Genomic DNA, 57,671 nt, shown 5'->3' with positions numbered 1-57,671 from the left:
TTTCTGCAGGGCAACGCGCCGGAGCCGTTGAAAACCACTGAAACCGACGCCGATATGCTCGAAAGGGCATGCGGCAAGCTGCTCAATTACGACCGCGTCACGGTCATCAACGACGAGGCGCACCATTGCTACCGCCACAAGGTGGGCGGCGATGCCGAAGGCCCGCTCACGGGGGAGGACAAGAAGGAGGCGGCCGAGAACGAGGAGGCGGCGCGGCTCTGGATCAACGGCATCGAGGCGCTGGACCGCAGGCTTTCGAAGGGAGTGCGTGCGGTCTACGACCTCTCCGCCACGCCGTTCTTCCTGCGCGGCTCGGGCTATCCGGAAGGGTATCTGTTTCCCTGGGTGGTGTCCGATTTCAGCCTGATGGATGCCATCGAGAGCGGCATCGTCAAGCTGCCCCGCGTGCCGGTGACCGATAATCTCGTGCAGACCGATACGGTGGTCTACCGCGACCTGTGGAAGCACATCGGCAAGTCCCTGCCGAAGACGGCCGCCGGCGCCGCCAAGATCAGCCCGTTCGATTTGCCGCCGACGCTGCTGACGGCGCTCACCGCGCTCTACAGCCATTATGAGGGCGAGTTCAAGCGCTGGGAGCGGGCCGGGATCGGGGTGCCGCCGGTGTTCATCGTGGTGTGCCAGAACACGGCCATCTCGAAGCTGGTGTTTGAATGGATCGCCGGCTTCGAGCGCGGCGATGCCCATGAGGGCGAGCGCGCGGCCTTTCATGCGGGCCACCTCGAGCTGTTCCGCAATTATGACGAGCACGGCGCCCGCCTGCCGCGCCCGCGCACGCTGCTGATCGATTCCCGCGAGATCGAATCCGGCAAGGCGCTGGACAAGGGGTTCCGCGACGCCGCCGGCCCGGAGATCGAGCAGTTCAAGCGCGAGCTGGCCACCCGCGAGGGCGCCGGCAGCGTGAATGGCGACGTTAGCGAGGGCGAACTGCTGCGCGAGGTGATGAACACGGTGGGCCGCCCCGGCCGCCTCGGCGAGCAGATCCGCTGCGTGGTCTCGGTGTCCATGCTGACCGAGGGATGGGACACCAACACCGTCACCCACATCCTCGGCGTGCGCGCCTTCGGCACCCAGCTGTTGTGCGAGCAGGTGGTGGGCCGGGCCCTGCGCCGGCAATCCTACGACCTGAACCGTGAAACCGGCCTGTTCGACGTGGAATATGCCGACATCATGGGCATCCCGTTCGATTTTGCCGCCTCGCCGCAAAAGGCCGAGCCGGTGAAGCCGAAGCCGGTCACCCGTGTCCATGCCATCAAGGAGCGGGCCGGGCTGGAGATCGCCTTTCCCCGGGTCAGCGGCTATCGGCGGGAGCTGCCCTCGGAAAAGCTGGAGGCGGTGTTCTCCGCCGACAGCCGGCTGGAGATCACGCCGCTGGACATCGGCCCCACGGCGGTGGTGATGGAGGGCATCGTCGGCGCCGGCGTCACCATCACGCCCGAGGTGCTGGACCGGCTGCGGCCGTCCGAGATCAGCTTCAACCTCGCCAAGCACCTGCTCTATTCGCATTTCCGCGACGAGGAGAACTTCCCCAAGCAGCACCTGTTCCCGCAGATCCAGCGCATTGCCCGGCGCTGGATCGACGAGGGCTATCTGGTGACGAAGGGCGTGCCCATCGGCGCCATCCTCTATCAGGACCAGCTGGCCCGCGCGGCGGAGAAGATCGACATTGCCCTCACCCGCGGCAGCGAGGGGCAGATCATGGCGGTGCTTGATCCCTATAATCCCAAGGGGTCCACCCGCTTCGTCAATTTCATCACCTCGAAGCCCTGCTGGCGCACCGGCGCGCAGCCGCCCAAATGCCAGATCAGCCATGTGGTGCTGGATTCCAGCTGGGAAGAACAGCTGGCCCTCACGCTGGAGACCCATCCGCGCGTGATCGCCTATGCCAAGAACCAGGCGCTGGGCTTCGAGATCCCCTATCTCGACGCCGGCACCATGCGGCGCTATGTGCCCGATTTCCTCGTGCGGCTGGATGATGGCGGCACCACGCCGCTCAATCTGGTGCTGGAGGTGAAGGGCCTGCGCGACGAGGCCGACAAGGCCAAGGCGCAGACGACGCGCGACCTGTGGGTGCCCGGCGTCAACGCCCTCGGCGGCTTCGGCCGCTGGGATTTCGCTGAATTTCGTGACTGGACGACCATGACCGAAGACTTCGCCGCGCTGGTCGAACGACTGCTCAAGAAGGTTCCCGCCTGATGGCCCGTTCTCCGAAGGCCCCCAAATCCTCCAAGGCCGTCGATGCGCTGAAGCATGATGCGGCGACACGGCGGAACATTCCCACGGCGGAGATGGAGAGCTTCTTCCGGCGCGACGAGGATGCCTCGCCCATGGCGCCGGTGCAGTATCCCCGCGCGCGGCCGCTGATGGAGGGCCAGACGCGCACCCAGGAGGAGCCGCGCCAGCCCGAATTGATCTGGAACGGGGCGAAGATCACCATCACGCCGGAGCAGATGCAGGAGCTGGCCGAAACCGGCACGCTCACGCTCGCCGACGCGCAACTGGTGTGGCGGGGCAAGGACCGGCAGGACTGGTCCGACCTCGTGGTGAATGTGCCGCCGCTCTATATCCAGGAGAAGATCCACCCGAAAGCCATCATCGACGACCTGAAGCGCCGCACGGCGCAAAAGCGGGAGGCGGACACCGACGCCCCCGACCTGTTCTCCGATTTCAACGGCATCGCGCCGGACCAGCGGGCGGAATTCTACCAGCACGACCAGCACTGGTCGAACCGGCTGATTTTGGGCGACAGCCTGCAGGTGATGGCGAGCCTTGCCGAGCGCGAGAGCCTGCGCGGCAAGGTGCAGTGCATCTATTTTGATCCGCCCTACGGCATCAAGTTCAATTCCAACTGGCAGGTCTCCACCCAGTCCCGCGACGTGAAGGACGGCAAGCAGACCGACATCTCCCGCGAGCCGGAGCAGGTGAAGGCGTTTCGCGACACCTGGAAGGACGGAATAAATTCCTATCTCACCTATCTGCGCGATCGGCTGACGGTGATGCGGGATTTGCTCACGGAGAGCGGCTCCATCTTCGTGCAGATCGGGGATGAGAACGTGCACCGCGTGCGGGCGGTGATGGATGAGGTGTTTGGGGAGGGGAATTTCTGCAATCTGATCGGGTTCAAGAAAACAGGAGGACTCGTAGCTGGATTTTTACCGTCAACGGGAGACTATATTCTATGGTATTCGAGGGACATAAAGCATACAAAGTTCCACCAACCCTATCTTGGCAAAGCCTTTGGTGGAGACTCAGACTACAGCCTTGTTCGTTTGCCAAGCTTGTCAGTGCGACGTCTCTCCAGAGAAGAATCTGACAACCCAGAAATTTTACCTTCAGATTACCATATTTTGCAAACGACGTCTTTAGAGTCGGCCAATCCACTATTTAAGTTCGAGTATGGAGGGCGCATCTACGAACAAAGGTGGAAAACAAACCCTAGGGGCTTGGGTCGGCTCTCTAAAGCTGGGCGATTATATCAAGCGACATCCAAACTCAGGTACATTCGCTATGTAAATGATTTTCCGGTAATCCCAATTATTAACAACTGGGATGACACCGGCTCAAGTGGTTACAGGGAGCCTAACGTCTATGTTGTTCAGACAGTGGCGAAAGTCGCTGAACGCTGCATCCTGATGGCCACCGATCCCGGCGACCTCGTGCTCGATCCCACCTGCGGCTCGGGCACCACGGCCTATGTGGCCGAGCAATGGGGCCGGCGCTGGATCACCATCGACACCTCCCGCGTGGCGCTGGCGCTGGCGCGCACGCGCCTGATGGCGGCGCGCTATCCCTGGTACCTGCTCGCCGACAGCCGCGAGGGCCGCGCCAGGGAAGCCGCGCTCACCAGGCGCCCGCCCGCCGACACCCCCGTGCACAACGACATCCGCCAGGGCTTCGTCTATGAGCGGGTGCCGCACATCACCCTGAAATCCATCGCCAACAATCCCCTCATCGACGACATCTGGGACAAGTGGCAGCAGGTGCTGGAGCCCCTGCGCGCCGCGCTCAATGCCGCGCTGGGCACCGCCTACGAAGAATGGCAGATCCCCCGCGACCTGCCCCCCGGCGCCCCGGCCGCCGCCTCCGCGCCCCACGCCCAATGGTGGGAGGCGCGCATCGCCCGCCAGAGCGAGATCGACGCCTCCATCGCCGCCCGCGCCGATGTGGAATATCTCTACGACAAGCCCTACGCCGACAACGCCCGGGTGCGCGTCGCCGGCCCCTTCACGGTGGAAAGCCTCTCGCCCCACCGCGTGCTGCCGGCGAGCGAAGAAGAGCTGATCGACGAGATCGACGCCGCCGAGGGCCGCCGCGCCCCCGCCGATGCCGCCCCCGGCGCGCAGGATTTCTCCGCGCAGGATTTCTCGGCAATCGTCATCGACTATCTGAAGGCCGAGGGGGTGAAGCAGCAGGCCAAGGGCGACCGCATCACCTTCGAGAGCCTGACCCCCTGGCCGGGCCAGTGGATCGGCGCCAGCGGTACCTTCATCGAGGGCGAGGACGGCCCCGAGCGCCGCGCCGCCATCCTCATCGGCCCCGAATACGGCACGGTGGGCCGGCAGGACATCGTCGCCGCCGCGCGCGAGGCGGTGGACGCCCGCTTCGACGTGCTGATCGCCTGCGCCTTCAATTTCGACGCCCATTCCTCGGAACTGGGCAGCCTGGGCAGCCTGAAGATCCTGAAAGCCCGCATCAACCCCGACATGCACATGTCGGAGGAACTGAAGAACACCGGGCGCGGCAACATGTTCGTCGTCTTCGGCGAGCCGGATGTGGAAATCCTGGACGACGGCGGGCCGGACATCCGCGTGAAGGTGAACGGGGTGGACGTGTTTGATCCCAACACCGGCGCCATCCGCTCCAACGACACGGCCGGCATCGCCGCCTGGTTCATCGACACGGACTATAACGAAGAAAGCTTCTTCGTCCGCCACGCCTACTTCCTCGGCGCCAACGATCCCTACAAGAGCCTGAAGACAGCCCTGCAGGCCGAGATCGACGCCGACGCCTGGGCCACGCTCTATTCCGACACGTCCAGGCCGTTTCCGCGTCCGCCGGGGCGGCGCATCGCGGTCAAGGTCATCAACCACTTCGGCGACGAAGTGATGAAGGTGTTTGGGGTGTGAGCCCATGCAGTTCCTGATCGCAGAGACCTTCACCTCGTCCTTCACCCGCCTGTCCGGCATGGACCAGAAGGCGGTGAAGGCAAGCGTGTTCGACCTGCAGATGGACCCGGCCGGCAACGGGCTGAAGCTGCATCGCATCGATGCCAGCAAGGATGCCAATTTCTGGTCCGCCCGCGTCAACCGCGACATCCGCCTCGTCATCCACAAGACCGGCGAGAGCCTGCTCCTCGCCTATGTGGGCCATCACGACGATGCCTATGCCTGGGCCGAGCGGCGGCGGATCGAGGCGCATCCGCGCACCGGCGCCATCCAGATCGTCGAGGTGCGCGAGCGGGTGGAGGACGTTGCCGCGCCGGCAACGCTCGATCTCGTCCTTCCCGCACCGACCGAGGGTCCGCAGGCGGCCCCGCGCCTGTTCGCTGCGCTGGACGACGAGGCGCTGCTCTCCATCGGCGTGCCCGCCGATTGGCTGGCGGACGTGCGCGCGGCCAATGAGGACGGCTTCTTCGCCCTCGCCCGGCACCTGCCGGCCGAGGCCGCCGAGGCGCTGCTGCAATATGCGGCGACCGGCATGCTCGCCCCGCCTTCGCCCGTCCCGGCCTCGCCCTTCGCCCATCCCGATGCGCTGCGTCGCATCCGCCTCATCGCCAATCAGGAGGAACTGGAACAGGCCCTGGCCTTCCCGTGGGAGAAGTGGGGCGTCTTCCTGCACCCCTCCCAGCGCGCTCTGGTGGACCGCACCTTCTCCGGCCCGGCGCGGGTGGCAGGCTCCGCGGGCACCGGCAAGACCATCGTCGCGCTCCATCGCGCCGTCCGGCTGGCGCGCGCGAACCCCGACGCCCGCATCCTGCTGGCGAGCTTCTCGCAGCCGCTGGCGGATGCCCTGGCAAAGAAGCTCCTGGTGCTTGCACCCGAGACGGGGGGCATCGTGCCGCGCATCACCACCGCGTCGTTCCGGGGGATCGCCGAGGAAATGCATCAGCTGGAATACGGCGTGCGCCCCCGCATCGCCGCCGACGCCGTCCTGCGGGAGCGGCTGCGTGCCGCTGCCGCCGCGACCGGTCTCAAGGGGTTTTCGGACCGTTTCCTGCTGTCCGAGTGGAGCAATGTGGTCGATGCCTGGGGCCTGACATCGCTCGACGCCTATGCCACCGTCCAGCGTATGGGGCGCAAGAACAGGCTTGGCCCCAACCAGCGCGCCCGGCTGTGGCCGGTGTTCGCGGCGACGCGCGAGGCGCTGGCTGCAGAGCGCTATACGACCTGGGCGGAGGTTTTCACCGGACTGGCGGACGCTCTGGCGCGGCGTCCATCCAAGGCGTTCGACCATGTCATCATCGACGAGGCGCAGGACCTCGCGCCGGCCGAACTGAGATTTTTCTCCGCGCTTGCACCGGCCCGGCCGGATGGCCTGTTCCTGTCCGGTGACGTTGGCCAGCGCATCTTTCAGCATCCCTATTCATGGGCGAGCCTCGGCGTGGAGGTGCGCGGCCGATCGCACACGCTCAAGGTCTGCTACCGCACCTCCCAGCAGATCCGCAGTGCCGCCGACCGGCTGTTGCCGACCGTCTTGCGCGACACTGATGGCATGGAGGACGAGCGGCGCGGGATCGTGTCCGTCTTCGACGGGCCGCGGCCGGAGGTCAAGCGCCTGTCCAGCATCGAAGCCGAGGCGGAAACGGTTCGCGCGGTGGTGGCAACCTGGCTCGCCGAGGGCATTTCAGCCCATGAGATCGGCCTTTTCGTTCGATCCTCCCAGCTTGTCGCGCGCGCCCGGGCGGCGATCGCCGGGCTCGCGGGCGCCGACCAGATGTCGACTGCCCCCATGGATCTGGCCAAGGGGTTGGAGTTCCGCGCCGTCGTCGTGATGGCATGCGACGAAGGCGTTCTCCCGCTCGACGAGCGTGTGACCGACGCCGCAGACGAAGCCGAGCTCGACGATATCTACGAAACTGAACGTCGATTGCTCTATGTGGCCTGTACGCGGGCGCGCGAGCATCTGCTGCTGTCCGGGGTCATTCCCGCGTCAGAATATCTCGCGGACTTCGCTGGCGAACAGATCGGATAGGTCGGCTGCGGCGGGATGCGAGGCTGACACGGGTGATTTGGGGTGCCGTCCGATCAGATCTCCCGCTTGATTATCGTGCGGAACAAGGCGGCAACTGCTTTGAAGCCGGAAGAGGTGCCGTGGATCTCGTCTGCCCATTCCCCGTCTCGCAGCGTTCCTCGCACGTCGATCACGAACACCTGCGTGTCCGAGCTCCGTCCGGCGACCCGCTCCAGCATGTCGTACAGCGCATCGATGAGGAAGCGGATGATGGCCCGCTGAAGCGGGGGGTCGACGATGCCTTTCTCGGTCATGGGGCCGCCCAGCCACTCATCCTGTCTCGCATAGGCCGGATTGCGTTGATCGCCGGGATAGCCGCCCGGAATGGCATAGTCGTATCCATGGACAAAGATCGGCAGGCGTTGGAAATCCGGATCGCTGCGCACGGTGGACACCACCGTTCGGTAGTCGGTCTCAAGGCGCGTCAGCACAGCGGCGAGTGCGCCCTTGTCGACGTGCCAGGCCGCATCCTTGCCGGGCGCGTATGTCTTCAACAGGCCGGAGAGGACAGGATTGCCGTGCAAGTCCTCGCCGATTACGTCGTTGCCGGCGGCGGAGAACAGGAACCCGCTGACCCCGCGGGCCTTCTGGCGCTGCAGGCCGGCCATGTATTCCGACCGCCGATTGACCATATTGTCGGCGGTGTCGCCGGCCGCGTCGAGACTCCAGATCAGAAAGTCGGATCCCAGATGGTCGATCACGTCTTCGATCAGGAAGGGGAACTGGAACCAGGAGTCTCCTTCCGAGACGAGGACCGGCTTTTTGACGCCGTTGGCGATCTGCTGCTCGAATTTCTGCTGGCGCCGCCACCGGCAAATGGCGTTGCCCCAGCGGATCGCGCTTTCCACGTCGAAGTCGCCCTCGGGCGTCATCTCCACCTTGTCGGGGTCGGGTTCGATGCGCGGATCGAATGGCCCGCTGTCGTCGGGCAGTGCCCGCAGAAATGGCGCGATCTCCGAATCCGGTACGTCAGGGTTCATGATCATCGCCTTGAAGGCGTCGTAGCTTAGCCGGGTCATGGGTGTCCCCTTTCATTTACCGCGTCGGCTCGTGCGCCGAGGCGGCGTCTTGCCGGGCGGCGTGGGCGCTTCCTTTTCGGGCTTCGCGGCTTTGGCTGAAGGCGCCTTCCGGGCAGGGCCGGTCAGGTTGTTCGGGGCGACGGGCGCCTTGCTCCGCTTGGCCTGCGGCGGTGCTGGTGCATCGAGCATCTGGTCGATCATGGCGTCGATCTGCTTGCGGTCGAGCGGCTGCTGGCCGCCGGTGGAGGCGAGCGACAGTCGAACCGCTACCGGACGGTGATCCGAAATGGCAAGGTAGTTGGACATGGTCCGGTCTTTCGCGACTATGAAATAGTCGACCTTGCCGACGGTCTGTCGCATGTTCGGCGACAGGAAGATGTTGTCGATCGCGGAGCGGGGCGACTTGATGTAACTGAACGCGCCCTCGGTCTCGTCCGTGGCCCCGAGGATCAGGAAGCCGGCGTCCTCGATGGCCGAAAAGTCGCCCCTCGCCAGCGGTGCGTTCATATCGCCGCCGAGGATCACGTCGAGATTGTGCTCCGCCACCACGTCTTCCACCGCACGCGCGAGTATGCGCGTCGCAAGGCGCCGCCTGAGGCTGCCCTCGTCCATGGCCTTCAGGTGGAGGGGGACGGCGAAGAAGCTATACGGTGCATGCGCCGCGGCGCATGAGAAGCGGTAGAGGGCCGGATAACGATCGAAGATGTTGCCATGCACGGCCTCGACACGAACGTCCGGATCGTCGCTACGCTGGTGAAAGAGCGGCTCGACGCTGCTCGGCCAAGCGACTTTCTCGCCCTTCAGCGACGAGCTTTTCCAGATCATCGCAGTGGATTGCTTGGACGTTCCGGCATCGGGTTCAGACAGGGCAAAGTCGAATTTCTCCCCGTACACCTCGTAGATGCGCTGAACCAGTGCTTCGACGGACGGCGGTGAAATCTCGGACAGGCCCCAGACGTCGAGGTTGAGGTCGGTGATCACCTTGGCGACGCCATCGAGTTTACCCGGTTGCTTCCAGCGGTTGGCGAGCCACTCGATATTCCAGAAGCCGACGTCGATGTCCTGATCGGTGCCGCGATAGGTGTCCACCACCGCTTCCGGGGCAGTCCTTTCGGAATCGATCCGCCGGCCATATCCGCCGAAGAAGCCCGCCATGGTGTCGGAGCCCTTGATCTCCTTCAGGATGGCCTCGGCATAGGCGGCGTCGGCGCCGCCCTTGCGCGCCCGCGTTTCGAGATCGAGGGCGATGGCGGCAATCTTGATGCCCTCGTTGATGCGATCGATGGGCTTTCCATCCTCGGTTTCTCCGGACCAGCGCCGGCTGGCGTGGTGGAGCGCGATGAGCCGGCCCCGCCGGTCGAAAACAGGAGCCCCCGAAGACCCCCCGAGCGTGTCGGAGGTGTAGTGGATCACGGTCGTGTCCATGCCGACGACGTCGCTGTCGTCGAAGCTGACCTGCTTGTGCTGACCGTCCGGATGGTGGATCACAAACGCTTGGTCGCTCTTGTTGACCGTGAAGCTCGATCGCTCCAGCGGGATCGTGCCGAACGCCTGCGATGCGGCCTCATCGATACGAACGAAGGTGTAGTCGAGGCCGTCCGCGGTGGGGCTGGTGATGAAGAACCGCGCGGGGTCGAGCTTGAAGACCTGGGACGCCGGCAGCGTGCGGCCGTCGCCGTTCAGGAGAGCGTCGGGCGAAATCTCGTAGTTGAACTCGACCCGCGCACTGACCGCGACATCCGGCGTGTTGAGGACGTGATGGTTGGTCAGCAGGATATTGCGGCTGACCAGAAAGCCGGTGCCGCTCCAGCTTCCCTCCAGACCCTCGTGATTGCGCCCTTCGACCGAGAGTATGGCGACCGCGCGCCGGCGTTCCGCGAGGATCTGCAGCAGGGCGGCAGGGCTGGTCTGAAAGCGCCCGATGGACGCCTCGAAATCGATATCCGCCTTCGAGGCGTCGGGTTGCAGCGCCCGCCCGCGCCGCGCCCAGCCTGTCCAGCCCTCGAGCATCTTGGCCGGGTTGTCGACACCGGCGGTGCTACCCACATCGGAAAACGGATCAGCTTTCGTGTCCGGCAGACTGACGAAAGGGACGTCGGTCGATTTCAGGTTGGGCGACATGGCGTGGACCCCCCTATTTGAAGCGAATGAAAGCTGTTGGTCGAAGTGGCTCGAAGTAAAAGACGACGAAATTGACTTGTGGATTTCCCGTGATCATCGTCCGGCTCGCCCATCGCCGACGCCGGCGGAAGAGCATCGCGCGATCGCATCGAGGGTGTCGTCGCTCATCGCGCGATTCAGGTGTCGATGGGGCAGGTAGCAGTATGTGCAATCGAGGTTGCAGAAGGGCGTCGGCTGGAGCACCAGGAGGTTGACGCGTCCGGTGGCCATGGCGTCACCAATTGCGCCAGTTGCCCCAGCCGTTCCGCCAGTTGCCCCAATTGTACCACTGCGTGAGGCGGTTGCTTGCGGACTGCTGTGGCGATTCGGGGAGCGTTGAGGCGAGGATATCCATCCGCCTCACGAGTTCATTCCGTTGCCTGAGAATATCTTCAGGCACGTCTGCTTGCGGATGAGCAAGAGATCCGTTTACGTTTGACGTCAACGTCAATAAAGTCGATATGAACAGGACAGCACTTTTGTGCATTTGCGTTCTCCGCCGTCGTAGAAACCGGATTTTGACGCAATACGGAATATAAAAATGAATGATAATCTCAAAGTGGATGCGAATATTGAACGGCGACCGGCTTGGATGGGTGCGGGACAATGTCGGCCAAAACGCAAACCCTGTACGGCAAATGCCTCGCTCTGAGGGAGGCCTGATCTTGCGCGTCTGCTCAGGCTATGACTTGAGCGTGTAAGAAATCATCCTCCAAATGGGGGACGAGATTTCGAATCCTGAGGCGGGAATAAAGATCTCACGCGACACACGGTCGGCCCGATGTCGAGGCCAACTTGGGGCAGGGACGGGCGCTCGTGCCCCCTCATGCCCCCTTGGGACCTGCGATGTCGATGCCCGCGAAGAGCGTCCGGAGCTTCGACCACTGGGACCGGTCGAGAAAGCCGCTCTGGTCCCAGATGGCGAGGCCGATGGCGTTGGCGCTTCCACGCTCCACCACGTACAGCCGCTCGAGTTGCCGCCAGGCGATGGCTTCGACGAAATTGGCGCCGCCGGAGGTGGGATGGGTCTCGTCCCAGGCCATGTTCCGCATGGAAATGGGAAGGCCCAGGGCGACCGCCTTGCGGTACCACTGTTGCTCCTCTGCCGCGCTCCGGTTCGGGCCGAATCTGCTCCACAGTCCCATGGCGTTGTATCCTTGGGCGATCTGCGCGTCCGCCAGATTGGTGGCGATCGGCTTGACCTGCGACCAGTTCCTCTGATTCACCGGGCCGTCCAGGTCGCTCGCCGTCGGCTCCGATCCCCTGCCGCGGCCGATGGTCGACAGCAGGTTCAAGGCGTGTTCGGAGCCGGCGCGTGCCGCCAGCACGAGCAGATCGCCGGCCGCCTTCTCGTCGCGCGGCCCGCCCTGTCCGGCCAGGAGCATTTCCGCCAGTTCGACGCGTGCGCTGACCACGCCGAAATCCGCGGCCCGCTTCAGGTATTCCCGCGCCGCGGCATCGTCCTGTCGCACCGCGTTGCCATAGTGCGCGGCCGAGCCAGCCTCGCTCAGGGCCAAGGGCTGGTTGGCGCTCACAAAGGGCACGAGATAGCGCTTGGCGGTGAGATCCTTGGGGTTGGCCCGGGACAGGTGGATGGCCCGCGCCATCAGCACCATCTGGGTGAGGAAAGCCGACAGCCCCAGCGCCCGGGCGACGGCCAGTTGCTCGCTCTGCTCCAGTGGCTCCAGGTCCGCGAAACGGGGCGGGCCGGTCTCCGGCCTGGCTTCCGGCTCCGCCTTCGGTTCGGGTTTCGGGTCTGCTTTCGGCTCGGGTTTGGGTTCCGACTTGGCCGCAGACTTGGCCTCCGCCTGCTGCCTGGGCTCCGGCGCCGGGGGGGGCGGCGGCAGGCAGTCGGTACCGAGCGGACCGCCGCACCGGCTCAAAAAGCCATAGGCGCCCGCGGTCGCCGCAACCACGCCGGCACTGGCCGCTGCCAGGACCAGCAGGCGACGGGTCGGGTTCGGTTCCGGAGGCAGGGGGGTCGCCTGCTTCTTGCGGCCGGAATTTTCCTCGGGAGACGATGCCGGCGCGGCTTCTTTCTCGGTCCAGCCGCAGGTCGGGCAGGCGCCGTGCGCATGGGCATCGAACACATGCCCGTTGATGCAGCGAATGAATCGGGAAGTCATCGGTGACACATCGCTCCGGTCTGTCGCTGGCCCTGCGTCCCGAAGCCGCCGATGCGGCGGCCTGCCGCGCGAGGGACGTCCTCGTCTCAACCCGACCATGCCGCGCGTGCCGGCATGGGACCTCGAATAGTCTACCACTCGATGACGTACCGGGGGATTTGGGTCGCCTATTTCGGAGTGATGGTGCGGTCCTGCAGCGGCGAGGGCGGCGGCGGTGATGGCCGCGCGTCCGGGTCCCTGTCCTCGTTCCACCAGGGGTCGCTGCCCTTGACCCGCCAGGCCGCATGGCGCCTGGCGAGCTGGCAGAACGGCGGGCTGTGCGTGCACACGGCCTCGGCAATGGCTTGCTGGATGCCCGGCCTCTGCTCGGTGGCCGCAGCAAGCACGCCGTTCGGCTTGTAATGGACCCTCTGGACAAACACGACCGGTTCGGCTGCCCCGAGCTTATAGGTTCCAAGGCGGGTGATCGCGCCCTGGAGCGAGGCAAAGACCGTCACGGAGCAGGTCGGCTGGCCCTTGCTCGACGTCACGGTCCCGTTGTCCTTGGGGCTCGATGCCAGGATGGACTGCAACAATCGGTCCGAGATCTTCACGGTGACGAAGACATCGAAAACCAGGTCGTCGCTGGGATTATAGGGCAGGTTCAGGCCGGTCAGGGCGGTATTTGAAATGTCGCCGGGAAACAGCGGAGGCCCCGGCTCTCCCGGGCGCCTCGGGGGCTGCTTCCACGGCAGGGCGCTGTCGACGACCTGCGCGATGCTGCCCCGGACCACGGCCTCCGGGTTGATCGTGGGGATCTCGACCTCCATCTCGGCGGGCACATCGCAGCGCGAAACGGCAAAGATCGCCTGGCTGCGCCGCGCGATCTGGCGCAGCGCCTTGTTCTCCGCCTCCGCTGTGGCCAAAGTGCTCAAGGCGTCATTCAGCGTCTTCTTGAGGGCGACGACCTCGGCGCGCAGCTGCGCGATACTGTTCTCAAGCGCCTGGATGCGCGCCTGAAGGGCCGCGGTATCGATGGCGCGCAGCCGCGCAATCTCGTCCCGCAGCGCCTTGTTCTCGGCCTCGGCGGCGGCGAGGCGGGTCAGCGCCGTATTGAGCGTCGTCTTGAGAGCGTCCAGCTCGGCGCTCAGTTGCGCCACCTGGTTCTCCAGTTCGCGGATGCGGGCCTGAAGGGCGGCGGTGTCGATGGCCCTCAGCCGTGCGATCTCCTTGCGCAGTTCCTCCACCTCGGCCTGCAGGGCGGCGAGCTGGCTCTGGAGCTGGGCGTTCTGCTGTTCCAGCCGGTTGATCTGCGACGCGGCCTGGTCCACCTGCATCTTGAGCTGGCTGATGAGGGTCTGGGCCTCCGCCAGTTCGTCACGCACCTGTGTCAGGCGCTTGAGCAGTTCGTCGATCTCCTCGTCGGTCAGGCGGCCCTTCTTGAGCCGGTCCACGGCGCTGTCGAGGCTGGTTTTGGCGTCGTCGATGCGCTGCTTGGTGTCTTCGACGGTCTGCTGGCTGCGGGTGTCACCGGTATAATAGGGGAGCAGCATGATCATCAGGATCAGGAAGGCGCCCATGGCCTTCGTGATCACGGCCATCATGGCGACTTCGCCGCCGCCGTTCTCGTGCCGCCGCCGCATCATGATGCGGCATCCTCCTTGTGGGGAATATAGATGCGGTTGATGAGGTTCTTCAGGCAGTATTGCCCGGCCTCATTGAGGGCGATCTCTTCCTGTTTCTGCACGATGTGCTGGACGAACACCAGGATCACGCTCACCAGCAGCGCCACCAGCGTGGTGTAGAACGAAACCGAAAGGCCGCCCGTGACCTTGGCCAGGTCGATCTTCTGCGGATTGATGAATTCCAGCGCCACCGCGATGCCGATAATGGTGCCGATGAAGCCGATGGTCGGGATCAGCCAGGCGGTGTAGCGCACCATCTGGTAACGCATGTCCACCCGGTGCGACATCAGGTCCAGGCTGTTGGTGAGGATCGCCACCGCCTGGTCCACCGACCGGCTGGTCTGAAGCTGGATGATGGTGATGTCGATCAGATAGGGCAGGAAGCCATGATCGCCGTCATACAGATCGGTGACCTTGCGGCGGATGGCGCCGAGTTCGTGCAGCTGCAGCACGCTGGTGGCGTCTTCCGGCAGGAATTTGGCCCGCAGGAAGGCCTGCTCGCGGCGCGCCACCTGCCAGCGCACGTAAAGATCTGCCAGGCCCGCCGCAAGGATCAGGTAGGTCAGGTTTTGGATGGTGATGGGGTAGGGGAAGACGCTGTAGGGCTGGTGATCCAGCAACAGCGCCGCCGGCCCGGATCCGAACGGGAGCGCGACCGACGCGATGGCGATCAGCACCATGGCGATGCCGAGCGCCACCAGCAAGGCGCGCAGGTAGGATGGGGGACGCGACGCGGCCTCGGAACCAGGTTTCATGAGGGTACCTGCGGGACATGGCTTGGCCGATCGACCACCGGGGGAAGTCTAGCCCGCGCCTACGCCCGCGTCATGGCCAAGGTGCTACTTTCCTGGCCTTGTAGGCACACGGGCGTCTGGCATCATCCCTCATTCAGGTGATGTTCCCGGTGTGAACGTGTTGTTTCATCCGGTTCGGCCGATCCACGCGGGACTCAAACCCGGCAATGGCCGACTGCGGGTGCGGCGCCCGGGGTGGCGAAGTGCGGGTGTTTTGTGATTTCATGAGAGCGTGAGCCAAAGCGCGGTATCGTCGATGCCGGATGGCAGGCAGGAGCCCGGGATGCGAGGCGCGATCATCGGCGCGGTGCTGGCCTTGCTGATCGCGCCGGCATGGGCTGGCCCGCGGGAAGACATGGCCGGCGCCTATATGCGCAAGGACTATAAGGCCGCCTGGGCGCTCGCCCGACCGCTGGCGGACCAGAACGACGAGGTGGCGCAATATCTCGTCGGCAGCATGCTGCGCGATGGCACCGGGGTGGCGAAGGACAATTTCGAGGCTGTCCAGTGGCTCCGCAAAGCCGCCGAGCAGGGCAATGTGGCCGCCCAGTGCGAACTTGGCTTCCTTCTGGCGTTCGGCATGGGCTCCATGGGAAATGCCGAGGATGCCCGGATGTGGCTCAAGAAGGCGGCGGACGCGGGCTATCCGACCGCCAATGCCCACCTTGGGCGGCTGATCCGCAGCGACAAGGTGGCAACGCCCGATCCCGTGGCGGCGGTTGGCCTGTTCCGCACCGGCGCGGCCATGGGCGACGCGGAATCCCAGTATCAGCTGGCCGGCGCCCTGCGTGACGGATGGGGCGTGCCGAAGGATACCGTCGCCGCTGCCGACATCTACTGCGCCATGACGGCGGATCCGGCCCAGTACGAATGCGGCAAACTGGTTGCGATGGGTCTCGCCCGCGACAAGGATGCGAAAAAAGGCATCGCCAATCTGGCCAGGCTGGCCGCCATCGGAAACCGGGCTGCGCAGGCCGAACTCGGGTATTATTACCTGAACGGCTATTACACCGACAAGAATATCGCCGAGGGCGCGCGCCTTACCGCCCTGGCGGCGAAGCAGGGCATCTCGAGCGCCCAATACACCATGGGCGCCATGGCAGAGCGAGGGATCGGCGCGGCGAAGGACTTGAAAGTCGCGCTGGAGTGGTACGATAAGGCCGCTCAGGAAGGCTATGCGCCGGCCCTGGTTGCCGCGGGCAGGCTCCTCGAAGACGACCAGGCCGGCCCTCCCGACCTCCTGAAGGCGATGGAATATTACCGGCGCGCGGCGGACCTCGGGAGCGCCGACGCCAAGACCCGCTGGGCCGCCATCTACAAGCGCATTCCGAAGGCCAGCATGCCCCTCGACGTGCGACCGCCACGATGAGGCATGCCATGAGCCCCGGTCTTCGGCGATCCCTCTTCGCCGCCGCCATCTGCGCTTTGGTGCCCTTCGGGGCGGCCCGTGCGGATATCGTATTCTGCAACAAGTACCCGCGGACGGTGTTCGTCGCCATTGCCTACCAGCAGACCACCAAGGGGTGGCTGTCGCGCGGCTGGCTGAGGGTCGACACCGGATCATGCGGGTTGTTCGACAGCGCGCTGCGCGTGCCGCAATTTTACTACCGTGCCGAGACCGACTGGTTCACGGGACCGAACCGGAAACGGGGGCAGAGCACCTGGGGCCAGGGGGAAAAGTTCGCGGTGCCGAAAAACGCCGGCTCCTTCAACTATTACAATGCCGCCACCGCCTTTAGTGGCGCCCGGCTCGCCGCCTTCTCCAGTTCCGTAACGGAGACCAGCGGGGAAGCGACGCACACCATCACGTTCGAAGCGGACGGCAACGTGAGCCGGGCGGTCGGGTTTCCGACCCGGGATCGCCCGCCCGGTCCCTCCACTCCCTCCACTCCCGCCCCTGCTGCCTCTTCCACCCCTGCTCCATCGCCCGCACCGGCGGCGACGCCCGCGCCCCCGCCGCCTTCGATCTACAAGCAACCGGTCTTCATCGCCGGCCTTGCCGCCGGGCAGAACCGTGCGCAGGTGTTTGCGGACCGCAAGGCCTATGCGTTCGGCTATCTCTCCGGGCTGGTGAAGAGCATTACCGATGCCTGCAGCCCGGAGAGCTTCCTGACGGATGCGCAGAAAGCCCGCCTGGGGTTCAACGTGGCCTTCGCCTCGGACGCCTCCAGGGCAGGGGCCGGTGCCGACGCGCAGGCCCGCAGCGATGGCTTCGGCGACGGGACCGCCGACGGACGCGCCTATGCCGCGACCACGACGTGCCCCCGCATCCAGGACGACAGATTCCTGCGCGACATCATCGCGACCTTCCTCAGCAACTAGAGCATTTTCGAGCAAAAGTGCGCCGCGGTTTTGCGTCCGCACTTGCGATGAAACAGAGGGTTAGAGCCTGTTGGGCGAACCGGTGTCTGTCGAACAGGCTGTGGCCTGCATCGACAGATCCGTGTCATCGGGTTGCGAACTGGTAGATCGCATAGACGAGCAAGCCGACGAAGAACGAGAGCGTCATCATCCATGGCCGGCTTTCCGGGAAGACGGAGCGGCCCACCTGCTGTTCGACTTCGAGCAGCGTTTTCAGCTCGGCGGGGGAATAGAAGGATCGCGGGCTCCAGATGGCCATCAATACGAACGATGCGACCACCGCCAGAAAAGCATGCAGTGTATACATGAAGTTGGCGGGAGACGTGATTGCAGCCGTGGCTCCGAATACGGTGTTGCAGACCAGAACGATCAGTGCGAATAGCTTGATCGGCGAGGACGTCGCCTGCATCAGGCTGCGCCATTGCGAGGTTTTATTAGGCTCGTCCTTGGTTTTCTCGACCTCGGTGCCCGGGGTATCCACGGGTGTCTTGACGGTCGCGTCGGTCATCGAAAACCTCTTCACAGGGCTGAGCATTCGCCCGAAAACTGCATGCGGATCGCGGACAGGCCGGTGAGATCGATCGCCGCGCCGTCCTGGCGCTCGAAAACGAGGGTCCAGGTCGTGAACGGCGTCGGGCGAAAGACATCGTTGCGGAAGCGCTCGACCGTGTCGGCTTCCACCAGCGGCGGTGAAATCTGATCCTTGTAGACGAACACCCGGCTGAACTTCTTTCCGGAGAAGTCGAGCCAGCGGGGTAAAGAATTAAGGCCGCTCCGCACGCGGTCGCGGTAGATGCCGTTCGTCGAGATGCGGACGAGGATCGGAACCGACGATGTGACGCCCTCGGCATAGGCCCGGACCCGCGACACGCGCACCCGCGCGAAAGACCTGAATGCCGGGGAGTCGCCCGGCACCGTAACCTCGATCTTGCGTTTGTTGACAACGCCCTGCAGTTCAACAGGATCGGAGACGACGAGCTCGATATTGGTTGTCGTCGATGGCATGCCGGTCATCTGTTCGACCGCCTCCAGTTCGAAGGTCCGGCCGGCGATCTGGCGCACCTTGTCGCTGAAATCGTCGACGGTATCGGTAATTTTCGGCAGGGCCGGCAAGGTCTCCAGTGGCATGAGCGAGAAATAGCAGAAGGCCCGGCGATAGGTCTCCATCGCCAGGAACACGCCCCGCTTGGCTTCGACGACGCGCTCGAACAGCGTGTTCTGAACCGTCTCGTCCTCGGCCACCTGCGCGCCGAGTTTTGCGACCCTCTGCTCCGTCGTGTCCAGCGCTTTGGCGGCCGAGCGCTTGCGCAGGAGCGCCACCGCAAGGTCGGTGTTGGCCTTGGCGAGGGCAAGCCGCGCCACGCTCATGGCCTGTCCGGCGACGAACAGCTTGCGGAAGGCCAGGCGGTACGCGCTCGCGCCGGGGATCGACTTCACGTCACCGCCGGCCAGGTTCTCGAACATGTTCTCGACGTCGATGGCGAGGTTCTGCCAGAGCTGAGCGCCCCCGGTCGCGATGTCGATGCCGGCAGGCTCCACGGTCGAGAGGCTGTCGCCGATGGAGCCTTCTGCGAGGCCGAGGAGTTCGGCGCTGCTCTGCTCCATGGCCTCCGCGGCCTCGCCGACTTCCTTCAGGCGCATGGCGGCGTCGAAGATGCCCTTGGCATCGCCGGCCGCGCTCTCCACCTTGTCACGCATGCCATCGGCCTTCTCGCGGTCGGGCTCTGCGGCTGGCGGCGGATTGGCGCCGGCCGGGTTCCGCGCCGGCAGCGGCTTGCCCTTGGGCAGGAATTTGTCGGTCTTGCCTTGCGCCCAGGAGGCGAGCTGGCTGGCGTTCTGGTCAATCTTGTTCGACTTCGAAAGTCTGGCAAACGGACCGCGGGCGGATTCCATCTTGCCGGCCCAGGACGAGAAGGTCTGGCCTTTGACCAGCTTGGTTACGCTCTGGTCGGCGCCGAGCATCTTTCCTGCCTGCCCGGCGATCTGCGTGACATCGCCGACGAACACCTGGCCGATCGCGGCCACATCGCCGGCACCAACCACGATCGCCGGTATCTTGGAGAGAAGGGACAGTGAATTGGTCACGAGATCGACCGCCGCCGCCTGCATCTGCGCACGCTTCCAGCGTTCGATTTCCATGTCGAAGGTCGTTTTTGCCTGCTCCAGCGTCAGGCGCGTATCCAGCAGCTGGCCGAGGACATCGGAGCGGGCTTCCTCGGCCTGATCACGGGTGCGGCGGGCCTGGGCCACGAGCCTGTCGTTGAGATCGAGTTCGTTGGCGCGGTCGGCCAGCATCACCCGCGCGTCCTCCAGCCACTGGCTGTCCGATCGGGTTGCCTGTTTCATGTCGATAAGGCGCTGATTGCGACCCGTCAGCAGCTTGAGGCACTGGTCGGCCTGGTCCGCATAGACGGCGTGGTCGAGCGCCGGAACCAGCACGCCGTTCTTGGCTTCACCGGAAAGAAGCGACACCGTGTCGTAAAGCGCGCGGGCCTGCAGCGCGAGTTCGGCCAGACCTGCGTTGCCGGACAGGAGCTCGACGATCCAGAACAGCAGCTGGCGCGCATGGCCCGGATCCTCGGTGAAGCGCAGGCTCGCGAGCTGGAACTGGGTTTCCAGCAGCAGCGCCGGCTGTTCGCCCAGCCCGATGATGCCAAGGCCGGCATCCCCCGGATGCAGGCCCCTGAACACGGATTCGCCGGGTTCCAGCACGACGGCCTTGCAGAATTCCGCGTTCGAGGCGGGCGTGAGGTCATAGCCGATCTCGATGGGCGTGCCCTCGGCATCAGTGACGACGAGGGTGATCGAAAGGGCCGATGCCTTGCCGCTTGCCGCCGCGACGATCTGCTGCGTCAGGAGGAGGAGACTGGGATCGGGCTGCCCGATCCTGTCAATGATCACGCCGGCGCGCGGACCGGCCTCGATCCGGCGGGCGAGGATGAAGGCGGGCCGGTCGACGATCATGTCCTCGTCGAGCACAAGCACGTCGCAGCAGACCATCAGGTAGGGGGCGTCCACGGCCGTTCGGGCGGCCTTGCGAACCGCGCTCCAAACCAGCAGCGGGTGTCGGTAGATGCCGGCACCGGGCTCCATCACCGTAAACGCCGGCAGACCGAGCCGCTTGAGGGAGGCGTCCGCATAGAGCGTGGACCAGGGGAGCGCCGTGCCTGTCCATCTCTGCGCGTCCGTCTGCGTATCCGTCTCGGCGGCCATGACCGTCTTCCCCCTCGCCTAGATCGTCTTGGCCATTTGTGCTTCCATGGCCTTGGCTTGGTCAGCCATGGTCGAGGGGTTCGGGTCGATCTTGATATAGGGCGCCTGTGTAAGCAGGATCAGGTTGGGGTAGAGCGCCGCCCATTTCTTCTCGACATTATTGAGGAGAACGGTCAAGGCCCGATCGGAAACCAGGGGGCTGTTGTTGGCAGCCGTGCCGGTGCGCACCGATGCCTTGAGAAAGCCGGCAATCGACTGGAGATCGGATCCGAGCCCGTTCCAGGCGGTCTTGACCGTCTGCACATGGCTGATGGCGAGCGCCGTGTAGCGGGAGGCATTGGCAACGGTGCGTTCGGCGAGGCGGCCCACGTCGCGCACGCGCAGCGCCTGGTCGAGCGTCACGCTCGCATCGGCAATGTCCTTGCTGAGCTGCTCGACTTCCCGAAGGGTCTTGGTGGCGCGGTCGCCATAGACGCCGGCCACGACAACCGCGGCGATCAGGCCGACAGGCGGACCGACCCAGGCATAAGTGGGGGTCGTGGCGGCCACAGCCACCTCGTGGTCGTATTGATCCTCAAGTTCGGCTTTCGCCTTTTGCAACTGGGCCAACGAGCCCGCGATCGTCTCGTCGCCCTGGAGTGCGGCGATGGTCGCGGATTTCAGCCTGTGGTCCTTCTCGATCTCCTGCTGGGCCACATCGAGCTTGCCAGCAGCATCGCCGAGGTCGCCGGAGAACTTGCCGAGGCTCTTTTCCACGCTCTGCGCGCGGGCAACAGCGGCCTGGGCATCATCGCGCATGGCCTTGATCAGCTCGGCGGCGGAATCCAGGTCGCCATCCTTCACCAGCTGCTCGACGACACCCATGAGGTCGCCTTCGCCCTTGACCGCATTCTCCGCGAAGCGCTTCAGGTCGTTACCCACGCCCAGCATGTCCGGCAAGCCATCGGTCATGAATTCCTTGCAGGCCGTCTTGATCAGGGAGAGGCCGGATTTCATGCTGGTGTAATAAGTCATTTCACCGAGATTGGCGTTGGCCAATACGATCCGCAGTTCGGCGTCGTCTGTTGGTAACCGTACGCCATAGTTAAGATACACTTGAAGATAGTGCCAACCCTGCTTCAGCGGGCTGAGCACCGGGTTTCCTTTTTCGTCGACCTTTGGCGAAACCAGTGCCTCCAGTTCGGCGTAGCCGTCGTTGCCGTCCGCCGGCACGTCCATGGATGGGTCGGGCATCGCCTTCAGCCTTTCGGTGTCTGTTGCCTCATTGTGGATTTTTGGCCCATAGCTCAAGGCGCTGCATGGCAGGCCGCGCCTTTGTGCAATAGATCTGGCGAACGGCCTCCCGGGTGGTTTCGTCGGCCCGGGCAATCTGGGGTAACGCGCTTTCGATCAAGCCGACGCCCGCGTGGAGATCATTGTGGCGGTCGACGAGAAAGCCATGGAGTGCGTTGATGCGCTGAAGAATCTGTTGCGACGCGACGACTTCCGACTGATGCGCGCGCGCCGCTATTGCGGTGGCGTTGGCGATGGCGGCGTCCGCATTGATCTGCGCGATCGCGAGGTTCGCGGCGTCCATATTGGCCTTGACCGGGTTGTGGATGCCAAGCGAAATCGCCGTCAGAAACCCGTTCTTGAAGCCTTCGTTGCCTTGCAGTTGTTGCCGGGCGACGCGGAGCATGGCTTCGTGGCCGATCCGCAGTGCGCCGAGCATTTCAATCTGCTGGTTTGCTTTCTCAATGCTGCGCAGATCGTCCTCGATGGCGCGCTGAACCCTGCCGCCCAAGTCTGTCGCTTCAACGGACGCCTGCAATGAGAGGGTCAGGCACCTCTTGGTCGCATCGCGCGCAGCGCTCAACTTCTGTGCGAGATCGACAAGCAGCACATGCATCAGATTGCCCCCCGGGGGCGGCGTCGTGTCGACGTGGCTCCAAGGCTGGAGGGCACTGGGAATAAGCGCGGCCCGCAATATGTAGAGTTCGCTTTTTAAGATGGGCAGAAGAGCCGAAAATTTCGCGAACAAGTCCGGCGCAAGTCCGGCCCTGCTCGGCCCACCTTCCGCAATCCAGTGTTCATAGGCTGAGATTTCGTTCATGGCGCACCGAAGCACAACATAATTGGTCAGCGGGATAGTCAAATCGTCCGCTATGTGGCGTCTTATGAGATGTTGTGTCGTATATTGGCGATTATTTGCGATGTTATATTATTACTTTTTATTAAACATAATGTTGCAGAAAGTTTCAATGGAGGCAAGCGCTCATTTTTGAATTTTCGCCGAAACGTCTACCGTCCTAAAGCAGCATGCGACTTTGATGCAGCGTAAAGATGCAATGCAAGGCTGAGATGTATATTGCTACCTCTGAATTGTCGGCCGGGTCTGTGGTTTCGAGAACCAGCGACAGGCCGATGACATCAGACGACCATGGGGTTGATGAATTCGAGCGCGCCTGACGAGATGACCCCGATGGCCAATAGTTGCACCGTCGGCTTTCGGTGGTCCGTCCGCTCGCAATTCATCCACCGTCGCACGGGGGGGCGCGGGGGGCTGTCGCGTGGGGTGTCTTGGGCATGACGGGGGATCAGGTCGAGGGCGCGGCAGAGTGCGGCGGCATCCGCTGCAATCGCATTCACCCTTCACTGTGCACCCTTCACCGTGCACCCTTCACTGTGCATCATGCTGCCGGCGGCCGGCGGCGTGTGCTCGTAACCCGCCAGGTGCAGGTCAAGGACCTGAGGGCGTTCGTATTGTACCTCGGTCAGCCGGTCTCGACAGGGCACGCCGAAGCCCTGTCCCTCTGCGCTCTATCTGTACGACTTGCTGAATCCGTACGACTTGTTGTCCGTACAGTTTCGAGGCGGCCGGCGGGATATCGGGCCGCAGTCTCACTCCACGGCCAGCCGCTCGGCCAATTCCGACACATCGTCCCAGTTCAGATGGCGGCGGCCATCGGCCGCGTCCACATCAAGGCCGTCCTGGGTGACTGCGGCCGAGAATTCAACATCGCTTCCCACCGGGCTCAAATAAATGGCATCGGTGCGGCGCCAGTCATGGGCCACGGCCGTGAAGGCGCGCGACAAGGTCCGGCCCTCTTCCAGGGTCAGGTCGAAATACACCTGTTCGCTCAACATCATCCGCAGCATTTCGCCGAGCATCCGATGCGGCACGCGTTTGACGAGGGGATAGCTCATATGACTTCGCTCGCTATTGGCTCTGGCCAGCCTGCCGCTTTCGGGCGCCGGGATCCTGCGGGCGTGCGTGGCCGGTATCGTCCATCCCATCGGATGGCCGACAGCCGGAGCCACGCGCGTCTGCAGTCCGCAAGACCGCCGCGATGGCTCCCGTACCCATGGGGGGCATTCAGGCCATCGGGCGGCGGTCCTGGCCGTGGGGTTGGCCCTAAAGAGTGCGAACCTCCTCGGCCTTTGCGATGAAGTCCAAACGGTCCGCCTGGTCGAAGTCCGCGATCGACACCTCGAACACGAAGCGGTTCGGATACCAGAAATTGGCGTAGGGCAGGAACAGGCTGCTCGATGACAGGCTGGCCAGTTGCTGCTCGCCCGCAAAGAGCACGGCTTCGAACCCGACCCCATTTGTCGGCGCCGCCGTGTTGTCGCCGAAGACCTCGAACTGGACGAACACTTTGGCGGACGGGACTCCGGCCTCGACCGTCTTGAGGGCGATGATGCGAATGTCCTGGAAGCGACGGCCGATCTTGCCGTCCGTCAGAAGTTGCAGATACTCGTGCACACGCCCCTTCTTGACCGCGGTGCTGTCGACCAATGGCAGACCGAGATCGGCCAATCCGGCAGGCTTCGCGGGGGCCAATGCCACGACGGTGCGGGTTTCCTGCAATGCGGGCAAGAGTAGCTCCTTGTAGGGTTCGACGTAGGGTTCGAGGTTGGAAACCCGACCAAAACTCCGGGTCGGAGCCGCAGGAGGCATAATGCGCGCCAAATCGGCACGGCTCAGTCGGGCGCGCGTCGAACGCCACGGCCGGTTGCCGTTCTGCAACAGCGAGCGCGGCGGGGCTTGCGAAGCCGCCCAAGGATGCGGAGAAGGGCAGTCACCGTGCGTCGCGGCGCAGAAGGAGTCCGGAATTGAACGGGAGCGAGACGTCGCCGGAACCATCCCGCAAGCGATCGAGCCAGGCGCGCACCATCGGCATCGCATCGGCGATCTGGGGCGTCTCGATCTTCCTGAGCCGCATCCTCGGCCTGGTGCGCGAACAGATCATCGGCCGCACGCTGGGGGCGAGCCGGCAGGCGGATCTCTATTTCGCCTCCTTCACCCTGCCGGACTTTCTCAACTACCTTTTGGCCGCCGGCGCGCTGTCCATCGTCTTCATCCCCATCTTCGTCAAATATCTGGAGGCGGGGGACACCAAGCGCGGCTGGGAAGCCTTCAGCGTCATCGCCAATTTCATCGTCGTGGTCGGCGCGCTCGGCATCGCGCTGATGATGGTGTTCGCCCGGCCGCTGGCCACCCTCGTGGCGCCGGGCTTCACCGAGGCGTCGGAGATCGACGAACTGGTGCGGCTCATGCGCATCATCCTGCCGGCGCAGTTCTTCCACATCCTGGGCGGCCTGCTGTCGGCCGCGCTGATGGCGCAGGACCGTCATGCCCTGCCGGCGCTGGCGCCGCTGATCTATTCGGCCTGCATCATCCTCGGCGGCCTCGTCGGCGCCTATTATCCGGAGCTTGGCGCCGAGGGTTTCGCCTGGGGCGTCCTCGCCGGCTCGATCCTCGGCCCCTTCGCCCTGCCCCTGTTCGGCTGCCTCAGGACGCATATGCGCTGGCATGCGACGTTGTCGCTGCGCAGCGCGGACCTGCGCCGCTACCTGCTGTTGTCGCTGCCGATCATGATCGGCTTCTCCATCGTCGTGGTGGACGAATGGATCGTCAAGAATCAGGCCTCCTTCCTCGCCGCCGGCGCTCTGGCGCAGCTGCAATACGGCCGCACGCTCATGAAGGTGCCCATCGGCATCTTCGGCATGGCGCTGGGCGTGGCCTCCTATCCGACCATCAGCCGCCTTGTCGCGGCCGGGGACGTGGTGGAAGCCTATGGCGTGCTGTCGCGCACCATCCGGCTGATGCTGGTGGCCATCTTGGCGGCGGGGGTGTGCCTTGTCGTTGCGGGCTACGAGGCGGTCTATCTGATCTGGGGGATGTTCGGATCGCGCTTCACCGCGGCGGACGCCCTGGAGACCTCGCGGATCCTCGCGCTGCTTACCATCGGCATCGGCGGCTGGGCGGCGCAGAGCGTGATCAGCCGCGGCTTTTATGCCCTGGGCTCCACATGGCTGCCGACCCTGGTGGGCACGGCGGTCACCTTCGCCATGATCCCGCTCTACGTGGTGCTGCGCGAGCGCTTCGGCGCGGAAGGTCTGGCGGTGGCCAGCTCCACCGCGATCCTCGCCTATGTCTTTGTGCTCGGCTGGCTGCAGCGGCGGCGGTTCGAGGCGGAGGCGGCGACGCGGGGCGCGTCGCTTTCAACGGCGCCGGGCATGCTCTCCGGCGTCTGGCGCCTCAGCCTCGCGGCCGTGGTGGCGATCGGCATCGGCCTTGTGCTGCGCACGGGCCTTGTGGCGATCCTGCCGGGCGATGGCGTGATCGCCATCCTGCTGCGCGGGGGGCTGCTGTGCCTTGCCGGCATCGGGGTCTATGCGGTCGCGGCGTGGGCGCTCGGCATCACCGAACTGCGCGAGGTCGCGCAGAAGGTGGGGCGGGCGCTGCGCGGGCGCGGGCGCTGAGGCTGAGGGGGCGAGACCGGCACGGTGTCGGGAAACGGTCATGGCGGCATTCTTGCTTGGCGCCGCCGCATGGCACTCAAATTCTACATGACGCCGGGTTCGTGTTCGACCGGCATCCACATCCTGCTCGAAACGCTCGAACTGCCGTTCGAGGTCTGGGTCGTCAACATCCCGGCGGGGGATCACCTGCGGCCCGAGTACCTCAAGATCAATCCCAGGGGCACGATCCCCACGCTCGTGCTCAATGACGGCAGCGCCCTGACCGACTTCAAGTCCATCGCGCTATGGCTGGCGCAAACCTACCCGCGCGCCAAGCTCCTGCCCGACGATCCGGCGCTGGCGGCGCAGGCCGTCGATCTGCTGGAGTTTGCGCTGATCCAGCTGCATGGCGAAGGCTTCACCCGCATCTTCACGTCCGAACGCTACATCTCGTCGGGTGGAGCGAAGCCCGGACAGCAACTGAAGGATGACGTGACCTCCCACGGCCGGGAGATCGTCGAGCAGGCATTCGGCATTCTGGACAAACGCCTGCCGGACGAGGGCTATGCCGTCGGGCCGACCTTCTCCATTGCTGACGCGGCGTTGTTCTACAACGAATTCTGGGCGGAAAAGACCGGCATCCCGCTGCCCCCGCGCGTCGCCGCCCACTATCAGCGGGTGAAGGCGCGGCCGGTGGTCCGGCAGGTACTGGCGGAGGAAGGCTACCGCACCTGATCCGGGGTTCAGAGCGGCCAGGGCAGGGGCACAAGGGCGCGCAGCACCGCGGCGAGCTGGGCCAAGGGCGGCTGCTCCTCCCTCACGGTCTGTTCGAAATCGGCGAACGCCCGGTCGAGGCGCGCGCGCTCGCGGTCCTTCTCCGCGTCCGTCAGGAAGGAATGGGCGAGGGCGGTGTGGGCGATGGCCTTCAGCCGGGGGTAGCCGAGCCCATGGTCGCGCGCGGCGCGGAAATACTCGTTGGTGAGGTCGATGCGTGACACGCCCGCATCGTCGGTGGCCAGTGTCACCGGCACGCCGGCGTTGAGGTAGGTGACGATGGGGTGCTCCTTGCCGCGCACGCCGAGGATCACATCGCTGGAGGTGAGGGCGATCTCGATGGTGACGCCGCGCCGGCGCATTTCGGCGAGCAGGCCGTCCATGTCGCGCTCGAAGCCCACCGCCGTGCCGTGGCCGATGCGGCGGGCGCCGGCAATCTCCACCGCCTCCCGGATGTGGAAGTCGAGGTCGGCCGGCGGCACCAGCCCCAGCCACAGCTCGCCCGCATGCAGCGCCACCGGCACGTCCGCGCCGGCGAGGAAGCCGATCCACTTCATGTGGGTGCGATAATCGCGCAGGGACACGCGATAGTCTTCCGGCCCCACATAATTCAGGCCCACCACCATGCCGGGCGCCGCCCGCACCAGGGACGCCGCCAGCGCCGTCTGGGCGAAGACCGAGGCGGGCGCGCTGTTGCGGTTCACCTGCGCGATGAAGCGGAAGGTGACGCCGCAGCCGGGGCGGGTGGCATCGCCTCCGCAGTCGCGCAGGGCCTCGATGTGGGCGACGATGGCGGCCACCTGCCGCGCCTTTGTTGCCACCGCGTCGTCAAGGCCGTTGTGCTGGAGCGCCGCCAGCATGGCCGCGGGCTCGCCCACCGCGCCGATGGCCTGGGTCATCCGCTCGCGGTCGGCGCCCTCGAAGAAGGTGGCCATGAACTCCACATACTGGACCTTCGAGGCGTCGTATTGCTTCAGCTCGTCCACCACCATCTCGGCCATGCGGCTGGCGGTCTGGTCGAAGTCCGACCCGCCGGTGGCGGCGTTGAACTTGCCGAAGGTGGCGAAAAACTGGTCATGGCCCGAGGGCACCGCCAGGGTCGGCAGGAACCAGCGGGTGGAGAGTGCATTGACGATGAGATCGTAGGTGGTCTGCCCGTTCGGGCCGGACACGGCCTCCGCCAGCGGGACCACGGCGGGGTCGCTCCCGCACGGCTGGTCGGGGGCGGCGCCATCGGGCCGGGGCAGGAGGGTCATGTCGGCGCGGCGGAAGCACAGGCCGTCGCCCACCGCCCAGGCCAGAAACCGCTCGGCATAGACCGCACCCGACAGATGGGTGTGCAGGTCGCCGCCCTTGGGCATGCGCTGGAGGAAGGCGCGCATGCGCGGATGGTCGGCACGCAGGGTTTCGAAATGGGCGGCGGTGACGGTCCCGGGCAGATCGCGGGTGACCACGAAGAGCCGCGCGAGCAGCACCGCAGCCAGGGCGAAGAGGACGACGATCCAGATGCGGCGACGCAAGCAAGCCCCCTTCGGCCAGACCCTCCCGGCCCAACCTTCCCGGCGAAGGCTGCGCCGGGAGCCTAGCTCAAGCTCGTGCCGTCAGGAAATGCCGGTGACCGCCTTTCCCTCTGTGGTGTGTCAGGTGCACCGCCGCAGGGACGGAGCTGTTGTCTCCGCTCTCGTCAGCCGACGGCAATCTCCTTGCCGCTGGCGCCCCACTCGGTCCACGAGCCGTCATAAAGGGCGAGCGGCGTCTTGCCGATCATCTCCAGCGCCACCCACAGGATGGCCGCCGACACGCCGGAGCCGCACGAGGTGATGACCGGGCGCGACAGATCGAGCCCGGAAGCCTCCACCACCGTGCGGATCGCGTCCGGCGACACCAGGCGTCCGTCCTGCACCAGGCGGCCGTGGGGCAGGTTGAAGCTGCCGGGCATGTGGCCAGAGGGCAGCCCCTCGCGCGGCTCGGGCGCTTCGCCGCGGAAGCGGGTGTCCTGCCGGGCGTCGAGCACCTGGGCGCTGCCGCTCTTCAAGGCCCGGTCCACGCGCTCCATGTCGGCGACGAGGGAATGGTCGAAGCGCGGATTGAAGATGGCGGGCAGCCGGCGCACGGGGCCGTCGTCCACCGGGCGCTCCTCAGCGAGCCATTGGGGCAGGCCGCCGTCGAGGATCTTCACGTCCTGCGCACCGAAGGCGCGGAAGGTCCACCACACGCGCGGCGCCGAGAACAGGCCAGCCGAATCATAGACCATGATGCGCAGCCCGTCGCCGATGCCCAGCGCCCCCACCGCCACGGCGAAGGCGTGGGCGTCGGGCAGCATGTGGGGCAGGGGGGTGGAGTGGTCGGCGATGGCGTCGATGTCGAAATGCACCGCGCCTGGAATGTGCCGCTCCAGATGTTCCTTGGCCCCGCTGCGGCCGGAATTGGGCATGTGCCAGGAGGCGTCCACCACCACCAGGTCGGGCGCGCCGAGATTGGCGGCGAGCCATTGGGTGGAAACGAAGGGGCTCGCGGGCGTGTCGACGGTCTCGCTCATGGGCTCTTTCTTTCGGCTCCGTGCTGGCACCGGCAAGGGCGCGCGGCCCCTCATTGAGCGGATGGGGGCGCGCGTCAAGCGGTCGGCGCAAGGCACGCCGCAAGGCCCGCCGCAAGACGCTCCCGGCCGTTCAGACCAGCACGTTCGGCACCTCGACCTTGCGCTCCAGCCATTCCGGCACCGGCAGGTTCTTGGAACGCAGGAACTCGGGGTTGAACAGCTTGGACTGGTAGCGGGTGCCGTAGTCGCACAGGATGGTCACGATGGTGTGGCCCGGCCCCATCTCCTTCGCGAGGCGGATGGCCCCGGCCACGTTCACCCCCGACGAGCCGCCGAGGCACAGGCCCTCGTGCTCCAGCAGGTCGAACACCACGGGCAGGGCTTCCTCGTCCGGGATCTGGAAGGCGGTGTCGATGGGCGCGTCCACGAGGTTGGCGGTGATGCGCCCCTGGCCGATGCCCTCGGTGATGGAGGAGCCCTCGGATTTCAGCTCGCCGGTGGTGTAGTAGGAATAGAGCGCCGCGCCCATGGGATCGGCGAGGCCGATGCGGATGGCCGGGTTGCGCGCCTTCAGGGCCATGGCGATGCCGGCCAGCGTGCCGCCGGTGCCCACCGCGCAGATGAAGCCGTCCACCTTGCCGCCGGTCTGCTCCCAGATCTCGGGGCCGGTGGTCTCCAGATGGGCCTGCCGGTTGGCCACGTTGTCGAACTGGTTGGCCCAGACGGCGCCGTTGGGCTCGGTTCTGGCGAGGGCCTCGGCGAGGCGGCCGGAGACCTTCACGTAATTGTTGGGATTGGCATAGGCCACCGCGGGCACCTCCACCAAAGTGGCGCCGGCGAGCTTCAGCATGTCCTTCTTTTCCTGGGACTGGGTCTCGGGAATGACGATGACGGTGCGGAAGCCGAGCGGGGCGGCCACCAGCGCGAGGCCGATGCCGGTATTGCCGGCGGTGCCTTCCACGATGACGCCGCCGGGCTTCAGCGCCCCGCGCGCCACCGCGTCCTTGATGATGCCGAGAGCCGCGCGGTCCTTCACCGACTGGCCGGGATTGAGGAACTCGGCCTTGCCGAGAATCTCGCAGCCGGTCTCTTCGGAGGCGCGCTTCAGACGGATGAGGGGGGTGTTGCCGATGGAGTCCACAAGGCCGTTACGGATCATGTGCGGATCAAAGCCTTCAATGAATGTGGTTGCACGTTACTCAACGTGCCCCGCCGTATCAACATGACAAGTCCCATCATTTTCGTGTGGATTCGAAAGCGCGCAACGCCCGCTCCCGCGCGGCGCCGTGGTCCACCAGCGGGCGCGGATAGGTGTGACCGAGGCGGATGCCGGCATGGGCCAGCATATCCGCGTCCGCCGTCCACGGCCTGTGGATGAGGGGCGTCGGCAGCTTCCTCAGCTCTGGCACGTAGGTGCGCACATAGGCGCCGTCGGGGTCGAATTTCTCGCCCTGCGTCACCGGATTGAAGATGCGGAAATAGGGCGCCGCATCCATGCCGGAGCCCGCCACCCACTGCCAGGATGCGGCGTTGTTGGCGCCATCCGCATCCACCAGCGTGTCCCAGAACCAGTCTTCGCCCGCGCGCCAGTCGAGCAGCAGATGCTTGGTGAGGAAGGACGCGACCACCATGCGCACCCGGTTGTGCATCCATCCGGTTTGCCAGAGCTGGCGCAGGCCGGCGTCCACCAGCGGATAGCCGGTGAGGCCCTTGTGCCAGGCCTTCAGCTCGCCGGGGCATTCGCGCCAGGGGAAGGCGTCGAACGTGCCCTGGATGTTGCGCCGGGCCAGGTCCGGCATCTGCGCGAGGAGGTGGTAGGAGAATTCCCGCCAGTACAGCTCGGCCTCGAACTTGTCGGCATCCGCCAGCGGCACCGCGCTTGCCTCGGCCGCGTGGCGCACGGCGGTCAGGATCTGGCGCGGCGAGAGTTCGCCGAAGCGCAGGTGGGGCGACAGGCGGGAGACGTGGTCCTGGTCCGGCCGGTCGCGGCCCTCGGCGTAGCCCGTCAGCCCCCCGTCGATGAAGTCGGCAAGGCGGGCCTGAGCGGCCGCTTCGCCGGCGGTCCATGCGGTGCGCAGGCCGCCGGCCCAGTCGGGATGGGTGGGCTCAAGGCCGAAGCTCTCCAGCGTCTCGCTTTCCGGGGGATGGGCGACGCCGTCCAGATGTTTTGGCGCGGGCAGGGGGGTGTCGAGCCGCCGGGCCTTCAGGGCCGCGCGGTGGAACGACGAGAAGGTCCGCGGCATGCCGCCGGACGCCCCTTCGACGCTGCCGGGCGGATGCAGCAGATGGGCGCAGAAGCTGAGCACGCGCCGGTCTTCGGACAGGAGCCGCGCGGCCACCGCGTGGTCCACCTTGGTCTCCGCCGCTCCGGCGCGATCATTGAAGGCGACGGTGGCGGCGCCCAGCAGGGCCGCGACTTCCGGCACCACCCGGTTGGCCGGACCGCGGCGCAGGATGAGGGGGACGCCCCTTTCCCCAAGGTCGGCCGCGAGCGCCCGCAGCGACTGGGCGAGCCACCAGCGCGCCGCCCCGCCCAGGGGGCGCACGCCGGGGCTGTCCTCGTCGAACACATAGAGGGCGGCGAGGGGAGCCCGCGCTTCGGCCAGCGCGGCGAGCGCCGGATTGTCAGAAAGGCGCAGGTCGTCGCGGAACCACAGCAGGGACGGGGAGGCCGGCAACGGGGACGCAGGCAACGGAGAGGAAGGCAACGGGGACGCAGGCGACCGGGCGGTTTGCAGCCGGGCGTTCTTCATGGCGCTCCTCCTAAGCCCGTGGGGCGCAAGAGGTTCACTCCCAATCGGCCGGGGATGCAAGGGGGTGAGCCCCCCTCTACCGATCAACGTGGGGCGTTGAGCCCCCCGCTATCCATTAAGGGGGCGTTGAGCCCCCTTGCCTCAATGGTGGATGTCGATGTCGCGGGTTTCCTTGCCGAGAATCAGCGCCACCAGGGTGAACAGCGCCATCACGGCGAGGTAGACGCCGACCCAGAACGGGCTGCCGCCGCCGTAGCTCCACAGGGCCACCGCGATGAACGGGGCCACCGCCGCGCCGAGGATGGACGACACGTTGTAGGCCATGCCCGAGCCGGTATAGCGCACGTTGGCCGGGAACAGTTCCGGCAGGAGCGCGCCCATGGGGCCGAAGGTGAGACCCATCAGCGTGAAGCCGATGATGAGCCACGCCATCACGCCCACCGGGCCGGCGGACAGCAGGGGCACCCATGCGAGGCCGAACAGGGCGATGGCCGAGGTGATCCAGATGAGGGTGCGCCGGCGGCCCCAGCGATCGGCCCAGGGGCCGGACACCAGGGTGAAGATGCCGAAGAACACCACGCCGCAGATCATCATCAGCACGAAGGTGCGGTAGTCATAGCCGAGGCCCGGCAGGGCGGCGGTGGTGGCTGCGCGGCCATAGCTCAGCGAGAAGGTGGTCATCAGGTAGAACAGCACGTAGGTGGCGAGCATGTAGAAGGTGCCGAGGATCATCTCGCGCCAGTAGCTCTTGAAGGCCGCCACCAGCGGCACCTTCTGGATGCCGCCGCGCTTCACCGTGTTCTCGAACGCCTTGCTCTCCACCAGGCTGAAGCGGACCCACAGGCCGACGATCACCATCACCGCCGAGAACAGGAACGGGATGCGCCAGCCCCAGGACAGGAAGGCGTCCGACGGTCGCGAGGGATCGGAGGACGGCATCAGCGCGGCGATGATCAGGAACAGGCCGTTGGCGATGATGAAGCCGATGGGGGCGCCAAGCTGGGGGAAGGTGCCGTAGACCGCGCGCTTGCCGGGCGGGGCGTTCTCGGTGGCCACCAGCGCCGCGCCGCTCCATTCGCCGCCGAGCGCGAAGCCCTGCGCCAGGCGCAGCACCACCAGCAGGGTGGGGGCCAGCCAGCCGGCGGTGGCGTAGGTGGGCAAAAGGCCGATGAGGAAGGTGGCGATGCCCATGGTCAGGAGCGCGCCCACCAAAGTGATCTTGCGGCCCTTCTTGTCACCGAGATGGCCGAAGAAGATGGCGCCCAGCGGCCGGGCTCCCATGGCCGCGCCGAACACGGCGAACGAGGCGAGCAGCGCCGTGGTCGGGTCGCTCGCCGGGAAGAACAGGTGGGGGAACACCAGCACCGCCGCCGTCGCATAGACGTAGAAGTCGTAGAATTCGATGGTGGTGCCGACGAGGCTCGCCAGGATCACGCGGGAGCGCGGATTGACGGCGTGATGTTCGTCGGCGGACGCGACGACGGTGGTGGATGACATGACCTGTTCCAACTGTCCCGGATCGCCTCGCTCCGTGCCCGGTCTCCACGGGCGCCATGGCGCCGGAGGGTGGGGCAATAATCTATCGCGATGCGGGGGAGGCGAAAGGGCCCCGCGGGCGAGAGGGCTGGGCCGCGTGATAGATTATTGCGCCCGGCTTTGCCACGCACGCCGGTACCGCATTCTGCATGGTGGGCATGTGCGATGTGCATGACGCCGTCGCTGGTACGGGCTTTGGTTGCATCGGGACCGCTCCGCACCGGCCCGCATCCAGCCTGTGGATGACGGTGATGACCTCCACTTCTCGTACCGCGCCGGGCGGCCTGTCACGAAGACGCGAAAACCGAGCCGGGTAAAGGCCCGTTAGGGATTTGATAACCGGATGGGCGCCACCATATGTAGTATGAAGGTGAGTTCGAGGCCCCAGATCAAGGCAAAATCCGGTTTGACCCAAGGGCCAGACTCGCACTAGCGTTCGGCCACTGAGCGCTGGGCGTCCCGCATGTATCGGTCGCGGATGCCAGCCCCGTACGCTGAACCCCAGTTCCGCGAACCGCACGGCGCGGCGTCCTGCGCCGTGCCCGACACGTCGTCACGACTGCCACATTCATCATTTAGACTGGTCGGCCCGCACGGGGCCGAGCCGAAGGAGCACCGGTCATGCGCGTTGAACGCCGCTACACGCACGAGGGCCGTTCCCCTTACGCGGACATTCCGTTCCGCGAGACCGTGAGCGAGATCAGGAACCCGGACGGCTCCGTGGTGTTCCGCCAGGAGGGCATCGAGGTCCCGGCCCAGTTCTCGCAGGTGGCGAGCGATATCCTCGCGCAGAAGTATTTCCGCAAGGCCGGCGTGCCCGCCCGCCTCAAGACGGTGGAAGAGAACACCGTTCCCTCCTTCCTCTGGCGCTGCGTGCCCGACGAGGCGGCGCTGGCGGCCCTGCCCGAGAAGGAACGCATCGTCGGCGAGACCTCGGCCAAGCAGGTGTTCGACCGTCTCGCCGGCACCTGGACTTACTGGGGCTGGAAGGGCGGCTATTTCGACAGCGAGGCCGACGCCCAGGCCTTCTATGACGAGCACCGCTACATGCTCGCCATGCAGATGGCCGCGCCCAATTCGCCGCAATGGTTCAACACCGGCCTGTTCTGGGCCTACGGCATCGACGGGCCGGGCCAGGGCCACTTCTATGTGGACCACGAGAGCGGCGAGCTTCTCGCCTCCACCTCGGCCTATGAGCACCCCCAGCCGCACGCCTGCTTCATCCAGTCGGTCAGCGACGACCTGGTGAACGAGGGCGGCATCATGGACCTGTGGGTGCGCGAGGCGCGCCTGTTCAAGTACGGCTCCGGCACCGGCTCCAACTTCTCGTCCCTGCGCGGCGAGGGTGAGCGGCTGTCCGGCGGCGGCCGCTCGTCCGGCCTCATGAGCTTCCTCAAGATCGGCGACCGCGCGGCGGGCGCCATCAAGTCCGGCGGCACCACCCGCCGCGCCGCCAAGATGGTGGTGGTCGATGCCGACCATCCGGACATCGAGGCCTATGTGAACTGGAAGGTGGTGGAGGAGCAGAAGGTTGCCGCCCTCGTCACCGGCTCCCGGCTCAATGCCAAGCACCTCAAGGCGGTGCTCAAGGCCTGCGTGAACTGCGAGGGCGAGGCCGACAGCTGCTTCGAGCCGGAGAAGAACCCGGCGCTGAAGCGCGAGATCAAGGCCGCCCGCAAGGCCGGCGTGGCCGACGCCGCCATTCGCCGGGTGATCCAGTATGCCCGGCAGGGCTACAAGGACATCGACGTTTCCATCTACGACACCGATTGGGACGGCGAGGCCTACATCACGGTGGCCGGCCAGAATTCCAACAATTCCGTGCGCGTCACCGACGACTTCCTGCGCGCGGTGGAGGCGGATGCCGACTGGAACCTGATCCGCCGCACCGACGGCAAGGTGGCGAAGACCGTCAAGGCCCGCGAGCTGTGGGAGAAGATCGGCGCCGCCGCCTGGCATTGCGCCGATCCCGGCATCCAGTTCCACACCACGGTGAACGACTGGCACACCTGCCCGGCGGCCGGCGAGATCCGGGCCTCCAACCCGTGCTCGGAATACATGTTCCTCGACGACACCGCCTGCAACCTCGCCTCGCTGAACCTGCTGCAGTTCCGCGACGCCGAGAAGCGGTTCGACGTGGAGAGCTACGAGCATGCGGTGCGGCTGTGGACCGTGGTGCTGGAAATCTCGGTGCTGATGGCCCAGTTCCCGTCCCGCCGCATCGCCGAATTGTCCTATGAATACCGCACCTTGGGCCTCGGCTACGCGAACATCGGCGGCCTGCTCATGTCGAGCGGCATCCCCTATGACTCGCCCCAGGGCCGGGCCATCGGCGGCGCGCTGTCGGCCATCATGACCGGCGTGTGCTACGCCACTTCGGCCGAGATGGCCGCGCAGCTGGGTCCGTTCCCGGCCTACAGCGCCAATGCCCAGTCCATGCTGCGGGTGATCCGCAACCATCGCCGCGCCGCCCATGGCCTGGCCGACGGCTATGAGGGCCTGTCCATCGCCCCGGTGCCCCTCGACCACCTCTCCTGCCCGGACACCCGGCTCGTGGCCCATGCCACCGCGGCCTGGGACAAGGCTCTGGCGCTGGGCGAGCAGCACGGCTTCCGCAATGCCCAGGTCTCGGTGATCGCCCCCACCGGCACCATCGGCCTGGTGATGGACTGCGACACCACCGGAATCGAACCCGACTTCGCCCTGGTGAAGTTCAAGAAGCTGGCCGGCGGCGGCTACTTCAAGATCATCAACGGGGCGGTGCCGGAGGCGCTGCGGGCGCTCGGCTACTCGGAAGCCGAGATCGCCGAGATGGAGGCCTATGCGGTGGGCCACGGCTCGCTGGCCCAGGCTCCGGCCATCAACCATTCCACCTTGCGCACCAAGGGCTTCGATGATGCGGCCATCGCCAAGGCCGAGGCCGCGGTGAAGACCGCGTTCGACATCAAGTTCGCCTTCAACCGCTGGACTTTCGGCGAGGAGTTCCTCAGCCAGGCCCTCGGCGTGCCCGCTGCGCAGCTGGCCGATCCCAAGTTCGACCTCTTGAACTTCCTGGGCTTCTCCAAGATCGACATCGACGCGGCCAACGTCCACGTCTGCGGCGCCATGACCCTGGAAGGCGCCCCCTTCCTGAAGGCCCAGCACCTGCCGGTGTTCGACTGCGCCTCCCCCTGCGGGCGGCTCGGCAAGCGCTACCTGTCAGTGGAGAGCCACATCCGCATGATGGCGGCAGCGCAGCCCTTCATCTCGGGCGCCATCTCCAAGACCATCAACATGCCCAACGACGCCAGCGTCGAGGATTGCAAGTCGGCCTACCTCTTGTCCTGGCGCCTGGCGCTGAAGGCCAACGCGCTCTATCGCGACGGCTCCAAGCTCAGCCAGCCCCTCAACGCCCAGCTGGTGGCCGACGAGGAGGACGAGGACGACGCGGTGGAGGCCCTGGTGGCCCAGCCCAACGCGGCGCGGGTCGCCACCGTGACCGAGAAGATCGTGGAACGGGTGGTGGAGCGCATCGTCGAGCACCGGGTGCGCGAGCGGGAGAAGATGCCCGACCGCCGCAAGGGCTATACCCAGAAGGCCATCGTGGGCGGCCACAAGCTCTACCTGCGCACCGGCGAATATGATGACGGCCGCCTCGGCGAGATCTTCATCGACATGCACAAGGAGGGCGCGGCGCTCCGCTCGCTGCTCAACAACTTCGCCATCGCCATCTCGCTGGGCCTGCAATACGGCGTGCCGCTGGAGGAGTATGTGGACGCCTTCACCTTCACCCGCTTCGAGCCGGCGGGCCCGGTGCAGGGCAACGACACCATCAAGTATGCCACCTCTATGCTGGACTATGTGTTCCGCGAGCTGGCGGTGTCCTATCTCGGCCGCAACGACCTCGGCCATGTGGACCCCCACGAGACCGGCTTCGACGCCCTCGGCAAGGGCGCGGACGAGGGCAAGGCGCCGAACCCGGCCAAAAGCATCGTCTCCAAGGGCCTGGTGCGCGGCAAGACGGTGAACCTTCTGGTGCCCCAGCCGGTTGCTACCGAGCCCCGCTCGGCCACCGACAACGTGACCATGCTGCGCGCCCCGACCTTCGGCGCCACCGCGCTGAAGACCGAGGTGGCCGAGCTGGCGGAGCCGGCGCCGCAGGCGCAGGAGATCGAGGCCGCGGTGGAAAGCCTGATGGACAAGGCGCTGCCGTGGGGCGCCACCGCCCGCAAGGCCGAGGCCCGCGCCGAGGCCCGCGCTAAGGGCTATGAGGGCGAGGCCTGCCCCGAGTGCATGAACTTCACCATGGTGCGCAACGGCACCTGCCTGAAGTGCGACACCTGCGGCGGGACAACGGGGTGTAGCTGAGGGATTTCCACCGCCCCGGGCGATGTCTCGGGGTGGCTGAAAAGTCCGTCGCTGCATCTGCTTTGACGCAGGCGCCCAACAAGAAGGGTCAGTGAGGAAGGTGGAGCGGTTGAACAATGGGGCCGCTCCACCTTTAAATGTTTTGGACGGTTTCCGGATTATTGGCGAACGCACCGAGATGCTCACCCTCTATTCCTATCCCGAACTGTTCGGCGTCGCCGACAACAATGGCTATGGCCTCAAGGTCTATGCCTATCTGAAGCTCGCCGGCGTGCCGTTCGAGCATCGCCACCTCTTCGACGCCTCGGGCGCGCCGCGCGGCCAGTTGCCCTATATCGAGGATGATGGCGCGGCCATCGGCGACAGCGAAGCCATCATCGCCCATGTGCGGCGCGCCTATGGCGTGACCCTGGACGACCATCTCGGCCCGCGCGAGCGCACGCTGGCGCTCCTCGTCACCCGCATGCTGGACGACCTTTATTGGGTCATGTCCTATTCCCGTTGGAAGGATGAGGATTTCTGGCCCCAGTTCCGCGATGCGTTGATGGGCCAGCATCCGGTGCTGACGGCGGAGGCTATGGAAAAGGCCAAGGCCTTCAACGCCCAGCGCTATTATTATCAGGGCGTCGGCCGCTATGCGCCGCCGGAAGCGTATGGGCGGGGGCTTGCGGACCTCGCGGCGCTGGCAGACCTTGTGCCCGCCGAGGGCTTCCTGTTCGGGCCACGCCCCGCTAGCACCGATGCCGCCATCTACGGCTTCCTCGCCAACATCTATTTTTATCCCATCGCGACGCCGTTGAAGGCGTTTGTCGACGCGCACGAAAATCTGGTGCGGCATTGCACGGCGATCCACGCCTTGATCGGGGCGGCCGCGCCGCACGGTGGCGCCTGAAGGCGGCAGCGGACAGCGCCTCGTCGGCTTCCGCAACCATCTGATCGCGCTCCGTTCCCCTCAAAACGCCGGCGTCGGCGCGAACAGGCACAGGGTGCGGCCCTCGCGCTTGCCCTGCACCGAGCAGCGGTGGAACTTGCCGTCCGGGCTCTCGGGCACCGCCTCGCGCGGGTAATATTCGCCCGTCGCCTTGATGAAATAGCCCTGGCCCATGAACTCCACGTCCTCCGGCCCGATCTCGTAGCAATCCTGCCCCGAGCAGCAATAGGCGGGATACCAGTCGTGGCCGCGGGCGAAGCGGGGCAGAAGCGCGACCGCCGACAGGCACAGGGCAAGGCCCAAGAAGCACTGCAGGAAACCCTGCACGGCGTGGCCGGGAAGCCTCCCCGTGGCGGGCAACCGGCCCGGGGACTGCGGCGTCGGAAGCGACTTCGGACACGTCATCTCGACGGCTCCGTCTTGCCCGAGGCCGGGAGCGGCCGGCCCGGGACACCATGAGCCGTTCAGGATGACGCAAGCGGCAGAAAGCTCAAACGAATTTTGGTGGTGTCCCAGTTTGACGTCGGCGGCTTCGACCGGGCACGCCCTGGAACCTCTCCCGCCTGAACTCGGCTGTTGCCGAGTTCAGGTCCCAAGTGCCGAAGCCGGAAACATCCGAGTTCGGGCGGGGGAGGGCAGGGTGGGGGCAGACACTCTCCGCCGTCCCGCCCGCCGGCATTCTGCCCCGGCGTCCTTGCCCCCTCCCCAGCCCTCCCCCGCAAGCGGGAGAGGGGGCCGACGGCGCTTCTTTTCAAACTGAGACACGGCTGGGTGACGGCGCATTTGGAACTGAGACACCATCGCAATTATGATGCGGACCCATGTGCAGGCCGCGCCGCCGGCGGGGAGGGCGGTTCAGGCGTCGATCAGTCCACGTCTTCCACGCTCTCGGGGCCGCCGCCATAGGCGCGCTGGGCCAGGGCCGCCTGCATGAAGGGGTCGAGGTCGCCGTCCAGCACCTCCTGCGGGGTGCCGGAGGTGACGCCGGTGCGCAGGTCCTTCACCAGCTGGTAGGGCTGGAGCACGTAGGAGCGGATCTGGTGGCCCCAGCCGATATCGGTCTTGGCGGCCTGCTCGGCCATGGCCTCGGCCTCGCGCTTCTTCAACTCCCGGTCGTAGAGCTTGGCGCGCAGCATGTTCCAGGCGGTGGCGCGGTTCTTGTGCTGGGAGCGGTCGCCCTCGCTCACCACCGCCACGCCGGTGGGAATATGGGTGAGGCGCACCGCCGATTCGGTCTTGTTCACGTGCTGGCCGCCGGCGCCGCCCGAACGCATGGTATCCACCCGCACGTCGGCTTCCTTGATGTCCACCACGATGCGGTCGTCCACCACCGGATAGACATCCACGGAGGCGAACGAGGTCTGGCGCCGGGCGTTGGAATCGAACGGCGAGATGCGCACCAGGCGGTGCACGCCGGCCTCGGTCTTCAGCCAGCCATAGGCGTTGTGGCCCTTCACCTGGATGGTGGCGGACTTCAGTCCGGCCTGCTCGCCCTGGGACTCGTCCATCAGCTCCACCTTGAAGCCGTGGCGCTCGCACCAGCGCCGGTACATGCGCAGCAGCATCTCGGCCCAGTCCTGGCTGTCGGTGCCGCCGGCGCCCGCATGGACTTCCAGATAGCTGTCGTTGGAATCGGCCTCGCCGGAGAGCAGGGCCTCCAGCTCGCGCCGGGCCAGCTCGGCCTTCAGGCCGTCGAGGGACGCGGAGGCCTCGGTGATGACGCCCTCGTCGCCCTCCGCCTCGCCCAGCTCAATCAGCTCGATGTTGTCGTCAAGGTCGCGCAGGACGCGGTCGATGGTGCCGAGGCCGTCCTCCAGGGAGGTGCGCTCCTGCATGAGCTTCTGCGCCCGCTCGGGGTCGTCCCAGAGCTTGGGGTCCTCGACGATGGCATTCAGCTCCGCAAGACGCCGCCGCGAGCGGTCCACGTCCAGGTGGGACCGCAGCAGGTCCAGGGAAGCTCTGATCTCGTCGACCTTTGCGGCGAGTTCCGCGCGCATGGCTCATCATACTCCGGCTGGATCAGGATGCGTCGGGGGCGAGGTGACCCGAACGAGCGTCCATCTCCATATTTGGGAAAGTCATGCACCGATCGGCCGCAAGGCGAGGCCGATCGGTGCATGAGCGAAGGGGGCCGCGGAAAATAGCGGCGGCGCGCGCGGGTGTAAACGGACGAGGCGGTGTGGGCTGGTCTTCATTCGAAAAGGCGCCGCGTCGGCCCCCTCTCCAACCCTCTCTCCAACCCTCTCCCGCGCGCGTCTCCTGCACGCGGGGGAGGGTTCCCATTGCGCCCGGCCCGGAGCAGCGGGTGCAAGTTCAGATGCCGCTGGCGGCGCTTCGCCTTCCCGGCGATCAGGAGCCCGCGCGTTCAGGACCCGGCGGGCGGCGTGTTGGCGACCAGCCAGCCGGCCACGTCGGCGGCCTCCAGCGGCCGGGCGAAGACATAGCCCTGGATGGCATGGCAGCCGAGGTCGCGCAGCAGGTCGGCCTGGGCCGTCGTCTCCACGCCTTCCGCCACCACCGCCATGCCGAGGCTCTGGCCGATGACGATCACCGCCGTGGCCAAAGCGAGGGCGTTCTTGTCGTGCTCGATGCTGAGCATGAAGGAGCGGTCGATCTTCAGCTCGGCGATGGGCAGGCGCGACAGGGCGCTGAGGCTGGAATAGCCGGTGCCGAAATCGTCCATGGCGATGCGCACCCCCAGCGCATCGATGGCGCGCGCGGTGGCGAATGCGTTGGGGTTCTGGTCCATGGTCACCCGCTCGGTGATCTCGACCCGAAGGTCGCCGGGTGAGAGGCGGTGCCGCTTGAGGGCATCGCCGATGATGCCCACGATCTCGGCGCTGCGGAAGCTCAGGGGGGAGAGGTTGACCGAGACGTGGGGCACCGGGACACCTTCGGCGCGCCAGACGGCCATCTGCCGGCAGGCCTCCTCCACTGCCCACTGGTCGATGCTTTCGATGAAGCCGTATTCCTCGGCAAGTGCGATAAAACGGGGCGCGGGGACCGCCCCATGGACCGGATCGGACCAGCGGGCGAGCGCTTCCACGCCGTGGAGCGCTCCGCCCGAAAGCCGGCCGCCCGAGAGCGTGACCCCCGAAAGCGTGACTTGAGGCTGGTAGACAAGGCGCAGCGCGTGGCTCTGCAATGCCGCCCGCAGCGCGACGGAGAGCACCAGCCGGTCCTCCACCCTTTTGTTCAGGTCGTCGGTGAAGAACTGGAACCGGCCCCTGTCCTTGCGCTTGGCCTCGTACAGGGCGGTATCGGCGTGCTTCAGCAGCGTCTCGGCGCTGGTGCCGTGCTGGGGAAAAAGGGCAATGCCCACCGAGGCGGACATGGTCAGGTGCAGCTTCTGCGCCGGGATGGGTGCGGCCAGATAGTCGATGAGGCGGCGGGCGATGCGCGCGGCTTCTTCCGCCGCGCAATTGTGCACCAGCACCACGAATTCGTCGCCGCCGGTGCGGCCCACCGCATCCCCGGGCCGCAGCTGCGCCTTGAGGCGCCGGGCCATCTCCACCAGAAGCGCGTCGCCGGTGGAATGGCCGAGGGTGTCGTTCACGTCCTTGAAGTGGTCCACGTCCAGAATCAGCACCGCGAGCGGCTCGTTGCGCTCGCCGGCTGCGGTGATCAGGTCGGAGAGGGATTCGATCAGCCGCCGGCGGTTGGGCAGGCCGGTCAGCGTATCGATGCTGGCGAGGGTGGCGATGCGGTTGCGTGTATCCGACCGCTCCAGAACCAGCGCGCACAGGTCCGAGCAGACGGAAACCACGCTTTCCAGCCAGGGGGCGGCGAACGGCGGGCCGGGGAAATAGAAGGCGAAGGTCGCGGCGACCTTGCCGCTGCGCAGCTTCGCCGGGATGGACCAGCAGCCCTTGATGCCGGGCGGAAGGAGAAGGTGCTGAAAATCTCTCCATAGCGGGCTCTGGGCGATGTCCTCCACCAACACCGCCTCGCCGCGGAATGCCGAGGTGCCGCAGCTGCCGCACTCGGGGCCGATGGGCAGGCCTTCCACCGCGGCGGAGAATCCGGCCGGCAGGCTGGGAGCGGCCAGCACCGTCAGCAGGTCGTCGGCGGTGACGCCGAGAATCGAGCACAGGACGCCGGGGGCCAGTTCCTCCACCTTGCGGCACAGCAGGTCCAGGATATCGCGGGCCGGCGCATCGGCCGCCAGTGCGGCGAGCACCTGCCGCTGCAGGTCTTCCATGAGGCGGGTGTGGGTGATGTCCGCCAGCACGGCGACCACATGTTCAAGCGCGCCGGTGGCCTGGTTCAGCACCGGGGTGATGATGGTTGAGACCCACACTTCGTTGCCGGATGCGCCGCGCAGCGGCACGTCTTCCGGGAACGGAACCTGGCGCGTGATGCCGGCGTCAATGCGCGCGGCAAGGTCGGCGGCGCCCCGGCCGGTGGCGAGCAGATCCTCCAGCGCGCGGCCGTCGGCCTCGCCCCCGGCGTAGCCGAGCATCTCCTGGAAGGCGCGGTTGGTGTAGACGATCCGACGCCGCGCATCGGTGACGACCACGCCGCGGTCGGTCTTTTCGGCGACGAGGGAGAGGATGCTCATCTGCTCGGCCGCCCCTGCGGGGTCCGGCAGGGCCTGTACCACCGCCGCGTAGCCGGACGTGCCGGCGTGCCGGATCTGCACCACGTGGACGAGGGCGAAAGCCTTCGAGCCGTCCGGGCGCGCAATCACCACCTGCCGGTCGGCGCCGACAATGTCCTCCGCGCTCCAGCGGCGCGCAGGGTCGAAGCGCAGCGCCTCCGGAAAGATGGAGCGCGCATCGCGCCCGACCATGGCCGTGCCGGAAAGGCCCCACACGTGCTCGGCGGCGGCATTGACGAAAATGACGATGCCATTCTCATCCATGAACACCACGGCATCCGCTGGCCGACTGGCGGAGACCGGCGGTAAAACTGCGATCGTCTTGCCCATCGCTGGCGCTCCGCGCCGAGAGGCGCATGGCGGACGACACGGGACACGAAACGTCCGATTGCCCCGGAAGCCCGATCCGAGGATCGGATTCCGTCAGATGGCAACGGCTCCGCAGCCCGCTGGATCAACCCACTCAAGCCGTAGCTTATCGAATCCGCCGATGTTGTACAGAAAGCCGCGTTTCTCGGTTAACCGCGCCCGATCGGTCGGCGGGCTCAGTAGAGGCCGCCGCCCGTGCGCGCGGGGGCGCTGGGCTCGGGCGAGGCGGCATCGGTGCCGGAATAGCCCGCCACGCTATAGCCGTCGGGCGGGGCGGTGCCGGGCTTGAAGGCTTCGAGAATGGAGCTGTCGCCGGCGCCGGCGCGCTGGCCGCTCTTCCGGTCGATGCGCACCAGCTTGATGCCCGCCGGCACCCGGAACGGGATGGCCGGGCGGTCGGCGATGGCGACCTTCATGAAGTCCCGCACGATGGGCGCGGAGATGAGGCCGCCGGTGGAGCCCTTGCCCATGGCCCGGGGCTTGTCGTAGCCGAGATAGACGCCCACCACGATTTCCGGCGTGAAGCCGATGAACCAGGCGTCCTTCTCGTCGTTCGTGGTGCCGGTCTTGCCGGCGATGGGCTTGCCCAGCTCCTTCAGGGCCGTTCCGGTGCCGCGCTGGACCACGCCTTCCATCATGGAGGTGATCTGGTAGGCGGTCATGGGGTCGAGCACCACCGGGCGGCGGTCGACGAGGCTGGGCTCAGGCTGGTTGTCCCAGTTGTCCGCCTCGCAGCCGCGGCATTCACGCTCGTCGTGCTTGAAGATGGTGTGGCCGTAGCGGTCCTGGATGCGGTCGATGAGCGAGGGTGTCACCTTCCGCCCGCCGTTGGCGATCATGGCATAGGCGCCGGTCATGCGCAGCAGGGTGGTCTCGCCCGAGCCGAGCGCCATGGCGAGATAGGGCGGCATCTCGTCATAGATGCCGAAGCGCTTGGCGTATTCGGCCACGATGGGCATGCCCACGTCGTTGGCGAGGCGCACGGTCATCACGTTGCGCGACTGCTCCAGGCCGAAGCGCAGGGTCTGCGGGCCGTAGAACTTGCCGGAATAATTCTCCGGCCGCCATGTGGCCTGACCCTGCTGCTCCAGCTCGAACGGCGCGTCCATGACGATGGTGGAGGGGGTGTAGCCATTGTCCAGCGCCGCCGAATAGACGAACGGCTTGAACGAGGAGCCGGGCTGGCGCATGGCCTGGGTGGCGCGGTTGAACTGGCTTTCGTCGTAGGAGAAGCCGCCGGAGATGGCCAGCACGCGGCCGGTGGTGGGCTCCATGACCACCATGGCGCCCTCCACGCCGGGCAGCTGGCGCAGGCGCCACTGGCCGGAGCGGTCGGCGAGCGGCTCCACATAGATCACGTCGCCGGGCTTCAGCACCTGGGGCAGGGGGCGGCGGGTCCACTTGGCGCCATCCACCGGGATCAGGCCCACCTCGCGGTCGGTGGAGCGGGCGCCGGACTTGGTACGCGGCGGCTGCAGGCCGATGCGCGCATTGTCCTTGCCCACGTCCAGCACGATGGCGAGGCGCCAGGGAATGTCGTTCAACTCCTTGACCTCGCCGAGCTTCACGCCCCAGTCGACCCCGCCGGAGAGGTCCAGATGGGTCACGGGCTTGCGCCAGCCGCGCTCCTCGTCGTAGCGCACGAGGCCGTCGGTGAGGGTCTTCTTGGCCAGCACCTGCAGCTTGGGATCAAGCGGCGTGCGCACCGAGAGGCCGCCCTCGTAGAGCTTGCGCTCGCCATAGCGCTCATAGATCTGCCGGCGCACCTCTTCGGCATAATATTCCGCGGCGAAGATCTGGGCGCCGGTGGCCCGCGGCGTCACGTCGAGGGCAGAGGCCTTGGCCGCCTCGCCCTCCTTCTGGGAGATGAAGCCGTTCTCCACCATGCGGTCGATCACCCAGTTGCGGCGATCGATGGCGCGCGAGCGGTCGCGGAACGGGTTGTAGGAGGAGGGCGCCTTGGGCAAGGCGGCAAGATAGGCCGCTTCCTGCACGTTCAGCTCGTCCACCGACTTGTCGAAATAAACCAGGGCGGCGGCGGCGATGCCGTAGGCGCCCATGCCGAGATAGATCTCGTTGAGATAGAGTTCGAGGATGCGGTCCTTGGAATAGGTGCGCTCGATGCGCAGGGCGAGCAGCGCTTCCTTGACCTTGCGGTCGATGGACACCTCGTTGGTCAAAAGGAAGTTCTTGGCCACCTGCTGGGTGATGGTGGATGCGCCCTGGGGCCGGACGTTCTTGCCGTAATTCTGGAAATAGAAGGCCGCGGCGCGGAAGATGCCGGTGGGGTCGATGCCGCCGTGCTCGTAGAAATTCTTGTCCTCGGCCGACAGGAAGGCCTCGATCACCGACTTCGGCACGGACTGGATGGGAATGTAGAGCCGGCGCTGCTTGGCGTACTCGGCCACCAGCGCGCCGTCGGCGGCATGCACGCGGGTCATCACCGGCGGCTCGTAATTCTGCAGCTGGGAGTAGTCGGGGAGATCCTGGGAGTACTTCCACACGAAATAGGTCGCGCCCGCGGCACCGGCGAGCAACACCACCGTGGTGAGCGCGAAAACGAACCCCAGAAACCTCAAGATCAACCGCATTTCGCCGGTTCCCTCCCACGGCACCCCATCAGGCGCGCCATCGCATAGCGCGACTTCACTCCCGTGCGAAGAGCCCACACTGCGGGGCCGGCGCCGGGAGCGCAACTCCCCCTTCACGTTCGCGCGTGCTCGCGCGCCGCGCGTGAAGGCAGAGTCGCAGGCCAGACGCTATGCGGGGCAAACGTGGCCGCTTCGCGACGGGGCCGGTGCCGCCTTAGAGCGCGAACCGATTACAAGGACTAGAGCCCGATCCGATCGGTGAATCGCCCCCCGATTCAAGGTGGAGCGTGCCCAGACGAAAACGCCTCCCGGAGGACCGGGAGGCGTTTTCGTCAATGGGACGAAGGCCGGAGCGTTGGAAGCGCTCGCCTCAGCCGCCGAACAGCTTGCGCTGCCACCAGCCGGACTTCTTGTTGGCGGCGGTCTCCTCGCTGCCCTGGGCCTCCGGCTCGGGGGCCGGCGCCGAGGGGGCGTCCAGCTCGGAGGAGACCTCGGAGGCGATTTCGGGAGCGGGCGCATCCGGGGTGGAGTGTTCAGAGGCGGGGAGTTCAGCGGTGAGCTGGGGCTCGGCCTCCGAGCCGGCCGGGACCGGCTGACGTTCGGCCGGGACGGCGCTTGCGGCGGTATCGTCCACCATGACGATCACCGGGGCCTTCTCGCGCACCGTGGAGCGGCGGCGCGGCTTGGCCGGCACCGCCTCCGGCTCTGCAGCCTCGGTCTGCGTAGGCTTGGTCTGTGCGGCCTTGGTCTCGGGCTTCTCGACCACCGCCGGCACCGGTGCCGGGGAGAAGAGGATGGGCACGGACGGGATTTCGGCGGCAGCGGCCGCCGGAACCTCGGCGGGGGTCACCGGAATGCGCACCTCGAAGGCGGGGGCAGCTTCCGCGCCCGCATCCTCGGCGACGGCATCCGCCTCGTCGGCATCGTCGGCATCCTCGCCATCGGCCTCGCCGGCTGCGAGCGGGGCATCGCCCTCGCCCTCGCGCTCCCGGCGATTGCGGCGACCGCCGCGACGGCCGCGACGGCGGCGACGGCGCTCGGCATTTTCCTCGTCAGAGCGCTCGGCGTCGGCGGCGCGCTCCTCCTCGGAGCGGTCGTCTTCCTCGCCTTCGCCCTCGTCGCCATCCTGGGCCTCGGCGGAGGCGTCGTCCTCCTCCTCGCCCTCGGCGCCACCCTCGCGGGTCTCGTCCTTCTCGCCCCGCCGCCGGCGGCGGCGACGGCGGCGCTTGCGATTACCGTCATCGGCGCGATCGCCGGTCTCGCCTTCGACCTCGGGACCGGCTTCGGCCTCAGCCTCGGCGGCCTCCTCGATCACCTCCTCGTCCTCCTCCTCGGCATAATCCTCGTCGAGCAGGATGGAATCGGGGTGCACCACGGAGCTGGGGCGCGGCGCGGCGGCCGGGGGAACGGCCAGCTCGCCCTTCTCGATGATGAAGGGCTGGTGGCCGGTCACGCTCTCGTCGGCGACAACGGCCAAAGTGACGGAGAAGCGCTCTTCCAGCTCGCGCAGATGGGCGCGCTTCTGGTTGAGCACATAGAGCGCCACCTCGGTGCGGGTGCGGGCGTAGAGGTTGTGCGTGGCGGCGCGCAGCAGCTGCTCTTCCAGCGCGCGCAGCAGCTGGAGCGAGACGGACGCCGCCGAGCGCACGTGGCCGGTGCCGCCGCAGTGCGGGCACACCTCGATGGAGCTTTCCAGCACGCCGGTGCGGATGCGCTGGCGCGACATCTCCAGCAGGCCGAAATGGGAGATGCGGCCGATCTGGATGCGCGCCCGGTCGTTCTTCAGGCAATCCTTGAGCTTGCGCTCCACCGACCGGTTATTGCGCTTCTCCTCCATGTCGATGAAGTCGACCACGATGAGGCCGGCGAGATCGCGCAGGCGCAGCTGGCGGGCGATTTCCTCGGCGGCTTCCACGTTGGTCTTGAGCGCGGTGTCCTCGATATGGTGCTCGCGGGTGGCGCGGCCCGAGTTCACGTCGATGGAGACCAGGGCTTCCGTCGGGTTGATGACGATGTAGCCGCCGCTCTTCAGCTGCACCACGGGGGAGAACATGGCATCGAGCTGCTGCTCCACCCCGTAGCGGGCGAAGATGGGCTGCGGCTCGCGATAGGGCAGGACGCACTTGGCATGGCTCGGCATGAGCATGCGCATGAAGTCCTTGGCCTCGCGATAGCCTTCCTCGCCGGCCACGTGAACTTCGTCGATGTCCTTGTTGTAGAGGTCGCGGATGGCCCGCTTGATGAGCGAGCCTTCCTCATAGACCAGGTTCGGCGCGGCGGAGGACAGGGTCAGCTCGCGCACCGTCTCCCACAATCGCAGCAGGTATTCAAAGTCGCGCTTGATCTCCACCTTGGTGCGGTTGGCGCCGGCGGTGCGCAGGATGATGCCCATCCCTTCCGGCACCTCCAGGTCCTGCACCACTTCCTTCAGGCGCTTGCGGTCCACCGTGTTGGTGATCTTGCGGGAGATGCCGCCGCCCCGGGCGGTGTTGGGCATGAGAACGGAATAGCGGCCGGCCAGCGAGAGGTAGGTGGTGAGGGCGGCGCCCTTGTTGCCGCGCTCCTCCTTCACCACCTGCACCAGCATCACCTGGCGGCGGCGGATGACTTCCTGGATCTTGTAGGACCGGGCGCGGCGCTGCGGCGCGCGCTCGGGCACCTCTTCCATGGCGTCGTCGTCGGCGCCGAGATGCTCGATCTCTTCTTCCTCATCGATCTGGTCGACGTCCCCGTCATCCTCGTCCTCTTCCTCGTCGTCCTCGACGGGACGGGGTTCGGCGCGACGGATCTCGGCAGGGGTCTCCTCGATGTCGAGGATGGGGGCGGGGTGGGTCTCGCCCTCGGGGGCCTCGAAGTTGCGGAGGTCCGCGTTCGGGTCGAAGTGCTGCTCCTGCGGGGCCGGCAGGGGCGCGCCATAGGCGGCCTCGGACTCGGTTTCGCTGGCCTCGGAGGACGCTTCGGCAGCTTCGGCGGCGGACAGCAGGTCGGTCACGCTCTCCGGTGCGTGGTGCTCGTGGTGCGCGCTCTCGATGGCGGGGGCGTCCTGCCAGGAGGAGGTTTCAGCCTGGGGCTGCTCGGCCTCGCTGGTGTGATCCTGGGGCGCTTCACCGAATTCCGACGTGCTGGCCGGGGTATCCGAGGGAGCCTCGAAGCTGGACGGCGCGTAGCCGGAAGCATCGTGGCCGGAAGCATCGTGGCCGGAAGAATCGCGGGCGAATGCCTCGGCTTCGGCGGGGATGGTCTCGGCTTCCTCGACGGGCTCGCTCACGGCCTGGTCGGAGCTGGAGCGCCGGGCACGGCCGCGCTCGCGGCGGCGGTCCTTCATCTCGGCCTCGTCGTCGGCGAGGCGGGCGGCGCGCTCCTCCTCCTCGATCAGGGCGAGGCGGTCGGCCACGGGGATCTGGTAATAGTCGGGATGGATCTCGCTGAAGGCGAGGAAGCCGTGGCGGTTGCCGCCATATTCGATGAAGGCGGCCTGGAGCGAGGGCTCCACGCGCGTCACCTTCGCCAGATAGATGTTGCCCCGCAACTGCTTGCGGGTCGCCGACTCATAGTCGAACTCTTCGACCCTGTTCCCGCGCACGACCACCACCCGGGTTTCCTCCGGGTGGGTCGCATCGATGAGCATCTTGTTGGCCATGGAATTCTCTCTTCACGGCGCCGCGGGCAAAGGTCCGCGACAGCCGCCCAGGCGCACCCCATTGCGGGGTGGCCGGGCCGCTCGGGCGCCGGATGTGATGACGTGAGGATGAAACGGAGAAACAGGTGCGTCGGGGCGTGTCGCTACGACCCTCGACGTCGGGGCACACGGGGGCGCGCATAACGCGCCTGTCGTGCGGAGAAAAATCCATGCCCTCGGCTACCCGTTCCTCGATGAAGGGTTCAGGCCGGATGAAAGGCGGGCGCCTCGTTCCGGCCACGGCACACGTTCGCCCGATTCCCCAGATCGTCCCTTGCGGCTCTTCGGCTGAGGCGGCCGGTGGGGCTGTCGCATCGAGCGCCGGTGGGGCGCTCACCGCGGGGCTCCACAAAAGTGGTCGAGCCGCCAGCGGCGATGGGAGTGTTCCTGCATTTCCGGGCATCCGGCGCGCTCAGCGGCCCGCCCGGGATCGAAGAAACACTGTCCTGCGGCAGCCGCGGCAGCCGGGGCCGAAGGGCCTGGTCCGGAACGCGAACTGTGTACCCCGCCATTCTTACCCGCCCAACTTCCTGCTTGGCAAGGTTTATGCGTCCACTTCCTCATTCCAGCAGGCTATAACGCTTCGTCAACGGAGCGTTTACGGGCCCGGCCTTAAGGCTGCCGTCCTTCACTGGCTCGATCCTGGGCTCGATCCCGCGATCGCGCGAAAATGGGATGCCCATGGACCGGTGCCTGGACCTGCGCCCTGAGCTGCACCCGGATCCGAGCCGCAGGCCGTCCCGTGCCCCGATGCCGGCCGGGACAAGGCGCCGCAGCGGTTTGCCGGCCCTGGCGTGCGCCTTCTTCTTGGGCGTGGTCACGTTCGCGTCATCCGCCATGGCGGCCGCGCCGGCCCCGCCCGTTGCCGCAAAACCGGTCGATGGCGGCCCCGTCACTGCCCGGGATGCGCGGCTTGCGGGCGATGCCCAGCGCACGCGCCTCGTGATCGACCTCGACCGGGCGGTGGAATTCCACGCCTTCACCCTGGCCGAGCCCTACCGGGTGGTTCTCGACCTGCCGGAGGTCGCCTTCGCGCTCAAGCCCGAATCGAACCAGCTGAAGCGCGGCCTGGTCGCGGCCTACCGCTTCGGCGTGTTCGCGCCGGGCAAGGCGCGCATGGTGCTGGAGGTGACCGGGCCGGTGGCCATCGACAAGGCCTTCGTGCTCGATCCCGTGGACGACCAGCCGGCCCGCCTCGTGCTGGATCTGGTGAAGAGCGATCCCGACAGCTTCGCCCGCACCGCGGCGCGCTCCGCCGCCCTGCGCACCGCATTGCCTGCGATCCCCATCGTGCCGCCGGAGGCCGGGGACACGCGGCCCGTGGTGGTGCTCGACCCCGGACACGGCGGCATCGATTCGGGCACCACGGGCTATTCGGCCTTCGCCGAGAAGAACGTGGTGCTGGAGACCGCGCTCGCCGTGCGCGAGCTGCTGGAGCGCTCCGGCGCCTATCGCGTCGTCATGACGCGCTCCACCGATACCTTCGTGCCCCTGGGCGAGCGGGTGCGCATCGCCCGTGCCCATCGCGCCGACCTGTTCGTCTCCTTCCACGCCGATGCGCTCGCCCGCGGCGACGGACAGGCGCGGGGCGCCAGCGTCTACACCCTCTCGGACACCGCGAGCGACGCCGACGCCGCCCATCTGGCGGAGAAGGAGAACAAGGCCGACCTCATCGCCGGCGTGGACCTCTCCGACGAGAGCGACGAGGTGGCCGGCATCCTGGTGGACCTCGCCCAGCGCGAGACGCGCAATTTCTCGGCCTTGCTCGCCCGCTCCCTGGTGGGCACCATGAAGAACACGGTGCGCTTCCACCGCTCGCCCTTGAAATCCGCCGGCTTCCGGGTGCTGCGCGCCCACGACGTGCCCTCGGTGCTGCTGGAGATCGGCTACATGTCCAGCAAGGAGGACCTGAAGCTCCTCACCTCGCCGGACGGGCGCATCCGCATCGCCGAGACGGTGGTGGCGGGCATCAACCAGTTCTTCGCCCAGAAGGCCGCCGGCCTGCACGCCGCCGCCGACGACAAGGCGGCCGTGCCGCGGTGAATCCCGCCGGTGTCTGTCGCTGGCGGTGACGCGCCGCCACCGTGCCCCGGCCGACTGCCACGTCAGAGCAAAAGCCTGCCGCAGATGCTTCCCGTTCCAGGGGCGGTGGTACGGCAATGCCTGCTACGCAGGACTCTTGCGCTGGATCCCGGCTCGGCGCTCCGGCTGCGCCGTCGCTGGTCCGGGAAACCGGGGGCGGTGGCGCCGGGGGTGACAGGGGGCGGCCCGGCGGCTATTGCCCTATGGGGACCAATGGCGGGAGCGGCGCGAAGGGCATGGACATCGTCTTCGTCGGCGCCGGCCTTGCCAATTGCCTCATGGCCGCCCGCCTCGCCGCCCAGCGTCCCGGCCTGCACATGCTGCTGCTGGAAGCCGGCGAAAGCGTCGGCGGCAACCACAGCTGGTCCTGCCACGACAGCGATCTCACCCCGGCGCAGCGCGCCTTCCTCGCGCCCTTCCAGAGCTATAGATGGGCCGGGCATGAGGTGCATTTCCCCGCCTTTTCCCGCCGCCTGAAGGGCGGCTACGCCACCATTTCCTCCGAGCGCATGGCCGAGGTGATGAACGAGCGCCTGTGCGCCGCCATCCGCACCCATGCCCGCGTCGCCCATGTGGCCGCCGACCATGTGGTACTGGAGGGCGGCGAGCGCATCGCCGCGCGCGCCGTGGTGGACGGGCGCGGTCCCGTGGCCTCGCGCCACCTCGACCTTGGCTACCAGACCTTCCTCGGGCAGGAATTGCGCTTGTCGCGGCCCCATGGCCTGACCCGTCCCGTCATCATGGATGCGCGGGTGGAGCAGCTGGGCGGCTACCGCTTCGTCTATGTGCTGCCGCTGGACGACGACACGGTGCTGGTGGAAGACACCTATTATGCCGACGGCCCGGACCTGCCCACCGATGTCCTGCGCGGCCGTATTTCCGCCTATGCCGCGGCGCAGGGCTGGGCGGTGGATTATGTGGTGCGGGAGGAGGACGGCATCTTGCCCGTCGCCTTGGGCGGCGACATCGACGCCTTCCTCGCGCAGACCCCTTCAGGCGTTGCCCCGGCGGGGCTGCGGGCGGGCCTGTTCCACCCCACCACGGGCTATTCCCTGCCCGATGCGATGGCGCTGGCCGACACGGTGAGCGCGCTCAAGGACCTGTCCGGTCCCGCGCTCTCGGCGGCGGTGCGCGCCCATGCGGCGGCAAGCTGGAACGGGCGCGGCTTCTTCCGCCTGCTCAACCGCATGCTGTTCCGCGCCGCCGATCCGGAGCGGCGCTATGCCATTCTCCAGCGCTTCTACGGGCTGTCGGAAGACCTGATTGCCCGCTTCTACGCCGATCGCCTCACCCTTGCCGACAAGGCGCGCATCCTTTCGGGGCGCCCGCCCGTATCGGTGTTCAGGGCGCTCTCCTGCCTTGCCGAGACGAAAGCCGCACCCGGTTCCCCATGATGCTCGATGCCACCAAGCCTTTCCGCCGCGCCGCCGTCATCGGGTCCGGCTTCGGCGGGCTCTCCCTCGCCATCCGCCTGCAGGCGGCGGGCATCCCCACCACCGTGTTCGAGCAGCGGGACAAGCCCGGCGGACGCGCCTATGTCTATGAGCAGGACGGCTTCACCTTCGATGGCGGCCCCACCGTCATCACCGACCCCTCCTGCCTCGAAGAGGTGTTCGCGGCCGCCGGCCGCAAGCTGTCCGACTATGTGGAGCTGATGCCGGTCTCGCCCTTCTACCGGCTGCTGTGGCCGGACGGGCGGCAGTTCGACTATGTGAACGACCAGGCGGGGCTCGACACCCAGATCGCCACCTTCGACAAGGCCGACGTGGAGGGCTATCGCCGCTTCCTCGCCTATTCGCAGGCGGTGTTCGAGGAAGGCTACCTCAAGCTCGGCGCGGTGCCGTTCCTGCACTTCTCCAGCATGATGAAGGCCGCGCCCAAGCTGGTGAAGCTGGAGGCGTGGCGCTCGGTCTATGCCATGGTCTCGCGCTTCATCCGCGACGATCACCTGCGGCAGGCCTTCTCGTTCCATTCCCTGCTGGTGGGGGGCAATCCCTTCTCCACCTCGTCCATCTACGCCCTCATCCATGCGCTGGAGCGCAAATGGGGCGTGTTCTTCCCGCGCGGAGGGACAGGGGCGCTGGTCAACGGCATGGTCAGGCTGTTCACCGACCTCGGCGGCGAGATCCGCCTCTCCAGCCCGGTGGACGAGATCGTGGTGGAGGGCCAGCGCGCCACCGCCGTGAAGCTGAAGAGCGGCGAGACCCTGCCGTTCGACCTCGTCGCCTCCAATGCGGACGTGGTGCACACCTATCGCCATCTGCTGCGCGCGTCGCCGCGCGGGCGCTCGGAAGGGGCGCGGCTGGCGAAGACGCGCCATTCCATGTCCCTGTTCGTGACCTATTTCGGGGCGCGGCGCACCTGGGACCATCTCCAGCACCACACCGTGCTGTTTGGCCCGCGCTATCGCGGCCTCGTGGACGAGATCTTCAAGGGCCCGAACCTGCCCGACGATTTCTCGCTCTATCTCCACGCCCCGACGGTCACCGACAAGTCGCTGGCGCCGGAGGGCTGCACCGCCTTCTACGTGCTTTCCCCGGTGCCGCATCTCGGAAAGGCGGACATCGACTGGGAGGTGGAAGGCCCGCTTTATCGCGACCGCATCCTCGCCCATCTGGAAGAGCGGCTGCTGCCGGGGCTGCGCGACAGCCTCGTCACCTCGCGCATTCTCACCCCCTTCGGCTTCCGCGATGAGCTGTCCGCCCATCAGGGCTCGGCCTTCTCGGTGGAACCCATCCTCACCCAGTCGGCGTGGTTCCGGCCGCACAATCGGGATGCGAAAATCGCCAACCTCTATTTCGCCGGGGCCGGCACCCATCCGGGGGCGGGCGTGCCGGGGGTGGTGGGCTCGGCCAAGGCGACAGCGGGGCTCATCCTCGCGGACCTCGGCGTGACGCCCGCATGAGCGCGCCCGCGCCCGACATCCTCGGCGCCAGCGAGCAGGCCATAAACAAGGGCTCCAAGAGCTTCGCCGCCGCCGCGCGCCTGTTCGGCCCGCGCATGCGGGAAGACGCGGTGATGCTCTATGCCTGGTGCCGCCATTGCGACGACGTGGTGGACGGGCAGGAGCTGGGGCACGGCCGGGTCTCCAGCGCCCAGTCCCCCGCCGAGCGGCTCGACGGCCTCTATGAGGAGACGCGCAACGCCTATCGCGGCGCGCCTTCCGCCCATCCGGCCTTTGCCGCCTTCGCCGAGGTGGTGAAGCGCAACGACATTCCCGAGCGCTATCCCCTCCAACTGCTGGAGGGCTTCCGCATGGATGTGGAGGAGCGGCGCTACGAGAGCCTCGATGACACGCTGACCTATTGCTACCATGTGGCCGGCGTGGTGGGCGTGATGATGGCCCTCATCATGGGCGCGCGGGATGACGTGGTGCTGGACCGGGCGAGCGACCTCGGCCTCGGCTTCCAGCTCACCAACATCGCCCGCGACGTGATGGAGGATGCTGCCATCGGCCGCATCTACCTGCCCGCCGCCTTCCTCGCCGAGGCCGGCGTGCCGGAAGCCGGGATCGCCGCGCCCGAGCACCGCGCGGCGGTGGCCGGCGTGGTGGCGCGGCTGCTGGACGTGGCCGAGCCCTATTACGACCAGGCCCTCATGGGCATGGCCGCTTTGCCGTTCCGCGCGGCGGCGGCGGTGGGCGCGGCGCGCGGCGTCTATCGCGCTATCGGCGTGGAAGTGCGCAAGCGCGGGCCGAGGGCGTGGGACGCGCGCGTCTCCACCTCCACGGCGCAGAAGCTCGGCTTTCTCGCGGGCGGCCTCGCGCAGGCCCTCGCCACGCGGTTTCAGGGCGCGCCGCCGCCCCGACCCGCGCATCTGTGGACGCGTCCCGCATGACCCATTTCGCCGTCGTCGCCCCGCCGCTGCCGGGGCATACCAATCCGCTGCTGGTGCTGGCCCGGGAACTTGCCGCGCGGGGCCATCGCGTCACCTTCGTGCACATGGCCGATGCCGCCCGCCTCGTGGCCGGCAAGGGCGCGGAGTTTGCCGCCGTGGGGGAGAAGGACTACCCCGCCGGAGCGTTGGATGCCTATGTGGCGCGCCTTGCCGCGCCCACCGGCCTGTTCGGCCTGCTCGGCACCCTGAAGGCCACGGCGGCGCAGACCGACATGCTGTGCCGCGACCTGCCGGGCGTGCTGAAAGCCATCGGCGCGGAGGCGGTCATCGCCGACCAGACCGAGGCGGCCGGGACCCTGGTGGCGCGCCATCTCAAGCTGCCGGTGGTCTCCACCGCCACCGCGCTGCTGCTGAACCGCGAGATCGGCGTGCCGCCGCCCTTCGTGCCCTGGCGCTATGACCCCAGCGAGCAGGGCCTCGTCTGGAACAAGGGCGGCTACCAGATCACCGACCTGCTCATGCGGCCCATGCGCCGGGTGCTGGAGCGGCATGGCGCCGTGTTCGGGCTCGATCCGTTCGCCGACGGCGGCTTCTCGCCGCTTTTGACCGTGGCGCAAATGCCGAAGGGGCTGGATTTCCCCCGCTCCGAACTGCCCGCCACCTTCCACTATGGCTCGCCCTGGCGCGACGGCGCCGCCGTGCCGCGTATGGATCTGGCGCTCCCGCATGTGGAGGGCATGCCGCTCCTGTTCTGCTCCCTCGGCACCCTTCAGGGCGGGCGCATCGATCTGTTCCACAAGGTGGCGTTCGCGGCGCGGGACGTGGGCGCGCGGCTTCTCATCGCCCATGGCGGCCTGTTGTCCGAGGACGAGGCCGCCCAGCTCTCGGGCCTCGCCGAGGTGCGCTCCTTCGTGCCGCAGCAGGAGGTGCTGAAGCGCTGCGCCGCCGCCGTGCTCCATTGCGGCATGAACACGGTGCTGGATGCGCTGGCCGAGGGCGTGCCGCTGGTGGCCATGCCCATCGCCTTCGAGCAGCCGGCCACCGCCGCCCGCCTCGCCTATGCCGGCGTGGCGCAGGTGGTGCCGGCGGGCCGCGCCAGCCGCGTGCGCCTCGCCAACGCGCTGCGGGCGGTGCTGAGCGTGCCCGATTATCGCCTCGCCGCCCGCCGCGTCGCCGACGAGATGGCGGAAGGCGGCGGGGTGAAGCGCGCCGCCGACCGCATCGAGCAGGCGGTGGCGGGGACGGGCGCCTGAGGCGCTACGGCCAACGCGTCAGGCAAGAGCATGCTTGGTCCGGTCGGCTTGAAAGGAAACGCCGACGG

Annotated in this window: 35 protein-coding genes (1 of these 35 running past the window's edge); 14 read left to right on the top strand and 21 right to left on the bottom strand. The window is 66.9% G+C overall.

Annotation, left to right across the window (positions count from 1 at the left end; translation table 11 throughout):
- The 3 genes in view from V5F48_RS20810 to V5F48_RS20800 are tightly spaced (at most 4 nt apart) and all read left to right on the top strand, a layout consistent with a single transcriptional unit that may run on beyond the window.
- A protein-coding gene (locus V5F48_RS20810) for a BPTD_3080 family restriction endonuclease (RefSeq protein ID WP_394260214.1) crosses the window boundary here: on the top strand, positions 1 to 2,214 show its 3' portion. 786 nt of this gene lie to the left of the window's left edge; the window shows 2,214 of its 3,000 coding nt (coding positions 787-3,000); its start codon lies beyond the left edge, outside the window; the stop codon is at positions 2,212 to 2,214.
- Entirely contained in the window at positions 2,214 to 5,144 is a 2,931-nt protein-coding gene (locus V5F48_RS20805; RefSeq protein WP_394260213.1) for a site-specific DNA-methyltransferase, read from the top strand. The genes V5F48_RS20810 and V5F48_RS20805 overlap by 1 nt, the downstream gene beginning before the upstream one ends.
- A 4-nt stretch (positions 5,145 to 5,148) precedes the next feature.
- The gene (locus V5F48_RS20800) at positions 5,149 to 7,209 is read left to right on the top strand and encodes a UvrD-helicase domain-containing protein (protein ID WP_394260212.1); all 2,061 of its coding nucleotides are present in this window, start codon (positions 5,149 to 5,151) and stop codon (positions 7,207 to 7,209) included.
- A 53-nt stretch (positions 7,210 to 7,262) separates the two neighbouring features.
- Here V5F48_RS20800 and V5F48_RS20795 read toward each other — a convergent pair whose 3' ends face one another.
- From V5F48_RS20795 to V5F48_RS20775, 5 genes are all read right to left on the bottom strand, one after another.
- Positions 7,263 to 8,267, bottom strand: a complete 1,005-nt coding sequence (locus tag V5F48_RS20795; protein ID WP_394260211.1) for a hypothetical protein — start codon at positions 8,265 to 8,267, stop codon at positions 7,263 to 7,265.
- Between the two features lie 12 nt (positions 8,268 to 8,279).
- Entirely contained in the window at positions 8,280 to 10,388 is a 2,109-nt protein-coding gene (locus tag V5F48_RS20790) for a trypsin-like peptidase domain-containing protein (protein WP_394260210.1), read from the bottom strand.
- An 863-nt stretch (positions 10,389 to 11,251) separates the two neighbouring features.
- The gene (locus V5F48_RS20785; protein ID WP_394260209.1) at positions 11,252 to 12,517 is read right to left on the bottom strand and encodes a hypothetical protein; all 1,266 of its coding nucleotides are present in this window, start codon (positions 12,515 to 12,517) and stop codon (positions 11,252 to 11,254) included.
- Between the two features lie 203 nt (positions 12,518 to 12,720).
- Positions 12,721 to 14,112: a hypothetical protein gene (locus V5F48_RS20780; protein ID WP_394260208.1), complete on the bottom strand. Its 1,392-nt coding sequence runs from the start codon at positions 14,110 to 14,112 to the stop codon at positions 12,721 to 12,723.
- 62 nt (positions 14,113 to 14,174) lie between these two features.
- Positions 14,175 to 14,972 (bottom strand): MotA/TolQ/ExbB proton channel family protein, encoded by a 798-nt coding sequence (locus tag V5F48_RS20775; RefSeq protein ID WP_394107653.1) that lies wholly within the window; start codon positions 14,970 to 14,972, stop codon positions 14,175 to 14,177.
- 322 nt (positions 14,973 to 15,294) lie between these two features.
- Between V5F48_RS20775 and V5F48_RS20770 the strand changes: the two genes are divergently transcribed.
- Positions 15,295 to 16,380 carry a tetratricopeptide repeat protein gene (locus V5F48_RS20770; protein WP_394260207.1) on the top strand — a complete coding sequence of 362 codons (1,086 nt, stop codon included), beginning with the start codon at positions 15,295 to 15,297 and terminating at the stop codon, positions 16,378 to 16,380.
- Between the two features lie 8 nt (positions 16,381 to 16,388).
- A complete protein-coding gene (locus V5F48_RS20765) occupies positions 16,389 to 17,333 on the top strand; it encodes a DUF1036 domain-containing protein (RefSeq protein ID WP_394260206.1) in 945 nt (314 codons plus the stop codon).
- Positions 17,334 to 17,457: 124 nt separating this feature from the next.
- Here the strand turns inward: V5F48_RS20765 and V5F48_RS20760 are convergent, their stop codons facing one another.
- From V5F48_RS20760 to V5F48_RS20735, 6 genes are all read right to left on the bottom strand, one after another.
- On the bottom strand, positions 17,458 to 17,880 hold the full coding sequence (locus tag V5F48_RS20760) for a hypothetical protein (RefSeq protein WP_394107650.1): 423 nt from the start codon (positions 17,878 to 17,880) through the stop codon (positions 17,458 to 17,460).
- Between the two features lie 11 nt (positions 17,881 to 17,891).
- Positions 17,892 to 20,585, bottom strand: a complete 2,694-nt coding sequence (locus V5F48_RS20755) for a hypothetical protein (protein WP_394260205.1) — start codon at positions 20,583 to 20,585, stop codon at positions 17,892 to 17,894.
- An 18-nt stretch (positions 20,586 to 20,603) separates the two neighbouring features.
- Positions 20,604 to 21,803 (bottom strand): hypothetical protein, encoded by a 1,200-nt coding sequence (locus V5F48_RS20750; RefSeq protein ID WP_394260204.1) that lies wholly within the window; start codon positions 21,801 to 21,803, stop codon positions 20,604 to 20,606.
- A 43-nt stretch (positions 21,804 to 21,846) separates the two neighbouring features.
- Positions 21,847 to 22,677, bottom strand: a complete 831-nt coding sequence (locus tag V5F48_RS20745; RefSeq protein WP_394260203.1) for a hypothetical protein — start codon at positions 22,675 to 22,677, stop codon at positions 21,847 to 21,849.
- Between the two features lie 788 nt (positions 22,678 to 23,465).
- Positions 23,466 to 23,771, bottom strand: coding sequence for a hypothetical protein (locus V5F48_RS20740; protein ID WP_394107646.1), 306 nt, complete (start codon positions 23,769 to 23,771; stop codon positions 23,466 to 23,468).
- A gap of 208 nt (positions 23,772 to 23,979) precedes the next feature.
- Positions 23,980 to 24,444, bottom strand: coding sequence for a hypothetical protein (locus V5F48_RS20735; RefSeq protein WP_394260202.1), 465 nt, complete (start codon positions 24,442 to 24,444; stop codon positions 23,980 to 23,982).
- Between the two features lie 236 nt (positions 24,445 to 24,680).
- On the opposite strand from V5F48_RS20735, the gene murJ reads away from it, so the two are divergent.
- The gene (gene murJ / locus V5F48_RS20730; RefSeq protein WP_394260201.1) at positions 24,681 to 26,333 is read left to right on the top strand and encodes a murein biosynthesis integral membrane protein MurJ; all 1,653 of its coding nucleotides are present in this window, start codon (positions 24,681 to 24,683) and stop codon (positions 26,331 to 26,333) included.
- Between the two features lie 69 nt (positions 26,334 to 26,402).
- A complete protein-coding gene (locus V5F48_RS20725) occupies positions 26,403 to 27,047 on the top strand; it encodes a glutathione S-transferase family protein (protein WP_394260200.1) in 645 nt (214 codons plus the stop codon).
- An 8-nt stretch (positions 27,048 to 27,055) separates the two neighbouring features.
- Here V5F48_RS20725 and V5F48_RS20720 read toward each other — a convergent pair whose 3' ends face one another.
- The 5 genes from V5F48_RS20720 to V5F48_RS20700 all read right to left on the bottom strand — a co-directional run bounded on the left by V5F48_RS20720 (position 27,056) and on the right by V5F48_RS20700 (position 33,875).
- Positions 27,056 to 28,606, bottom strand: coding sequence for an adenosine deaminase family protein (locus V5F48_RS20720; protein ID WP_394260199.1), 1,551 nt, complete (start codon positions 28,604 to 28,606; stop codon positions 27,056 to 27,058).
- Positions 28,607 to 28,770: 164 nt separating this feature from the next.
- Positions 28,771 to 29,625 (bottom strand): 3-mercaptopyruvate sulfurtransferase, encoded by an 855-nt coding sequence (gene sseA / locus V5F48_RS20715; protein ID WP_394260198.1) that lies wholly within the window; start codon positions 29,623 to 29,625, stop codon positions 28,771 to 28,773.
- Between the two features lie 130 nt (positions 29,626 to 29,755).
- Entirely contained in the window at positions 29,756 to 30,784 is a 1,029-nt protein-coding gene (locus V5F48_RS20710; RefSeq protein WP_394107640.1) for a cysteine synthase A, read from the bottom strand.
- 76 nt (positions 30,785 to 30,860) lie between these two features.
- The gene (locus V5F48_RS20705; RefSeq protein ID WP_394260197.1) at positions 30,861 to 32,378 is read right to left on the bottom strand and encodes a cryptochrome/photolyase family protein; all 1,518 of its coding nucleotides are present in this window, start codon (positions 32,376 to 32,378) and stop codon (positions 30,861 to 30,863) included.
- A gap of 141 nt (positions 32,379 to 32,519) precedes the next feature.
- Positions 32,520 to 33,875, bottom strand: coding sequence for an MFS transporter (locus V5F48_RS20700; RefSeq protein ID WP_394260196.1), 1,356 nt, complete (start codon positions 33,873 to 33,875; stop codon positions 32,520 to 32,522).
- A 660-nt stretch (positions 33,876 to 34,535) separates the two neighbouring features.
- Between V5F48_RS20700 and V5F48_RS20695 the strand changes: the two genes are divergently transcribed.
- Together V5F48_RS20695 and V5F48_RS20690 are read left to right on the top strand one after the other, a co-directional pair.
- On the top strand, positions 34,536 to 38,261 hold the full coding sequence (locus tag V5F48_RS20695; RefSeq protein WP_394260195.1) for a vitamin B12-dependent ribonucleotide reductase: 3,726 nt from the start codon (positions 34,536 to 34,538) through the stop codon (positions 38,259 to 38,261).
- Positions 38,262 to 38,439: 178 nt separating this feature from the next.
- Positions 38,440 to 39,153 carry a glutathione S-transferase family protein gene (locus V5F48_RS20690; RefSeq protein ID WP_394260194.1) on the top strand — a complete coding sequence of 238 codons (714 nt, stop codon included), beginning with the start codon at positions 38,440 to 38,442 and terminating at the stop codon, positions 39,151 to 39,153.
- Between the two features lie 60 nt (positions 39,154 to 39,213).
- On the opposite strand, the gene V5F48_RS20685 is transcribed toward V5F48_RS20690, so the two are convergent.
- From V5F48_RS20685 to V5F48_RS20665, 5 genes are all read right to left on the bottom strand, one after another.
- The gene (locus V5F48_RS20685; protein ID WP_394260193.1) at positions 39,214 to 39,519 is read right to left on the bottom strand and encodes a hypothetical protein; all 306 of its coding nucleotides are present in this window, start codon (positions 39,517 to 39,519) and stop codon (positions 39,214 to 39,216) included.
- A gap of 539 nt (positions 39,520 to 40,058) precedes the next feature.
- The gene (gene prfB, locus V5F48_RS20680; protein WP_394260192.1) at positions 40,059 to 41,189 is read right to left on the bottom strand and encodes a peptide chain release factor 2; all 1,131 of its coding nucleotides are present in this window, start codon (positions 41,187 to 41,189) and stop codon (positions 40,059 to 40,061) included.
- A gap of 368 nt (positions 41,190 to 41,557) precedes the next feature.
- Positions 41,558 to 44,122, bottom strand: a complete 2,565-nt coding sequence (locus tag V5F48_RS20675) for an EAL domain-containing protein (RefSeq protein ID WP_394260191.1) — start codon at positions 44,120 to 44,122, stop codon at positions 41,558 to 41,560.
- A 215-nt stretch (positions 44,123 to 44,337) separates the two neighbouring features.
- Positions 44,338 to 46,752 (bottom strand): penicillin-binding protein 1A, encoded by a 2,415-nt coding sequence (locus tag V5F48_RS20670; RefSeq protein WP_394107631.1) that lies wholly within the window; start codon positions 46,750 to 46,752, stop codon positions 44,338 to 44,340.
- A 370-nt stretch (positions 46,753 to 47,122) separates the two neighbouring features.
- Positions 47,123 to 50,392, bottom strand: a complete 3,270-nt coding sequence (locus tag V5F48_RS20665; protein WP_394260190.1) for an Rne/Rng family ribonuclease — start codon at positions 50,390 to 50,392, stop codon at positions 47,123 to 47,125.
- An 852-nt stretch (positions 50,393 to 51,244) separates the two neighbouring features.
- Between V5F48_RS20665 and V5F48_RS20660 the strand changes: the two genes are divergently transcribed.
- The 5 genes from V5F48_RS20660 to V5F48_RS20640 all read left to right on the top strand — a co-directional run bounded on the left by V5F48_RS20660 (position 51,245) and on the right by V5F48_RS20640 (position 57,603).
- Positions 51,245 to 52,474, top strand: a complete 1,230-nt coding sequence (locus V5F48_RS20660) for an N-acetylmuramoyl-L-alanine amidase (RefSeq protein WP_394260225.1) — start codon at positions 51,245 to 51,247, stop codon at positions 52,472 to 52,474.
- Positions 52,475 to 52,749: 275 nt separating this feature from the next.
- A complete protein-coding gene (gene crtY, locus V5F48_RS20655) occupies positions 52,750 to 53,907 on the top strand; it encodes a lycopene beta-cyclase CrtY (protein WP_394260189.1) in 1,158 nt (385 codons plus the stop codon).
- Entirely contained in the window at positions 53,904 to 55,418 is a 1,515-nt protein-coding gene (locus V5F48_RS20650) for a phytoene desaturase (protein ID WP_394260188.1), read from the top strand. Before crtY ends, V5F48_RS20650 begins: the two co-directional genes overlap by 4 nt.
- On the top strand, positions 55,415 to 56,350 hold the full coding sequence (locus V5F48_RS20645; RefSeq protein ID WP_394260187.1) for a phytoene/squalene synthase family protein: 936 nt from the start codon (positions 55,415 to 55,417) through the stop codon (positions 56,348 to 56,350). The genes V5F48_RS20650 and V5F48_RS20645 overlap by 4 nt, the downstream gene beginning before the upstream one ends.
- Entirely contained in the window at positions 56,347 to 57,603 is a 1,257-nt protein-coding gene (locus V5F48_RS20640) for a glycosyltransferase (RefSeq protein ID WP_394260186.1), read from the top strand. Before V5F48_RS20645 ends, V5F48_RS20640 begins: the two co-directional genes overlap by 4 nt.
- The last annotated feature ends 68 nt before the right edge of the window (positions 57,604 to 57,671 follow it).

This window comes from Xanthobacter autotrophicus ATCC 700552 (assembly GCF_043194565.1).
Lineage (GTDB): Bacteria > Pseudomonadota > Alphaproteobacteria > Rhizobiales > Xanthobacteraceae > Xanthobacter > Xanthobacter autotrophicus_F.
This window is presented reverse-complemented; position numbering and strand designations above follow the sequence as displayed.

Excerpts from the sequence above, each read along its gene's own strand:
- V5F48_RS20805 (WP_394260213.1), top strand. The coding sequence starts at position 2,214 with ATGGCCCGTTCTCCGAAGGCCCCCAAATCCTCCAAGGCCGTCGATGCG.
- V5F48_RS20800 (WP_394260212.1), top strand. The coding sequence starts at position 5,149 with ATGCAGTTCCTGATCGCAGAGACCTTCACCTCGTCCTTCACCCGCCTG.
- V5F48_RS20795 (WP_394260211.1), bottom strand. The coding sequence starts at position 8,267 with ATGACCCGGCTAAGCTACGACGCCTTCAAGGCGATGATCATGAACCCT.
- V5F48_RS20790 (WP_394260210.1), bottom strand. The coding sequence starts at position 10,388 with ATGTCGCCCAACCTGAAATCGACCGACGTCCCTTTCGTCAGTCTGCCG.
- V5F48_RS20780 (WP_394260208.1), bottom strand. The coding sequence starts at position 14,112 with ATGGGCGCCTTCCTGATCCTGATGATCATGCTGCTCCCCTATTATACC.
- V5F48_RS20775 (WP_394107653.1), bottom strand. The coding sequence starts at position 14,972 with ATGAAACCTGGTTCCGAGGCCGCGTCGCGTCCCCCATCCTACCTGCGC.
- V5F48_RS20770 (WP_394260207.1), top strand. The coding sequence starts at position 15,295 with ATGCGAGGCGCGATCATCGGCGCGGTGCTGGCCTTGCTGATCGCGCCG.
- V5F48_RS20765 (WP_394260206.1), top strand. The coding sequence starts at position 16,389 with ATGAGCCCCGGTCTTCGGCGATCCCTCTTCGCCGCCGCCATCTGCGCT.
- V5F48_RS20760 (WP_394107650.1), bottom strand. The coding sequence starts at position 17,880 with ATGACCGACGCGACCGTCAAGACACCCGTGGATACCCCGGGCACCGAG.
- V5F48_RS20755 (WP_394260205.1), bottom strand. The coding sequence starts at position 20,585 with ATGGCCGCCGAGACGGATACGCAGACGGACGCGCAGAGATGGACAGGC.
- V5F48_RS20750 (WP_394260204.1), bottom strand. The coding sequence starts at position 21,803 with ATGGACGTGCCGGCGGACGGCAACGACGGCTACGCCGAACTGGAGGCA.
- V5F48_RS20745 (WP_394260203.1), bottom strand. The coding sequence starts at position 22,677 with ATGAACGAAATCTCAGCCTATGAACACTGGATTGCGGAAGGTGGGCCG.
- V5F48_RS20740 (WP_394107646.1), bottom strand. The coding sequence starts at position 23,771 with ATGAGCTATCCCCTCGTCAAACGCGTGCCGCATCGGATGCTCGGCGAA.
- V5F48_RS20725 (WP_394260200.1), top strand. The coding sequence starts at position 26,403 with ATGGCACTCAAATTCTACATGACGCCGGGTTCGTGTTCGACCGGCATC.
- sseA (WP_394260198.1), bottom strand. The coding sequence starts at position 29,625 with ATGAGCGAGACCGTCGACACGCCCGCGAGCCCCTTCGTTTCCACCCAA.
- V5F48_RS20710 (WP_394107640.1), bottom strand. The coding sequence starts at position 30,784 with ATGATCCGTAACGGCCTTGTGGACTCCATCGGCAACACCCCCCTCATC.
- V5F48_RS20705 (WP_394260197.1), bottom strand. The coding sequence starts at position 32,378 with ATGAAGAACGCCCGGCTGCAAACCGCCCGGTCGCCTGCGTCCCCGTTG.
- V5F48_RS20700 (WP_394260196.1), bottom strand. The coding sequence starts at position 33,875 with ATGTCATCCACCACCGTCGTCGCGTCCGCCGACGAACATCACGCCGTC.
- V5F48_RS20695 (WP_394260195.1), top strand. The coding sequence starts at position 34,536 with ATGCGCGTTGAACGCCGCTACACGCACGAGGGCCGTTCCCCTTACGCG.
- V5F48_RS20690 (WP_394260194.1), top strand. The coding sequence starts at position 38,440 with ATGCTCACCCTCTATTCCTATCCCGAACTGTTCGGCGTCGCCGACAAC.
- prfB (WP_394260192.1), bottom strand. The coding sequence starts at position 41,189 with ATGCGCGCGGAACTCGCCGCAAAGGTCGACGAGATCAGAGCTTCCCTG.
- V5F48_RS20675 (WP_394260191.1), bottom strand. The coding sequence starts at position 44,122 with ATGGGCAAGACGATCGCAGTTTTACCGCCGGTCTCCGCCAGTCGGCCA.
- V5F48_RS20670 (WP_394107631.1), bottom strand. The coding sequence starts at position 46,752 with ATGCGGTTGATCTTGAGGTTTCTGGGGTTCGTTTTCGCGCTCACCACG.
- V5F48_RS20665 (WP_394260190.1), bottom strand. The coding sequence starts at position 50,392 with ATGGCCAACAAGATGCTCATCGATGCGACCCACCCGGAGGAAACCCGG.
- crtY (WP_394260189.1), top strand. The coding sequence starts at position 52,750 with ATGGACATCGTCTTCGTCGGCGCCGGCCTTGCCAATTGCCTCATGGCC.
- V5F48_RS20650 (WP_394260188.1), top strand. The coding sequence starts at position 53,904 with ATGATGCTCGATGCCACCAAGCCTTTCCGCCGCGCCGCCGTCATCGGG.
- V5F48_RS20645 (WP_394260187.1), top strand. The coding sequence starts at position 55,415 with ATGAGCGCGCCCGCGCCCGACATCCTCGGCGCCAGCGAGCAGGCCATA.
- V5F48_RS20640 (WP_394260186.1), top strand. The coding sequence starts at position 56,347 with ATGACCCATTTCGCCGTCGTCGCCCCGCCGCTGCCGGGGCATACCAAT.